This is a genomic window from Pseudomonas plecoglossicida NBRC 103162 = DSM 15088 (assembly GCF_000730665.1).
In the GTDB taxonomy this organism is placed as follows: domain Bacteria; phylum Pseudomonadota; class Gammaproteobacteria; order Pseudomonadales; family Pseudomonadaceae; genus Aquipseudomonas; species Aquipseudomonas plecoglossicida.
This window is the reverse complement of sequence record NZ_BBIV01000049.1, coordinates 1-43,887: the sequence shown is the minus strand read 5'-3', so window position 1 is coordinate 43,887 and position 43,887 is coordinate 1. Positions and strand designations below refer to the sequence as shown.

Genomic DNA, 43,887 nt, shown 5'->3' with positions numbered 1-43,887 from the left:
GAAGAGCTTGCGTAGCTTCACATCACTTTTTTAAAAAAGCTACGCAAGAAATGCTCTGTAGGCCACGAAAATCAAGGGGTTGTGAAAGATCCTTACACATACAAAGCGAAGCAAGCGATAGCGGCGAAGCGTGCTCTTCTCTTGTCCGGTGACGGACGAAGGTTGCTTTTTCAGGGTGGGCACCCTGCAAGTTAGTTTAGAGAAAAGAGGGGAAACAGATGGGTAATAGCCCATCCAAAAATCAGAAGAAATAGAACCCACAGCCCTGCTGTGAAGAGACTATCGCTTCGTCGTTACACGACAAGAGCACTCCCATGCACTCGCATGAATTAAGAGCAAGAGCAGGTTTGGCTTGTTGCCCAACCAATTGAAAAGCATTCACTCACTCCGTTCGCTCACCTGCTGACACTGGATGTATGAGAGAACGGTGTTCCAGAATTTTATACAGTGTCAGCCAAGGAAACCGAAGGTTGACGTGCTTGAGGATAAATCCTCAGTAGTCATTCCTCAGCGTCAACGCTGAAAAATAACCCTAGATCATTCGATGGTGAGGGAGAGAGGAACGATCCCACAAACACCGTATCATCATCCTCACCGTCGAACGGTGTGAACTGCCACCGCTTGCACGTGCAAGGAATTCGTCAGTAAGACGAAGGGCGAATGTCCAGCATTGGTTGGAATGCAATGCGGAAAGTTTGGCGTTCACCAACCTCAATCCATGTAGCCACCTCTCTTTTGAATTGGCTGTTTCCTGAGCAAGGACCTGCCCCTTCGGGGTCGGAGCCAACACCAACGAGTCTTCTACCGGGCTTTACATAGAAGGTTGCTTTCTCGTTGTTATCCAGCCGTGCCACCAGCTTTCCATCAATAAAGACACCGAAGAAACAGTGACCGGCTTGTATCGCACTTTCACGTATCACCGTCACTGTCGCGTCCTTGCCGAGATCCTCCGTTTGCAGTGTCAGCAAGCGATTGCCTGGAGCAGGTACAGCCTCACCAACAGTTGGTGCTGCAGCACAGCCACTCAACATTGCGATAGCTGCGGCGGTAATCAGTGGTCGCATTAGTTTCGTCCTTGTTATCGTGAAGGCACAAAGCTATCACTCCCATACGGACGCTCCAAGCGCTTCTGCCCTCCTCATGCGCTATTGGTGTCAACAATCGCACGTTTTGCGAAACCAGACGGAATAGCCGTATATTGGTGTCATAAAATGTGCTTTCAGGTTTGTGATACCACTGATAAGATGACACCATAATTTATGAGTACAGCAGGAAGTCAACAATGTCACGCACCTTCGTTTACGCCCGTGTCTCCACCACTGATCAAACCACTGACAACCAAGTGCTTGAGGTGAAAGGTGCAGGCTTCCAAGTGGAGCCACACCGCGTGATAGCTGAGACAATCAGCGGGTCCACTCAAGCAACGGAACGCCCTGGCTTCCAAAAGCTTCTGGAGCGTATGGAAAAAGGTGATGTGTTGATCGTTACCAAGCTTGACCGTCTTGGTCGTAATGCAATGGATGTTCGCACCACTGTTGAGAAGCTGGACTCCACAGGTATCAAGGTGCATTGTCTTGCTTTAGGTGGCGTTGACCTCACTAGCGCAGCAGGCAAGATGACAATGCAAGTGCTGAGTGCAGTGGCAGAGTTTGAACGTGACCTGTTAATTGAGCGTACCCATGCAGGTATCAACCGTGCGAAGTCCGAAGGTAAGAAGCTGGGGCGCCCCGAGGCGACAGGAACAACCAAGGATGTACAGACAGCCCGGTCTGAGGGGATGAGTCAATCACAAGTGGCTGAACACCTAAACATTAGTCTCGCCACCGTCAAACGGCACTGGAACAAGACTGCATAGAAGCTAGCCTTATACAGAGTCGTACATGCTCATTCTGTAGGGTAGGGTAGACACGCACTCAATTGCCTTGCTATGAGCCTCCTGTGAGTTTGTAGCAAGGCTTTCTTGTTTATGTCTATGGGGATTTTGAAATCATAAAGCTTATCGACCCGCTCTGTGATCTGGCCGTACTGAGCATGGGTGCTGTCTCTATGGATTTCCCCTCAGAAATCTGCCGGATACGAAGCGAAACCCCATTTCTGATTTGGGGAAAAGTGGGTTCGCGGTAGATGGGTAGAGCAGCGGGTAAAATCCTCCTGCTGCTCTTTAAGCGCGTCTTGCTGATTGATAGCAGAGCTTTAATCTTCGGTCAGCTTGTAAACTTTGTAAGCTCTAGGTCCTTTTGGAGCGCTTTTCACTTCAAAGCGAACTACATCACCGATTATTAAGCCCTCGGGTTCTGCCACGTCGTCATAAAAGAAAAAGACATCTCGCCCCTTATCTCTTCTTATAAAGCCGAAGCCTTTAAATGTGTCGTAGCTACTAACTGTACCTTGCTCAATTACAGCGTCACTCATGTCTTACTCCCACATCAAAGCTTTGGAAGGCACCCCGGAAAACCTGGATTGCAACTGCCGGCGTAAAGCTCTGGATAGAACTTTATCGGTTCTTGCCAAAATCCCAAGCTGGTAAATCAAGCGGCGATAAGCATTAATTACACCGATCTTTGTATGAGATTTTTTCGGTCTTTTAAGCATTTTATCGGTTTCTCGCCAAATGCTTGAAGTTGCCTTGCTATCATACAGGGGTAGAATATTTCGCATTCTATGTCGTAGCTTTGGGGCTTGAGCATGATTTAGCCGTGTAAGTTTTGCAACCTGCCCGGACACCTTATTCCAGAGGGCATGATAGTCATCTGAAAAACAATTCTTGGCATACTCTTGTTCACATATGTAAACCGAGTGCCTGATCATGTCTCGCTCAGCGCGACGGATTTTTGGTATGCCGTGTCCGACCCAAACGCCAGTCACGTTATAAGCTGATTTCAAGTCATCTGCACGCTCTACCTTGGTCTTGCTTTGACGAAGGCGAAGCCCATGCTCGCTGAATAGTCCGGCGACATATTTTATGGTTTTGGTAACTTCTTCTTGTGGTATCAAGCGATCAGCGGAGATGGTTACATCATCTAGCAGGCGAGAATACTGAAGCCCGTTGTCTCTTAATTTCTTTACATAGCTATATTCAGAATTATGAAATATCAGATTGGCTATGTAGCTAGAGGTGCAAGCACCCTGAGGAACTCTGCCTTCACGGGTAACTAGGCTGGTAAGGAGTGTGCTAACATCTTCTGGGAATTTTAAAAGATGTTTAAATATGGAATGCACGCTGTCTATATGGATGTTATCGTAAAAGTTCCGGATGTCCAGACTTATAAGGAATTTTGAGCCTGCATGTATTTTGCTGTTTTCTATATAGTCTCGCGGCTGGATTTCATCTTTTACCCCACCTTGCAAATAGTTAGGGTATTCGATTTTTTCGAACAGTCTTGAGTTTATTCTTTTCTGAAGGCGTTTGAGTTCATACTTGGGCTCGTAAACGTCTCGCTGTTTACCGCCTTTTGTTTCGATCACGAACGGCGTGTATGAGCTAGAAGCTTTCTTTGCTAGATCAGAAAGTAATTTTGGTGGCACGCCTAAAGTCTTGGCGAGGATAGCCAAGGAACCAATGGGGCCGTGAGGGTAATAGGGCTTGTCCTTTGCCACGTCGCAGACCTAATCAAGCGGTGGTAGAAAAGCAAAAATTAAGAGTCAGTTAGAACAAATCGAGCTCCATCAGATAGGAGAACAACTCGTGCCTAACCCAGAACCAGAAAGCCTTAACGGTCATTCTGAAAGCTGCACTTGAGCCAACTCTTTTCCACAAAGGACTATCTCTAGGCACTTCGGGAACGCTCTCTTTTGTAACAGTCACAGGTACATCAGGTTTCATGTAAAACATGGCTTTTTCCTCTCAGCATGCAGAAGCGAGAAATTCGCATCTGTGGCCAGACCAAGCGGAGTAAGCAGTCAAGGAATATTACTATTAGCTCAAGTGGACTCTTAACATTTACGCCAGACAACGGTCGCAGCCCGCCATTTAGATAGCGAACCACGCGCTCCCCTGCGAGCAGAGGGTACCGCCGCGCCGGTCATGACCCTTGTGAGGGTCGCCAGTTAAGGCATCGATTTCCTTGAAAATGTGACTTTAAAGAGCAGAACAGGTGGATACACCTGCGGGTCGAAGCATATTCATTAAGAAAGTATGCTGTCAATACGACATTACTAAAAAATGACCTTACGTAGGATCACTAGTAAGCGTGCCGGTGCTGTGGTTAGGTGCTCAGTCACAACCACTGTCACAACCACTGTCACAAGTCGTTGCCATCGCACCCATGCGGTAGGTAGGATGAGGTACCCTTACTCCTTGTCGATCATTCCTGAGCGAAAACCATCCCGCGGGTTTCGCCCATCAACAACGGTGCATTCGCCTCGGTCACGCCCCGGATGTAATCCCACAGCAAGGTAATCCGCTTCAACTTGCGCAAATCCTCCCGGCAGTACATCCAGAACTGCCGCGTCACCTCGATCTCCTCCGGCAACACCGTCATCAGCCGCGGATCCTGCGCCGCCAGGAAACACGGCAGGATCGCCAGTCCACGCCCCTGCAAGGCCGCTGTGTACTGCGCGATCACACTGGTGCTGCGCAGGTGGGCACTGGCATTGGGGATCAGGTTGGCCAGGTACAACAGCTCCGAACTGAACGCCAGGTCGTCCACATAGCTGATGAACGGATGGCCCACCAGGTCGCTCACCTGGCGAATCGGCGCGTGGCTGTCGAGGTAGTCCTGGGTCGCATACAGGCGCAGCCGGTAGTCGCACAGCTTGCAGCACACATAGGGCCCATGCTCCGGGCGCTCCAGGGCGATGACGATGTCGGCTTCGCGCTTGGACAGGCTGATGAAGTGCGGCAGCGGCAGGATATCCACGGAAATTGCCGGGTAGGCGTCGACGAAATGGCTCAGCTGCGGGGTGACGAAGAAACTGCCGAAGCCCTCGGTACAGCCCATGCGCACATGCCCCGACAGCGCTACGCCAGATCCTGACACCTGCTCGCAAGCCATGTGCAGGGTGCTTTCGATCGATTCGGCATACCCCAACAGACGCTGCCCCTCGGCGGTCAGCACGAAGCCATTGGTGCGGGACTTTTCGAACAGCAAGGTACCCAGCGCACCCTCCAGCGAGCTGATGCGCCGAGACACTGTGGTGTAGTCGACGCTCAGGCGTTTGGCGGCGCTGCTGGCCTTGCGGGTACGCGCCACTTCGAGGAAGAACTTCAGGTCGTCCCAGTTCAGCGCACTGAGGGAGGTCAGGTCTTTTTGCATGTTGATCCGGTTTTTTTGTGCGTTCTTGTTGGATGTTTGCACATCTATACTCGAAAAAAGCCCCAAGACGCCACCTGCGTTTGCATGGCACTGGCGATCGCGTCCCGACAATAATTCCAAGGAGTACGCAGATGAACGCACCACAATCCCCCGACCAGACCAAGGTCGAGCAGGTCAAGCTGCTGATCGACGGCCAGTGGGTCGAGTCGAAGACCACCGAGTGGCGCGACATCGTCAACCCGGCCACCCAGCAAGTGCTGGCGCGGGTGCCTTTCGCCACCGTCGAAGAAGTGGATGCGGCCGTGGCCGCTGCCGAGCGCGCGTTCAAGACCTGGCGCGACTCCCCGATCGGCGCCCGCATGCGCATCATGCTCAAGCTGCAGGCGCTGATCCGCGAACACACCAAGCGCATCGCCCAGACCCTCAGCGCCGAGCAGGGCAAGACCCTCGCCGACGCCGAGGGCGATATCTTCCGCGGCCTGGAAGTGGTCGAGCACGCCGCCTCCATCGGCACCCTGCAGATGGGCGAGTTCGCCGAGAACGTCGCCGGTGGGGTGGACACCTACACCCTGCGCCAGCCGATCGGCGTGTGCGCCGGCATCACCCCGTTCAACTTCCCGGCGATGATCCCGCTGTGGATGTTCCCGATGGCCATCGTCTGCGGCAACACCTTCGTCCTCAAACCGTCCGAGCAAGACCCGCTGTCGACCATGATGCTGGTCGAGCTGGCGCTGGAAGCCGGCGTGCCGGCCGGTGTGCTCAACGTGGTGCACGGCGGCAAGCAGGTGGTGGATGCGATCTGCACGCACAAGGACATCAAGGCGATTTCGTTCGTCGGCTCCACCGAGGTGGGCACCCACGTGTACAACCTGGGCAGCCAGCACGGCAAGCGCGTGCAATCGATGATGGGCGCCAAGAACCACGCTGTGGTGCTGCCCGATGCCAACCGCACGCAAACCGTCAACGCTCTGGTCGGTGCTGCCTTCGGCGCTGCCGGCCAGCGCTGCATGGCCACCTCGGTGGCGGTGCTGGTAGGCAAGGCGCGTGAGTTTCTGCCGGATATCAAGGAAGCGGCGAGCAAGCTCAAGGTCAATGCCGGCTGCGAGCCGGGCACCGATGTCGGCCCGGTGGTTTCCAAGCGCGCCAAGGAGCGCGTGCTGGGCCTGATCGAAAGCGGCATCAAGGAAGGCGCCAAGCTCGAACTCGATGGCCGTGAGGTGACGGTGCCAGGCTACGAGCAGGGCAACTTCGTCGGCCCGACCCTGTTCTCCGGGGTCAAGACCGACATGCAGGTCTACACCCAGGAAATCTTCGGCCCGGTGCTGGTGACCCTGGAAGTCGACACCCTCGACGAGGCCATCGCCCTGGTCAACGCCAACCCGTTCGGCAATGGTACCGGCCTGTTCACCCAGAGCGGCGCCGCGGCGCGCAAGTTCCAGAGCGAAATCGACATCGGCCAGGTCGGTATCAACATCCCGATTCCGGTACCTGTGCCGTTCTTCAGCTTCACCGGCTCGCGTGGCTCCAAGCTTGGCGACCTGGGCCCCTACGGCAAGCAAGTGGTGCAGTTCTACACTCAGACCAAGACCGTCACCGCCCGCTGGTTCGATGACGACAGCGTCAACGACGGTGTGAACACCACCATCAGCCTGCGCTAAGGAGTAGTTCGTCATGCGTATCGCATTCATCGGCCTGGGCAACATGGGCGCGCCCATGGCCCGCAACCTGATCAAGGCCGGCCACCCGTTGAACCTGTTCGACTTGAACAAGACCGTGCTGGCCGAGCTCGCCGAACTGGGCGGGCAGGTCAGCGCCTCGCCCAAGGACGCGGTCGCCAGTGCCGATCTGGTGATCACCATGCTGCCGGCAGCGGCCCACGTGCGCGGTGTCTACCTCAACGATGACGGTGTGCTCGCGGGCATTCGCCCCGGCACACCCACCGTGGATTGCAGCACCATCGACCCGCAGACCGCTCGCGACGTGTCCAAGGCCGCAGCGGCCAAGGGTGTGGACATGGGCGATGCGCCGGTGTCCGGTGGCACCGGCGGCGCGGCGGCGGGCACCTTGACCTTCATGGTCGGTGCCAGCGCCGAGCTGTTCGCCACGCTCAAGCCGGTGCTGGAACAGATGGGCCGCAACATCGTGCACTGCGGCGAGGTTGGTACCGGGCAGATCGCCAAGATCTGCAACAACCTGCTGCTGGGTATCTCGATGATCGGTGTGTCCGAAGCCATGGCCCTGGGCAATGCGCTGGGCATCGACACCAAGGTGCTGGCCGGGATCATCAACAGCTCGACCGGGCGCTGCTGGAGTTCCGACACCTACAACCCGTGGCCGGGCATCATCGAGACTGCGCCGGCATCGCGGGGGTACACCGGAGGGTTCGGTGCCGAGCTGATGCTCAAGGACCTGGGGCTGGCCACCGAGGCCGCGCGCCAGGCGCACCAGCCGGTGATCCTGGGCGCCGTGGCACAACAGCTGTACCAGGCCATGAGCCTGCGTGGTGAAGGTGGCAAGGACTTCTCGGCGATCGTCGAGGGGTACCGCAAGAAAGACTGACGAGCGAGGGGCTTCATCGCGGGCCGGGCGGCTTTCCCTCTGTAACTGCGCGCCAGAGGGAAGGGCGCCTGAGCCGCGATTTTTCATTCCGCTGGAGTATCAAACTTATTTCCGCATTGCAACTCATAGGTAGGTTACAAGAAGTGAGAAATTATGAGGGCTGAAAATAGTGTTATATGGAGGCTCCAGAGAGTGACAAGCAGTATTTTTATTGGCTTTGGAAAGTTTATAACCTCTTGTCGCTCTACCAAATTTTTTCTTATGAAAAAACTTGGTATTGCAAGAATTGTTGAAATGGTGCCGGTGCGCATCATTTTGCCAATTAGTCCGGCGCGTTGGTAAGTTGCCTTGTTTTGCTTGATGTACTGGCTGTTGGGGAATAATGACTCAAAATATTCAGTGCGTCTGGCGGCTATGATGCATTGTGCGGTCATTGTGATGATGATGAGGTTAATAATGACTGCGGCAATTACTCCCTCGTCGAGGATCACTTAGAAAGCTCCCGATACAGATCCAGGTACCCATGATCTTGCTGCCATCAGCCGACAGGTAGGCATTGAGGTTGACGGTGTGCGGATCGCCGCCGATGCGTTTCCACTTGGTGGCGTCCACGACCGGCGTCGGGCAGGTTTCGCGCAGGACGGTGATGAAATCGGACATGGCACAACTCCTGGTGACTGTTTGAATGACTCGTCACCATAGGGCCATCGGCCAGGCCGCAGTTGCCTGGGCTCGACGCCCAGCTGTCTGGTCGCGCTATGCATGCAGGTTGGTGATGCTCGCGCAATGACCGAGCAAGGCTGGTCGGCAGTTCATCGATCTGCCCTCAGGCTTGTACCAGCCGCTCCACCAACCCTGCTGCGTATCCCGGCAACCCTGAAAAGTCTCGTGCACACAGCAGCAGGCGCCGATTGGCCCAATCTTCCCGCAGCGCCACCCAATGCATCGGCAATACCCCCTGCCAACGTTTCACCGATGCCATGGGCACCACGCCGACACCAGCCCCGCCCGCCACCATGCGGATCACCCCATCAAACCCTTCGGCCCGCACCCGCACCTGCATGCGCCGCCCTTCGCGCAGGGCCTGTTCTTCCAGGTAAAGCGCCAGGGCACTGTTCGCCCCCAGGCCGACATGGCCATGGGCAAGGCAGTCGATGAAACTCGGCGCGGTCTCCAGGGCAAGGGGATGGTTCAGCGGGGTGACCAGCACCAGCGGATCATCGCGAAACGGCAAGGTCTGCAGATGCGCGCTGGGTGCCGCGGTGGAAATGATGCCCAGATCAGCCATGCCCTGGGTGATCGACTGCACGATCCGCAAGCTCGGCAGTTCCTGCACATCGACACTGACCCCGGGGTTGTCGGCCAGGTAGCTCGCCAGCAGTTCCGGCAGGTATTCGGTCAACGCCGCCGTGTTGCACAGCAGGCGCACCTGGCCTTGCTGGCCCTTGGCGTATTGGGCCAGGTCGAACTGCAAACGCTCGACCTGCTGGCCGATCTGTCGCGCATGTTGCAGCAGTGCCTGGCCGGCCGGCGTAGGTTGAATGCCCCGGCGGTTGCGTTCGAGCAGTGGCGTACCGAGCGAAGCTTCCATGGCCCGGATACGCGCGCTGGCCGACGGCAGCGACAGATGGCTGCGGCGCGCCCCGGCGGTAATGTTGCCGCACTCGACGGTGTGTCGGAAAAGCGCGAGGTCGATCAGGTCGAAATGCATCAGCCTCTGTCCTGGCAAGAGTCTGACTGAGTATATGGCAGATTTTCAGTCAGCCTGCTTCACGCCATCATGGCGGCCATGGAGACCTTGCTCGCTTTCTATCAGAACATCGGCCCGGCACTGACTTTGCTGGTAATTGCCACCTTCCTGCTGGCCGGTGCGGTCAAGGGCGTGATCGGCCTGGGCCTGCCGACCATCGCCATGGGCTTGCTCGGCCTGGCTATGTCGCCGGCGCAGGCAGCGGCGTTGCTCATCGTTCCTTCGACGCTCACCAACCTCTGGCAACTCGCGGCTGGCGGCCATCTGCTGGCGCTGCTGCGCCGGCTGGGGGCGATGCTGGCGATGATCTTCATCGGTACGCTGCTCGGCAGTGCCTGGCTCGGTATCGACAGCGGCCCGTGGGCGGTGCATGGACTGGGCGCGGCATTGGTCGTCTACGCCCTGTACGGGCTGGTTGCGCCGGCATTGCGCGTGGGCTCGGAAAGGGAAGGGTGGCTGGGGCCGCTCTGCGGGCTGGTGACAGGTGTCGTGACGGCGGCCACCGGCGTGTTCGTCATGCCGGCGGTGCCTTACCTGCAGAGCCTGGGCCTGACCCGAGACGAGATGATCCAGGCGCTCGGCCTGTCATTCACCGTTTCCACCGTGGCGCTGGCTTTCGGCCTGGCCGGGCAGGATGCCCTGGGTGGCCAGGCGCTGGGAGCTTCCCTGCTGATGCTGGCGCCTGCACTGCTGGGCATGCTGGCCGGCCAGTGGCTGCGCCAGCGCATCAGTGCGCCGCTGTTCAAGCGCTGCTTCTTCATCGGCCTGGCCGCGCTGGGCAGCCACTTGCTGATCAACGGCTAGCGGATGAGTCGCTGAGCATCTCGATCAGCTGGAGATCGAAATCGCGCTCCAGGTAGTCCATGCGCTTTTCGGAGAATTCGGCCATGTGCGGCAAGGCCGAGTGCACGTCCAGGGCGGCCTTGCTGGCCCACACCTCGTAGAACACGAACAGGCTCGGGTCGGCCTTGTCGCGCAGCATGTGGTATTCGATACAGCCCGGTTCCTGGCGGCTCGGCTCGACGTAGGCGCGGAACAAAGTTTCGAAGGCTTCGGCCATTTCCGGACGGGTCTTGGCCTTGAGGACGAAGGCGTATTGCTCACTCATGGATAACTACTCGCGGGTGGAAGATGAATCGATTCTACGGCAATAATTGACCATCCATTCGTGACTTGAGGGCAATTGTATTTTGCCCCGTCCTTGCTGTTTCCCGTGCCCGCGAATGCCTAATCTGCCGGTCATCGATTCTTGACGCGAGGTCAGCATGAAAAAGATTCTTCTGCTCAACGGTGGTAAACAGTTCGCTCACTCCGACGGCCGCCTCAACCAGACCCTGCACGACGCCGCACTGGCCCATCTGGACCGAGCCGGTTTCGACGTGCAGCAAACCTTCATCGACGGTGGCTATGACGTGCAGGCCGAGGTCGAGAAGTTCCTCTGGGCCGATGTGATCATCTATCAGATGCCAGGCTGGTGGATGGGTGCGCCCTGGACCGTGAAGAAATACGTCGACGAAGTCTTCACCGCCGGTCACGGCAGCCTGTACGCCAGCGATGGCCGCACCCGTTCGGATGCCTCGCAGAAGTACGGCAGCGGCGGCCTGGTGCAGGGCAAGCAATACATGCTGTCGCTGACCTGGAACGCACCGCAGCAGGCCTTCAACGACCCGAGCGATTTCTTCGAAGGCAAGGGCGTGGATGCCGTGTATTTCCCGTTCCACAAGGCCAATCAGTTCCTCGGCATGACCGGTTTGCCGACCTTCCTCGCGGTGGATGTGATGAAACGCCCGGATGTGCCAGCGGCCCTGGCAGCCTATGAAGCGCATCTGGCTCAGGTGTTCGGCAAGGCTGTTTAACTGGACTTGCTGCTAGCAAGCGGCTATCAATCACCGCTGAGTGCAGACACAGGCCCCTACGTGAAAACCCGATCCGAAGAACTCCAGGTATTCGTCGCCGTGATCGACTGCGGCTCGATTTCCGCAGCCGCCGAGCAGATCGGCCAGACCCCGTCGGCGGTCAGCCGCACGCTGTCGCGCCTGGAGGCCAAGCTGGGCACCACCTTGGTCAACCGCACCACGCGGCGCATGGACTTGACCGAGGAAGGACGCTTCTTCCTCGAACGCTCACGCCTGGTGCTGGAACAGATGGACGAGATGGAGGAGCGCTTGTCGATGAACCGGCAGACGGCCTCCGGGCGATTGCGCATCAACGCGGCCGCACCCTTCATGCTGCATGCCATCCTGCCGTGGATCGGTGAGTTCCGTCGCCAATACCCCGGCATCGAGCTGGAGCTCAACACCGACGACCTGATCATCGACCTGCTCGAGCAGAGCACGGACGTGGCCATTCGCATCGGCGAGCTGGCCGACTCCAGCCTGCACGCCCGCTCGCTGGGCTGCAGCCCGGTGCAGGTACTGGCCAGCCCCGCCTACCTCGAACGGCACGGTACCCCTGAGCGCGTGGAGGACCTGCATGAGCATTGCCTGCTCGGCTTCAGCCAGCCCGAATCGCTCAACCAATGGCCATTGCGTCATGCCCAGGGCGATCGCTGGCCGATCCGTCCGGCGCTGCTGGCCTCCAGCGGCGAAACCTTGCGCCAACTGGCCCTGGCGGGGGAGGGCATCGTCAGCCTGTCGCACTTCATGACCCACGAAGACATCCGCGCCGGGCGTCTGCAGGTGGTGCTCGGCCAAGCCCACAACGGCTATCGCCAGCCGATCCACGCTGTCTACTACCGCAACACGCAACTGGCCCTGCGCATCCAGTGCTTCCTCGATTTCATCCAGCGCAAATTGGCCATGTACGCCTGCTGAGTGGCCTGAGCGCGACAGTTCCTTTCCTGCTCAACGACGAGATGGGCGCGGGGTGGGGATGATCGTCAAAAACAAGCTGCTGGCCCTATCGCCGGCTTGCCGGCGATGGGCTGCAAAGCGGCCCCAAGCCCTCCAGGTCAGACGCGGAACTGGCTGACCAGCATCTGCAACTGCCCTCCAAGACGCGCCAGCTCCATGCTGGACTTCGCTGTCTCGTCACTGGCCGCCGCCGTCTGCTCCGACACATCCCGCACATTCAGGATGCTCCGGCTGATCTCTTCAGCCACCGCGCTCTGCTGCTCCGCCGCCGCCGCGATCTGCTGGTTCATCGACTGGATGCTCGACACCGTGCCGGTGATGTTCTCCAGCGAAGCCCCGGCCTTGCGCGCCAGTTCCACACTGCTGTCAGTCAGGGTGCGGCTACCGTGCATTGCATTGGCCACCTGTTGGGTGCCGTGCTGCAGGCCGGCGACCAGCTCTTCAATCTCCTCGGTCGACTTCTGGGTACGCTGGGCCAGGCCACGCACTTCATCGGCCACCACGGCAAAGCCACGGCCGGCCTCCCCGGCCCGGGCCGCTTCGATCGCGGCGTTGAGTGCCAGCAGGTTGGTCTGTTCGGCCACCGACTTGATCACGTCCATGACACTGCCGATCTTCTGGCTTTCCTGTTGCAGCAGGTTCATCGCTTCGGTGGAGCGGTGCACTTCCTCGGCCAGGCGCTCGATCTGGCTGATCGCTTCACCGACCACGCGGTCGCCCTCACGGGCCTCGTCGTCGGCGCCGGTGGCTGCGTGCGAAGCTTGCTCGGCGTTGCGCGCGACTTCCTGGACGGTTGCGGCCATTTCATGCATCGCGGAGGCGACCTGGTCGGTTTCCACCTTTTGGCTGTTGGCGCCGGCGCTGGTCTGCTCGGTCACTGCCGACAGCTCTTCGGCGGCGCTGGCGATCTGGGTGACGCCGTCGCGGATGCCACTGATCAGCTCGCGAAGGGTAACGCCCATGCGCGCGATGCCTTGCTGGAGCACGCCGATCTCGTCGCGGCGAGTAACCCGCAGGTCGTGGGTAAGGTCGCCGCCAGCGATCCGTTCCACGGCCTTCAGGGTTTCGCGCAGCGGGCCGGTGATCTGCCGGGTGATCAGCACGGCTGCCAGCACACCGGCGAGCAAGGCCAGTAGCGTGGCGATGGTCTGCAGGCTGCGAGCCTGGGCGCTCTCGACGTCGCGGCGTTCCAGCTGGATCTTGTACAGCGCGTCGCTGCGCTTGACGATGTCGGCGCCCTGCACGGTCATTTCGGCGCGGGCAGTGGTGATCTCGGCGACGGCATCGCGGAACTGGCGCACCGCGTCACGGTAGGCCTGCACCGACTGCTCGAACTGCTTCACTCGCGTGGCCTCGGCAGGCAACTGGCGCTTGAGGTCGTCGATTTCCACCAGCGCCGCGTCCAGCTGGCGCAGTGCGGCCTGTTCGTTGGCCGCGGTGCTTTCGGCGATGTAGCCGCGCACGTCGATACGCACTTGCAGCAATAGCTGGCGCGCCTTGCTGATCAGTTGGTACTGCGCCAGGCGCACGCCATCGGGCTCTGCGCGCGACATCACGTCCTGGCCCAGGGTATCCATGGCTTCATCGGCCTTGCTGGCGGACAGGTTCATGGCGTCGCGGGCGGCCTGCGAACCCTTGTAGCCGGCACGCATCTTGTTCAGCGATACCTTGTACTCGCTGATGGTCTGCCCCAGCTCCTTGAGCAGCTGGACGTTCTCCGGGCTCATGAAGGTGCTGGCCAGGTACTGCTGCTGCTTGCTGAAGGCATCAAGCTTGGCCTGCGTATTGGCAGCGGTGGTTTCGTCGCCGTTGGCGATCATGTACTGCAGGCGCGCGATCCGCAGGTCGGTCAGGTCCTTGTTGAGCTGGCCGATATCGCCCATCCAGTTGCTGCGGTCGATGAGGCTGCCCAGGCTGGTCCAGCCGGTCAGGGCCAGCAGGCCGGTTAGAAACAGCACCAGGCCGAAGCCCAGGCCGAGTTTTAGGTTGACGCTGATGTTGGCGAACCAGCTGTTCATGCACGCTCTCCAGAAAAATTTCGCTCACTTGATCTTCGATTGCGAGGCGTTGTTGTTCTGGATGCCCGCCTCAATCGTGCAGGGGTTATCGGCAAGAGGCGGGGAAGCTGAAGCGCTTTTTCAGCAGATTGGCATTTCTGTGAAAACGTTTGCGTCTTCTTGGGGCGTGCGCCGCGAACGGGCCGCTGAGCGGCCCGTGCTGTCTCAGAGACTGCGCGCGCTGAAGGTGTCGCAGCTGCTCACGTCGCCCTGGCCAAACCCGGCCTTGAACCAACGCACGCGTTGCTGCGATGTGCCATGGGTGAACGAGTCGGGCACTACGCGCCCTTGGCCCTGCTGCTGCAGGCGGTCATCGCCAATGGCATTGGCGGCATTCAAGGCTTCCTCGACATCACCCGGCTCCAGCCAGTTCAGGCGCTTCTGGGCCTGGTAGGCCCAGACCCCGGCCAGGCAGTCGGCCTGCAATTCCTGGCGAACCAGCAAGCCGTTGTCGCCTTCCATGCGCTGGCCGTTGCGACGCGCAGCATCGACCTTGGCCGACACGCCAAGCAGGGTTTGCACATGGTGGCCGATCTCGTGGGCGATCACGTAGGCCTGGGCGAAATCGCCAGCGGCGGCGAAGCGGGTTTCCATTTCACGGAAGAACGACATGTCCAGGTACACCCGTTGATCCGCCGGGCAGTAGAACGGGCCCACTGCCGCCGAGGCGAAGCCGCAGGCGGAATTCACCTGGCCACTGAACAGCACCAGCTTGGGATCGCGATACTGCTTGCCGGCCTGGGAGAACAGGGCTTTCCAGGTGTCCTCGGTGTCGCCCAGGATCGACGCGACGAACTGCGCCTGCTCGTCATTGGCCGCCGGCGCCTTGTTCTCTGTGCCACTGGGAAACTGCTGTTGCTGCTGCGACATCTGCCCGGTGAGCTGGCCGAGGATCTGCAGCGGGTCCTGGCCGGTGAGCCAGCCGATCCCGACGATCAGCAGAATCGCCCCAAGCCCCAGGCCTTTGCCGCCGCCGAAACGCATGCCGCCACCGCCGCCGCCACCTTCACCGCGGGCATCGACCACGTTGTCGCTACGCCGGCCTTTTCGCCATTCCATGAGGGCTCTCCAGAGCGTGAAACAGGAAGTAAAAGATTAGTTCACCCTTGGCAAAGGTACTAATTCATAACCATTTGGTTATGTATGGGGAGTGTGAATTCAATATTCATCTCGTGCGACCTATCCGAAATTGCAAGTCCGCCTGCTCAGCCCAGGCGCTCTGATAATTCCAAGAGAGGAAACCGGCATGCCCGCCCAGGACACCAGCCGCTTCGTGATCCGTGATCGCAATTGGCACCCCAAGGCCCTGACGCCTGACTACAAGACTTCCATCGCCCGTTCGCCGCGCCAGGCGCTGGTGAGCATTCCCCAGTCGATCAGTGAAACCACCGGCCCGGATTTTTCCCACCTGGGCTTCGAGGTCCATGACCATGACCTGCTGCTGAACTTCAACAACGGTGGCCTGCCCATCGGTGAGCGCATCATTGTCGCCGGCCGGGTCGTCGACCAGTACGGCAAGCCGGTGGCCAACACCTTGGTGGAAATGTGGCAAGCCAATGCCGGTGGCCGCTACCGGCACAAGAACGACCGCTACCTGGCACCGCTGGACCCGAACTTCGGCGGGGTTGGCCGTTGCCTGACCGACCGCGACGGCTACTACAGCTTCCGCACCATCAAGCCCGGCCCTTACCCATGGCGCAACGGTCCGAACGACTGGCGCCCGGCGCATATCCACTTCGCCATCAGCGGCCCTTCGATCGCCACCAAGCTGATCACCCAGCTGTACTTCGAGGGCGACCCGTTGATCCCGATGTGCCCGATCGTCAAGTCGATTGCCAACCCCGAAGCGGTGCAGCAACTGATCGCCAAGCTCGACATGAGCAACGCCAACCCGATGGACTGTCTGGCGTATCGCTTCGACATCGTGCTGCGTGGCCAGCGCAAGACCCACTTCGAGAACTGCTGAGGACTCCGCCATGCCAATCGAACTGCTGCCGGAAACGCCTTCGCAGACCGCCGGCCCCTACGTGCACATCGGCCTGGCCCTGGAAGCGGCCGGCAACCCGACCCGCGACCAGGAAATCTGGAACCGCCTGGCCAAGCCGGACGCCCCGGGCGAGCACATTCTGCTGATCGGCCAGGTGTATGACGGCAATGGCCACCTGGTGCGTGACTCGTTCCTGGAAATCTGGCAGGCCGATGCCGATGGCCAGTACCAGGATGCCTACAACCTGGAAAACGCCTTCAACAGCTTCGGTCGCACGGCCACCACATTCGATGCCGGCGAGTGGACCGTGCAAACGGTCAAGCCGGGTGTGGTCAACAATGCCGCCGGTGTGCCGATGGCCCCGCACATCAACATCAGCCTGTTCGCCCGGGGCATCAACATTCACCTGCATACGCGGTTGTATTTCGATGACGAGGCCGAAGCCAACGCCAAGTGCCCGGTGCTCAACCTGATCGAGCAGCCACAGCGGCGCGAGACGTTGATTGCCAAGCGTTGCGAGGTGGAGGGGAAGACGGCGTATCGCTTCGATATCCGGATTCAGGGGGAAGGGGAGACGGTGTTCTTCGACTTCTGATGTTGTTGGGGCCGCGTTGCGGCCCTTTCGCGACACAAGGCCGTTCCTACAGGTGATCGCGGTTGCCTGTAGGAGCGGCCTTGTGTCGCGAAAGGGCTGCAAAGCAGCCCCAGGCCCTCAGCCTTTCACAGGCTTCAGGTCAAACGCATCAGCCTGGTACTGGAACAACAGGCAGTCGGCTGCAGCAGTGCAGCCGCTCTCATGGACCAGATCGGCTGGCAGTTTGTAATAGGACCCGGCCGGATACTCGATGCGCTTGCCATCGATCACCGCATAGAAGGTCCCGCCCAAAACCACGGTCGGCAACGTCTGGCTGTGCTGGTGCAGGCCATTGTCTGTGCCCTTCCTGAATTTCACATAGGCCGAATAAGGCCCCTTGCCGAAGATATCGCCCTCGACGTTGGCATAACTCACGGCGCCCTTGGTATTGGGTACGTCCTGCCAATTCAATGCCGTACTGTCGGTCACCGAAATGCTTTTTTCCGCCGCGTTGACGGCGACAGCCAGGGTACCGAGCGTCAAGACCGCGATGATTGCTTGCACTGCTTTCATGGTGAAGTTCCTTCGTCAAGTGGATGTGCAACGAAGGGTAATCAAACGAAAGGCGCACAAATACGCAGCAGGTTAGTCATGACTTGTGCGCTTAGAGCACAAATCAGGATTACCATCTCGCCTGTGAGTAGTAAGCCTGAACGTAATCCAGCAGCGCCCGTACCTTGGGCGCCAGGTAGCGGCTCTGTGGATAAACTGCATACAGGCTGCGCGCGGGAAGCTTCCAGTTCTCCAGCACCGGCACCAAGCGCCCGTCCAGCAGTGCATCATGAACGATGAATCGGTCGAAACTGGCGATTCCCAGCCCGCCAATGGCGGCGGCTCGCAGGGCCATCGGCGAGTTCGCGCTCAGGCGCCGGGGCATGAGGATGTCGCACTGTTCGCCACAAGCCCCTGTCAGTTGCAGACGCTGCGGGTGCAACAGCTGGCTGTAGCCGAGCAGGGGATGGCTGGCCAATGCCTCGGGTGTGGTGGGTAACCCGTGGCGCTCCAGGTAGCGCGGAGCGGCCACCAGCATCACTTCACTGCTCGCCAGTCGGCGCGCGACCAGGCTGGAGTCCGGCAGGTGGTCGATAACCCGCAGGCACACATCGATCTGTTCCTCCAGCAGGTCGACGAAGCGATCGCTGCATTGCAGCTCGATCTGCAGCAGCGGGTGACGCTCGACGAAGTCCGGCAACCAGCGCGCCAGTTCCAGTTCGCCGAACGCCGTGGCCACCCCCAGGCGCAGGGTGCCGCTGGGCTGTTGCTGGTGCTCGGAGAGTTCCAGGGTCATCGCCTGCATCTGTTCGAGGATCTGCACGCAGTGGCGATAGAACAGCGCACCGGCTTCGGTCAGGTGCAGGCGGCGGGTGGTGCGGGTAAGCAATTGCGTGCCCAGGTGCTGTTCCAGCTGCTTCACCTGGCGTGACAGAACGGTATGCGACACGCCGGCCTGGCTGGCGGCGGCGCTGAAGCTGCCGAGGTCGACGACCCGGCGGAAGGTTTGCATGGCGCTGAACTGGTCCATCAACTCTCCTGGCTGCGTGCCGTGGGCCCGGGGGAGGGGCCCACGGCATCGCGGATCAGCGCCGGACCAGCAGCACCCCGCTTTCCATGTGATGGGTGTACGGGAACTGGTCGAACAGCGCGCAGCGTTCGATACGGTGGGTATCTTGCAGCTGGGCGATGTTCTGCGCCAGGGTCTCGGGGTTGCACGAGATGTACAGGATGCGCTCGAAGCGGCGAGTCAGTTCGCAGGTGTCCGGGTCCATGCCGGCACGCGGCGGGTCGACGAACACGGTGCCGAAGTCGTAGCTTTTCAGGTCGATGCCTTCCAGACGCCGGAACGGACGAACCTCGTTCAGCGCCTGGGTCAGCTCTTCCGCCGACAGGCGCACCAGGCGCACGTTATCCACAGCGTTCTCGTCGAGGTTGCTCAGGGCGGCGTTGACCGAGGTCTTGCTGATCTCGGTGGCCAGCACCTGGCGCACGCGGGTGGCCAGCGGCAGGGTGAAGTTGCCGTTGCCGCAGTACAGCTCCAGCAGGTCGTCGTCGCGCTCGCCGATGGCCTCGAATGCCCAGCTCAGCATCTTCTGGTTCACCGCGCCGTTGGGCTGGGTGAATGCGCCTTCCGGCTGGCGATAGCTGAACACCCGGCCGGCCACGTCGAGTTTTTCCACGGCGTAGTCGCGACCGATGACCAGGCGCTTGCCCTTGGAGCGTCCGATGAGGCTGACACCCAACTCTTCGGCCAGCTGCCGCGCTGCCACTTCCCAGGCGTCATCCAGCGGGCGGTGGTAGCACATCGTGACCATCGCATCGCCAGCCAGGGTGGTGAGGAACTCGACCTGGAACAGGCGATTGCTCAGTTCTTCACTGGCCTGCCAGGCCGCCTTCAGGCGCGGCATCAGCACGTTGATGCGCTCGCTGGCGATGGGGAAGTCATCGATCAGGATCGCCTTGTGCTTCTCGCCCGGGGCGAACATCGCGTAGTGGCGCTGGCCGTCCTCGCGCCACAGGCGAAACTCCGCGCGCAGGCGATAGTGCTCGCGCGGCGAGTCGAAGACCGCCGGCTCCGGCGCGCCGAAGGGGGCCAGCAGTTCGCGCAGGCGGGCGACCTTGGCCTGGAGTTGCGCGTCGTAGGCGCTTGGGTCGAAGACAGCACTCATGCGTTGAACCAGCCCAGCTTGATCACGAACAGGATGGAAAGGATCACCAGTGCCGGGTTCAGGTCGCGGTGGTGGCCCGAGATCAGCTTGACGGCGGTCCAGGAAATGAAGCCGAAGGCGATGCCGTTGGCGATCGAATAGGTCAGCGGCATGGCCAGCGCAGTCACCACCACTGGCGCGGCTTCGGTGACGTCGTCCCAGTTTATTTCGGCCAGGCCCGAGGCCATCAGCACCGCGACGAACAGCAGCGCGGGAGCGGTGGCGAAGGCCGGCACGCTACCGGCCAGCGGGGCGAAGAACAGCGCCAGCAGGAACAACACGGCGACCACGATGGCGGTCAGTCCAGTGCGGCCACCGGCGCTCACGCCAGCTGCCGATTCGATGTAGCTGGTGGTGGTCGAGGTACCCAGCAGGGAACCTGCCATGGCCGCGGTGCTGTCGGCGATCAGGGCGCGGCCCATCTTCGGCATGTGCCCGTCCTTGCCCATCAGGCCGGCGCGCTTGGCCACGCCGATCAGGGTGCCGGAGTTGTCGAACAGGTCGACGAACAGGAAGGCGAAGATCACGCTGACCAGGCCCACGTCGAGGGCGCCGGCGACGTCCAGCTGGAGGAAAGTCGGGGCCAGCGATGGCGGCATGGAGACGATGCCACCGAACGGTGTCACGCCCATGACGATCGAGGCGACGGTGACAGCGAGGATGCCGATCAGCACCGCGCCACGCACCTTCAGCGACTCGAGGCCGACGATCAGGAAGAAGCCCAGGGTGGCCAGGATCGGCGCCGGCTGCTTGAGGTCGCCCAAGCCCACCAGGGTGGCCGGGTTATCGACGACGATACCAGCGTTATGCAAGGCGATCAGCGCCAGGAACAAGCCGATACCGGCAGCGATGGCTGAACGCAAGGGCAGCGGGATGCTGTTCACGATCCATTCGCGGATGCGGAAGATCGACAGCAGGAAGAACATCACCGCCGACAGGAACACCGCGCCCAGGGCCACCTGCCAGGTATGGCCCATGTGCAGGACCACCGTGTAGGTGAAGAAGGCGTTCAGGCCCATGCCCGGCGCCAGGGCGATCGGGTAGTTGGCGATCAGGCCCATGGTCGTCGAACCGATGGCTGCCGCCAGGCAGGTGGCGACGAAGATTGCACCCTTGTCCATGCCGGTCTCGCCGAGGATGCTCGGGTTGACGAACAGGATGTAGGCCATGGCCAGAAAGGTGGTGACGCCCGCGAGAATCTCGGTGCGCACGTTGGTGTTGTGTGCTCTTAGTTGAAACAGCCTTTCCAGCATGCCCGCTCCCCAAGGCGCCCCCGGCGCCGTGAATGTATCGACCCCATCAGCAAAGCACAGACCGTACCGGTTGCCGTGGTTTTGTGTGGGGAGGAAAAAAGCCGCGCATCATACCAGCATGGATGGCAGGGGCCTATGGCCGTTGGGGAATGGGATGATTGGTGTCAGTACCGGCCCTATCGCCAGCAAGCCGGCTCCCACAGGTAAGGCTTGCGGAGTCCTTGTAAGAGCCGGCTTGCCGGCGATTGGGCCCTCGCAGTCACCCCGTCAACTGCTGTGCAACCGATCCCGCCTGGCCAGGCTCGGGAACAACTTTATCCACACCCCCGTCACCACCAAGGTACCCACGCCCCCCAGCACTACCGCCGGCACCGTCCCAAACCAGTGCGCCGTGACCCCGGACTCGAACTCGCCGAGCTGATTCGAGGCACCGATGAACAGGCCATTGACCGCGCTGACCCGGCCGCGCATCTCATCCGGCGTCTCCAGCTGCACGAACGCACCGCGGATCACCATGCTGATCATGTCCGCAGCGCCCAGCACCACCAGTACCGCCAGCGAGAACCAGAACGACGTCGACAGGCCAAACGCGATGGTTGCCACGCCGAACACCCCCACGGCAGTGAACATGGTCCGACCGACCTTGCGTTCGACCGGGAACCGCGCCAGCCACAACGACATCAGCAATGCGCCCACCGCCGGTGCCGAGCGCAGCAGGCCCAGGCCCGCCGGCATCTCGAACGAACGGGCTGCGCCCAGCAGGAAGGCCAGGGCGAAGATCAGCTCGCGGCTGACGTTGTCGGTGGCGCTGCCCAGTGCCAATGCCAGGGCGATCAGCCCCTGCAAGGTCTGGCACAGGGCTGCGACCTTGCGCCGGTCATAGCGGTCGGCAACATGCCCGGTGTGCAGCATGAACAGCACCCGAGGGGCGAATTCGACCAGCCCCACCAAGCCCAGGTCGAGCACATTGCCGGTCAGTTGGTAGAGGTGCCAGCCGATCGCCACGGTGAGCATCTGAAAGCCGCTGGCAGTGAACACACGCGCCAGCCAGAAGGCCATGAAGGGACGATGATGGCGCAACAACTGCGGGGTGGATTCGGGCATCGGAAACCTGTGGGCTCGGCGCAGTAGAGGGGTCGGCAGCGTATCATCTGTTTGTAACAAAAGGTTACTGTTTGCCCGGATCTGCACGTTTTCACAGGTGACGAAAGGGGGTGGGGCAACCGGTCACGCGGCAATCAACCACACGGACCGTCGGTCCATTCGAGACTATGCTTGCAAGCATTCGTTGATCTGGATCAATCGTTCCAGAACTAACGATTGGCCTTCGGGCCGGAATCCCTGCGATTGCACAGAACAATTCCAACTCGCCGCACTCGATACCGTGGGGGCAGTAGGCGCAAGGGCCTGGCGCCCGAATGCCGGATTATCTGAAGAGGAAGCACTATGTTCGGTTTAGAGGCCCTAGATCTCGCCCGAATCCAGTTCGCATTTACCGTGTCCTTTCACATCCTGTTCCCGGCCATCACCATTGGCCTGGCGAGCTATCTGGCAGTCCTCGAAGGCCTTTGGCTGAGGAGCCGCGACCAGGTCTACCGTGACCTCTACCACTTCTGGTCGAAGATCTTCGCCGTCAACTTCGGCATGGGGGTGGTCTCCGGCCTGGTCATGGCCTACCAGTTCGGCACCAACTGGAGCCGTTTCTCCGACTTCGCCGGCGCCGTCACCGGGCCGTTGCTCACCTATGAAGTCCTCACCGCGTTCTTCCTCGAGGCCGGTTTCCTCGGTGTCATGCTGTTCGGCTGGAACCGTGTCGGCCGTGGCCTGCACTTCTTCGCCACGGTGATGGTGGCGCTGGGTACGCTGGTGTCGACCTTCTGGATCCTGGCTTCCAACAGCTGGATGCAGACCCCGCAGGGACACGAAATCATCGATGGTCGGGTGGTCCCGGTGGATTGGTTTGCAGTGATCTTCAACCCGTCGTTCCCCTACCGCCTGATGCACATGGCCACGGCCGCATTCGTCGCCACGGCGTTCTTCGTCGGCGCTTCGGCGGCCTGGCACCTGCTGCGCGGGCGTGACAACCCTGCGCTACGCAAGATGCTGTCGATGGCCATGTGGATGGCCCTCATCGTTGCCCCGATTCAGGCAGTGATCGGCGACTTCCACGGCCTCAACACCCTCAAGCACCAACCGGTGAAGATCGCCGCGATCGAAGGCCACTGGGAGAATGTGCCCGGCGAGCCAACCCCGCTGATCCTGTTCGGCATCCCGGACATGAAGGCCGAAACCACGCACTTCAAGCTCGAGATTCCAGCGCTCGGCAGCCTGATCCTCACCCACAGCCTGGACAAGCAGGTCCCGGCGATGAAGGAGTTCCCGCCAGAGGACCGGCCCAACTCGACCATCGTGTTCTGGTCGTTCCGGGTCATGGTCGGGCTTGGCATGCTGATGATCTTCGTCGGCCTGTGGAGCCTGTGGCTGCGCAAGCGCGGCACCTTGTACAGCTCGCGTCCGTTCCTGTACCTGACGCTGTGGATGGGGCCATCGGGCCTGATCGCAATCCTCGCGGGCTGGTTCACCACTGAAATCGGCCGCCAGCCCTGGGTGGTGTACGGTCTGATGCGTACCTCGGAAGGGGTCTCCAACCATAGCTACACCCAGCTCGGCTTCACCCTGGTGGCGTTCGTGGTGGTGTACTTCGCCCTGTTCGGGACCGGCCTCGGCTACATGATGCGCCTGGTGCGCAAAGGGCCGAAGACCGGTGAGGGGGATGAGCACACGCCGGGTGGTCCCGGCCAGAAACGCACGCCGGCACGGCCGCTGTCTGCCGCCGATGATGGCCACGAGTCCAAGGCCGCCAGCCTGAGCAAGGAGAACTGAGTCATGGGTATCGACCTTCCGCTGATCTGGGCCGTGATCATCATCTTCGGCGTCATGATGTACGTGGTGATGGATGGTTTCGACCTGGGGATCGGCATGCTCTTCCCCTTCGTCAAGGGCGAGCAGGACCGCGATGTGATGATGAACACCGTCGCCCCGGTGTGGGACGGCAACGAAACCTGGCTGATCCTCGGGGGTGCCGGCCTGTTCGGCGCCTTCCCGATGGCCTACTCAGTGGTGCTCGAAGCGCTGTACCTGCCACTGATCCTCATGCTGATCGGCCTGATCTTCCGTGGCGTGGCGTTCGAGTTCCGCTTCAAGGCCAGGTCCCACAAGCGGCATATCTGGGACAAGGCGTTCATCTGGGGCTCGCTGATCGCGACCTTCTTCCAGGGCGTTGCCCTGGGCGCCTTCATCGAAGGCTTCAAGGTAGTGGACCGCCATTTCGCCGGTGGCACGCTCGACTGGCTGACCCCGTTCAGCCTGTTCAGCGGGCTGGGGCTGATCGTGGCCTACACCCTGCTGGGCTGCACCTGGTTGATCATGAAGACCGAGGGGCCGCTGCAGCAGCAGATGCATGACCTGGCCAAGCCGCTGGCGCTGGTGCTGCTGGTGGTGATCGGCATCGTCAGCCTGTGGACGCCGATCGCCTACCCACAGATCGCCGACCGCTGGTTCAGCATGCCCAACCTGATCTGGTTCATGCCGGTGCCGCTGTTGGTGATGGTGACGTTCTACGGCCTGCTCAAGGCGGTGGCGCGCAATGCCCATTACACGCCGTTCCTGCTGACGCTGGTGCTGATCTTCCTGGGCTACAGCGGCCTGGGCATCAGCCTGTGGCCGAACATCATCCCGCCGTCGATCTCGATCTGGGATGCTGCCGCACCCCCGCAGAGCCAGGGCTTCATGCTGGTGGGCACATTGTTCATCCTGCCGTTCATCCTCGGGTATACCTTCTGGAGCTACTACGTGTTCCGCGGCAAGGTCACCCACGAAGACGGCTATCACTAGGAGGGCGCATGATGACTGGCAAACATGGCCTGGAAGAGAAGAAGCCGTTGTGGCAGCGGCTGGGGTGGCTGTTGCTGATCTGGGCGATGAGCGTGGCCGCGCTGGGAGTGGCGGCGTATGTGATGCGGTTGTTCATGGGGGCCGCTGGCCTGACCACCCATTGACGTTATCCGGCCCGGGCCTCATCGCCGGCAAGCCGGCTCCCACAGGAACTTGTGGGAGCCGGCTTGCCGGCGACAGGGCCCTCGAATCCTACTTGCGAGCCTTGAGGATCACGAACTTCGGCGTCGCCGCCACCTGCTCCACGCCACGGAACAGTCGCGCCAGTTTGCTGTGGTAGCCCAGGTGGCGGTTACCGACGATATACAGCGCGCCCCCCACCACCAGCGCTTCGCGAGCCTGCTGGAACATGCGCCAGGCGAGGAAGTCGCCGACCACCTGCTGCTGGTGGAACGGCGGGTTGCACAGCACCACGTCCAGCGACTGCTTTTCCACGCCCGCCAGTCCATCGCCTGCCAGCACCGTCACCTCCCGGTCACCCAGTGCGGCCTGCCAGTTTTCTTGCGCCGATTGCACCGCCATGTACGACTCGTCCACCAGGGTGTAATGAGCCTGGGGGTTGGCCAGTGCACTGGCGATGGCCAGCACGCCGTTGCCGCAGCCCAGGTCCGCGACGCGGGCGTTGCCCAGGTCGCGCGGCAGGTGGGGGAGGAAGGCGCGGGTGCCGATGTCCAGGCCATCGCGGCAGAACACGTTGGCGTGGTTGAGCAGTTCCAGCGCCGGCGAATCGAGCCGGTAGCGGCTCGGGTAGGGCGAAACGGCTGCCGGGCGCTCGGCCAGCGTGGCGGTCAGCAGGCGCGCCTTCTTCTGAGCCAGCGAAGCCTGCACCGGGCCGATGTACTTCTCCAGCAGGTCGCCCGCCGCCCGGGGCAAGTGCTTGATCATGGCGCCGGCGATCACCTCTGCACCCGGGGCCAAGTGGCGTTGCAGGCGGATCAATTGTTCTTCGAGCAGGGCGAGGGTCTTGGGTACGCGCACCAGTACCCGGTCGAAGGGGCCTTGCCAGTGCTCGCTGGCCGGTACGAACGGCACACTGTCGAACGCCTTGCCGTTGCGCGCCAGGTTCTTCTCCAGGGCCATGCGCGCCAGGTGCGAGTCGCCGCTGCTGACCACCGTAATGTGGCCCTCCAGGCTGGCGGCCAGGGCACCGAAGCTGTCGTTGAGCACCAGCACCCTGCAAGCCGCGCTCGGCGCTTGCCCATGCAGTTGCTCGAGCAGGTACTCGTCGGCGGCATCGAAAGCCTGCAGGGGGTCGTTGGCATGGTCCGGCTGTCGGATCAGGTCGAGTTCGGCATAGGGGCTGGTCAACAGGGGCATGGCGTCTGGCTCGGGTACGGGTCTCCCGCAGGCGGATCGCCACGGGTTCGGGTACGCGATTCTACAGCGCTTTGCGCACGGTCGCAGGAATGGCTGTCAGATCAGGCCACGCATGGCGGCGATGGCGATGGCGCCGGCCTTGTTGGAGGCATTGGTCTTGGTGATGAGGCTACGGATATGGAAGTTCACCGTGCTTTGCGACAAGGACAGGATGCAGGCGACATCGGCAGCGGTCTTGCCTGCTGCAGACCATTTCAGCACTTCCAGTTCGCGTTCGGTCATCTTCGGGATGGGTGGGCAAAGTCTGCTCAGGTGATGTTCGCCGATGATGGCGTGCAAGGTATGGCACAACCACTGCACCTTGCCGGCCTTGTTGTAGAGCTCGGCCGAGCTGACCTCACCCAGCGGCCTGGCCACGCTGATCTGGCTTTCATTGTGCTGAAGGTCGTGCAGCGATTGTGTCCAGCCGTGTCGCAGACCGTGCTCGCAGGCTTGTTCACGAAAATGCGGGACTTCGCGGAACAGTTCGTCGGTCCACAGCACTGGCATGGTCGAGGTATGGCTATGGTTCGCCGCCGCATCCTGTTTGTGGAAATCATCGCGCTGATAGCGCTCGATCCACGCCTGTGGATAGTTGCTGTAGAGAAACACCTTGGGCGGTTGGGCGGCCAGTTGCAGGCGTAGTTTCAGGCCCAGAAACGTCATGTCGAGGTCTTGTGCCAGCTGTACTGCCAGGTCGAATACCCGGTCCGGGGCACTTTCTCCAGTCAATTGCTCAAGGTGCTCGTGAGTCCAGAGCGGCATCCGTTACTCCCTTGGTCCAGCAGGATCCATTACATTCACACACGGAGGGATTGTAGGAAATGTCCGAGCGTTGTGTTGGGTTTTTTTGTTATAGCGCGCACGTTTCATGTGAAAACGGTACGATCGGTTTTCTCTGACCTTACACGCCAGCGGTTTTTATCCTGGCCGCTTTGCGCGACACTTGGCGCATGCATTTATTGGAGCACCACATGACCGCCAGCGCCGACAAGTACACCCGCCAGACCCTGCTCGACGTCCAGCCGCTGACGCCCAACCTGTTCAGCTTGCGGGTCACGCGCGACCCGGGCTTTCGTTTCCGCTCCGGCCAGTTCGCTCGGCTCGGCGTGACCAAGGCCGACGGCAGTGTGGTATGGCGGGCCTACTCGATGGTCAGCGCACCGCACGACGACTATCTCGATTTCTTTTCGATCGTCGTGCCGGGCGGCGAATTCACCAGCGAGCTGAGCCGCCTGGGCAAGGGCGACACGCTGCTCATCGACCGTCAGGCATTCGGCTTCCTGACCCTCGATCGCTTCGTCGGGGGGCGCGACCTGTGGCTGTTGGCGACTGGCACCGGCATCGCGCCGTTCATGTCGATCCTGCAGGACTTCGAGGCCTGGGAACGCTTCGACAACATCAAGCTGGTGTATTCGGTACGTGAGGCGCAGGAGCTGGCGTACGTGGACGAAATCGCCGGGCTGGAACAGCGCGACTACCTCGCCGAGTTCGCGGGCAAGTTGCAGTTCATCCCGGTGGTGACGCGTGAGTCTCACCCAGGCGCCTTGAACGCTCGGATCACCACCCTGATCGAGAATGGCGAACTGGAGAAAGCGGCGGGGCTGGAGCTGTCGCCCGAGCATTCGCGGATCATGCTCTGCGGTAACCCGGAGATGATCGACGAGACGCGCAAGGTGCTCAAGGCGCGCGACCTGCAACTGAGCCTGAGCAAGCGCCCAGGGCAGGTGGCGGTAGAAAACTACTGGTGATCGTGGGGGCGCAAGGCGCCCCCTGTCAGGTCAGGGCAGACGGTTCTGGTTCTGCGCCTTGAGCAGGTCGCGAATCTCGCTCAGCAGCGTTTCCTGCGGGGTCGGCGCTGGCGGTACGCTCGGCGCCACGGCTTCCTCGCGCTTGAGCTTGTTGATCGCCTTCACCCCCATGAAGATGGCGAACGCCACGATCACGAAATCGATGATGGTCTGGATGAACTTGCCATAGGCCAGCACTACTGCGGGTACATCGCCTTCGGCGGCTTTCAGGGTAATGGCCAGGTCGCTGAAGTCCACGCCACCGATCAACAGCCCCAGCGGCGGCATGATCACGTCACCGACGAAGGAGGAGACGATCTTGCCGAAGGCCGCGCCGATGATGATACCGACCGCCATGTCGACGACGTTTCCCTTGACCGCGAAGGCCTTGAACTCACTGATCATGCCCATTTTCGATTCCTTTTGTTGCAACTGGTGAGGTTTACGCAGTGTAAGCCACTAAAACGCTTCATGCGTGCTGTTCAGGGGTAGTGACTGCGCTTAGAACGAATAGTTTTGTCGCACCCCGACGCGTTCGAGACACGTCTGCGTCGGCTATCATGGCGGTTTTTTCCAGGAGAACGTGCTCATGGCCAAGGCCAAGCGCTTGTACGGCTGCACCGAGTGCGGCGCGACCTTCCCCAAATGGGCCGGCCAGTGCGGCGAATGCGGGGCCTGGAACACCCTGGTCGAAACCATGATCGAAAGCGCCGGCGCCGCAGCCCCCAGCGGGCGCACCGGGTGGAGCGGGCAGCAGGCCCAGATCAAGACCCTGGCCGAAGTCAGCGTCGAGGAAATCCCCCGCTTCACCACCAGCAGCACCGAACTGGACCGCGTGCTGGGCGGTGGGCTGGTCGATGGTTCGGTGGTGCTGATCGGTGGCGATCCCGGCATCGGCAAGTCGACCATCCTGCTGCAGACCCTGTGCAACATCGCCGTGGGTATGCCGGCGTTGTATGTCACCGGCGAGGAATCCCAGCAGCAGGTGGCCATGCGCTCGCGGCGCCTGGGCCTGCCGCAGGACCAGCTCAAGGTGATGACCGAAACCTGTATCGAGACCATCATCGCCACGGCGCGGCAGGAGAAGCCGCGGGTCATGGTCATCGACTCGATCCAGACCATCTTCACCGAGCAACTGCAGTCGGCGCCCGGTGGCGTGGCCCAGGTGCGCGAGAGTACGGCGTTGCTGGTGCGCTATGCCAAGCAGAGCGGCACGGCGATCTTCCTGGTCGGCCACGTCACCAAGGAAGGCTCGCTTGCCGGCCCGCGGGTGCTGGAGCACATGGTCGACACCGTGTTGTATTTCGAGGGCGAGTCCGATGGCCGCCTGCGCCTGTTGCGGGCGGTAAAGAACCGCTTCGGTGCGGTCAACGAGCTGGGCGTGTTCGGCATGACCGACCGCGGCCTGAAGGAGGTGTCCAATCCTTCTGCGATCTTCCTCAACCGTGCCCAGGAAGAAGTGCCCGGCAGCGTGGTCATGGCCACCTGGGAAGGCACCCGGCCGATGCTGGTGGAAGTGCAGGCGCTGGTCGACGACAGCCATCTGGCCAACCCGCGGCGGGTGACCTTGGGGCTGGACCAGAACCGCCTGGCCATGCTGCTGGCCGTGCTGCATCGGCATGGCGGCATCCCCACCCACGACCAGGACGTGTTCCTCAACGTGGTGGGCGGGGTGAAGGTACTGGAGACTGCATCCGACTTGGCATTGCTGGCAGCGGTGATGTCCAGCTTGCGCAACCGGCCGCTGGCCCACGGCTTGCTGGTGTTCGGCGAGATTGGTCTGTCTGGCGAGGTGCGGCCGGTGCCGAGCGGGCAGGAGCGCTTGAAGGAAGCGGCCAAGCATGGCTTCAAGCGGGCCATCGTACCCAAGGGCAATGCGCCGAAGGAGTCGCCGGCGGGGTTGCAGGTGATTGCCGTGACCCGCTTGGAGCAGGCGTTGGATGCCTTGTTCGAGTAATGCTTTGTCTGTAGTGGCCTCATCGCCGGCTTGCCGGCGATGAGGCCACCACAGACAAACAAAAAGGGGAGCCAACGATGCGCATCGGCTCCTCCCGCGTAACCGCTCAGTCAGCGGTCAATGCTCGGCGACCGCGCTGCGCCTGGGCGTCGCATTGCCATGCTCGTCCATCTCCATCACCGGTACCTCGTTGCCATCGGCATCGAACAGCTTGCCATCCTTGAAGTAATCGCCATCCCTCAGTGCCGAGATGTCCGAGTACTGGATGGTGCGTTCGTAGGCTGCCGCGAACACCGATTGCTGGTCCGAGTTGCCAGCGGTGAAGTGGTTGAAGATCAGGTTCAGCAGGATGGCCATGATCGCCGCCGAGCTGATGCCGGAGTGGAAGATGGTCTCGAACCAGTTCGGGAAGTTGTGATAGAAGGTCGGCGCGGCAATCGGGATCATGCCGAAGCCCAGCGAGGCGGCGACGATGATCAGGTTGACGTTGTTCTTGTAGTTGACCTTCGACAGGGTGCGGATGCCACTGGCAGCCACGGTGCCGAACAGCACGATGCCTGCGCCGCCCAGTACCGGGGTCGGTACTGCAGCAATCACCCGGCCCATCACCGGCAGCAGGCCGAGTACCACCAGGATCACGCCACCGGTGGCCACCACATAGCGGCTCTTGACCCCGGTCACGGCCACCAGGCCGACGTTCTGGGCAAAGGCACTCTGGGTGAAGGAGCCGAAGATCGGCGCCAGGATGCTCGATGCCATGTCGGCGCGCAGGCCGTTGCCCAGGCGCTTGGAGTCGACCTTGGTGTCGATGATCTCACCCACGGCGAGGATGTCCGCCGAGGTTTCCACCAACGTCACCATGATCACGATGCACATCGACAGGATCGCCGCGATGTGAAAAGTCGGCATGCCGAAGTGGAACGGGGTGGGGAAGGCGAACATCGGGCCTTCGGCGACCTTGCTGAAGTCGGTCATGCCCAGCGCCCAGGCGATCAGCGTGCCGAGGACCATGGCCAGCAGGATCGACAGCCGCGAGATGCTTGCGCTGCCCAGCTTGCTCAGCAGCAGGACGATGGCGAAGGTCAGTCCCGCCAGGCCGATGTTGGCCACGCTGCCGAACTCCGGCGAAGCGCTGTTGCCGCCCATTACCCAGCGCGCAGCCACAGGCATCAGGGTCAGGCCGATGGTGGTGATGACGATGCCGGTGACCAGCGGCGGGAAGAACTTGGTGATGCGCGAGAACACCGGGGTGATCAGGAAACCGATCAGCGAGGCTGCCATGACCGCACCCAGCACGCCAGGGAGGCCACCACCGCCCTCACTGCTGAGAATCGCACCCATGGTCGCGACGCCTGCGAACGACACACCTTGTACCAACGGCAACTGGCAACCGAAGAACGGCAGGCCCAGCGTCTGCAACAGCGTGGCCAAGCCACCGGCGAACAGCGAGGCGGCGATCAGCATGCCGATCTCGGCACCGTTCAGGCCTGCGGCCTGCCCGAGAATCAGCGGTACCGCGACGATCCCTCCGTACATGGTCAGGACGTGCTGCAGACCATAAGCCAGGTTGGCACCAAGGCCGAGGTTTTCGTCCTCGGGGCGCTTGGCGGGAGACGTGCTAGGGGACGTAGTCATTGAGCAGGCTCTCTGTTTATTGTTGTGCCGCTACTGTAGACACTTCCTACAAATGATTGCCACAACAATTGTATACAATATTTTGATCGGAGCGCGAACAGTCCGGCTTGCAATGTGTGCAATGCCTTAATGCAGATCGCGTACCAACTCGTCAGAGGCTGTGCTAGAGGGCTGTGTACAACGTGCTGCTACCCAGGTTCAAAGCTGTCTGGGTAGACAGGAAACGCACGTTGGGAAAAATATTAGCGAGCTAAGAGATTCCATTATTCGATGAGTTCGCGCAGTTCGCGCATCATTTCGGTGCTGTCAGCCACGTTCAATTCCACAAGACGGTGCAAATGGCTCATCGAATCGAGGTCGATGTACAGGCATACGAAGCCGAGTCGAGTGGGTTCTTCATGGCGCAGTTCCACCTGCATCCGCACGCGCACTTCGCGGTCGAGGTGGATGATTGCATCGAAATCCTGGGTCAGGTCGGCATCCCAGGGCCGGGGGCACTCGATCAACAGGCCCTTGAGCGACAGATCAAGCAGTTTTACCGGCCATCGGCGAGTGCCCTGGCGCAGTTCGGTGGGGGCGTCGAAGTCTATGCGCTGAAAACGTCGGCGTTCTTCGTGATCGCTCATGGGCGGGTCCTCGGGTGACATCCTGACTATAGTTAGTTGAGTATGTACATCAGGTACCGCAATCTGGCCGCAGAGGCTCTAGACCAAAGCAAGTGTGGCAATGCGCGATGACACGCCCTAGACTCGATGGGCGGTCTTTTCCAATCCACCAGCTGGAACTAAACCATGAACAACAATACTAGCCTGCTACGCCACATTCCGTGGCTGGCGCTGGCAGTCATAGGGGCCTGCGCGCTGGGTGTGGTTGCCCTGCGTCGCGGCGAGGCGATCAATGCCTTGTGGATCGTGGTCGCTTCGGTGGCCATCTACCTAGTCGCCTACCGCTACTACAGCCTGTTCATCGCCACCAAGGTGATGCAACTGGACCCTCGCCGAGCCACCCCCGCGGTGCTCAACAACGACGGCCTGGACTACGTCCCGACCAACAAGCACATTCTGTTCGGTCACCACTTCGCCGCCATCGCCGGCGCCGGCCCGCTGGTCGGCCCGGTACTCGCCGCGCAGATGGGCTACCTGCCCGGCACGCTGTGGCTGATCGCCGGCGTGGTGCTGGCCGGTGCCGTGCAGGACTTCATGGTCCTGTTCCTCTCCACCCGCCGCAACGGTCGCTCGCTGGGCGACATGGTGCGCGAGGAGATGGGCCGCATCCCGGGCACCATCGCCCTGTTCGGTTGCTTCCTGATCATGATCATCATCCTCGCGGTGCTGGCGCTGATCGTGGTCAAGGCCCTGGCCGAGAGCCCATGGGGCATGTTCACGGTGATGGCGACCATCCCGATCGCGATGTTCATGGGCATCTACATGCGCTACATCCGCCCGGGCCGCATCGGCGAGATCTCGGTGGTCGGCGTGGTGCTGCTGCTGGCGTCGATCTGGCTGGGGGGCCAGATCGCCGCGGATCCGGTCTGGGGCCCGGCATTCACCTTCACCGGCGTGCAGATCACCTGGATGCTGGTCGGTTATGGCTTCGTCGCCGCCGTGCTGCCGGTCTGGCTGGTGCTGGCGCCGCGTGACTACCTGTCGACCTTCCTCAAGATCGGTACCATCATTGCCCTGGCCATCGGCATCCTGGTGACCATGCCCGAGCTGAAAATGCCGGCGCTGACCCAGTTCACCGACGGCACCGGCCCGGTGTGGAAGGGCACCCTGTTCCCGTTCCTGTTCATCACCATCGCCTGTGGTGCGGTGTCCGGCTTCCATGCGCTGATCTCCTCGGGGACCACGCCGAAGCTGCTGGACAACGAAACCAACGCCCGCTACATCGGCTACGGCGGCATGCTGATGGAGTCGTTCGTCGCCATCATGGCCATGGTCGCCGCGTCGGTGATCGAGCCGGGCGTGTACTTCGCCATGAACAGCCCGGCCGCCGTGGTGGGCGCCGACGTTGCTTCGGTGGCGCAAACCGTCAGCAGCTGGGGCTTCCTGATCACCCCCGAGCAGCTCGAAGCGGTAGCCCGCGACATCGGCGAGCACACCATCCTGGCCCGTGCCGGCGGCGCGCCGACCCTGGCGGTCGGTATCGCGCAGATCCTGCACCAGGTGCTGCCGGGTGAAAACACCATGGCCTTCTGGTACCACTTCGCGATCCTCTTCGAAGCGCTGTTCATCCTCACCGCCGTGGATGCCGGTACCCGTGCCGGCCGCTTCATGCTGCAGGACCTGCTGGGCAGCTTCGTGCCCGCCCTGAAGCGCACCGAGTCGTGGACTGCCAACCTGATCGGCACTGCCGGCTGCGTGGCCTTGTGGGGCTACCTGCTGTACCAGGGCGTGATCGACCCGCTGGGCGGCATCAACACCCTGTGGCCGCTGTTCGGCATCTCCAACCAGATGCTGGCCGGTATCGCCCTGATGCTCGGCACCGTGGTGCTGATCAAGATGAAGCGCCAGCGCTACGTCTGGGTCACCCTGCTGCCGGCCGTGTGGCTGCTGATCTGCACCACCACCGCAGGCCTGATCAAGCTGTTCGACCCGAACCCGGCGGTAGGCTTCCTGGCCCTGGCCAAGAAGTACAGCACCGCGCTGGACGCCGGCCAGGTGCTGGCCCCGGCCAAGGACATCGGCCAGATGCAGCATGTGATCTACAACGCCTACACCAACGCCGGCCTGACCATTCTGTTCCTGCTGGTGGTCTTCAGCGTGCTGTTCTTCGCCCTCAAGGTCGGCTACGCCGCCCTCGGCCGCAAGGAACGCACCGACAAGGAAACCCCGTTCCAGGCTCTGCCTGACGCTTGAGAGGACTGCAGCGATGTTCAACGACCTGGGTCGACTGGGTAAGTACCTGGGGCAGGCAGCCCGCCTGATGGTCGGCATGCCCGACTACGACAATTATGTCGAGCACATGCAGACCAAGCACCCGGACATGCCGGTGATGAGCTACGAGGCGTTTTTCCGCGAACGCCAGGAAGCCCGTTACGGTGGCAAGTCCGGGCCCAAGTGCTGTTGAACCGATAGTTTTGCCTGTCCTGGCCCCATCGCCGGCAAGCCGGCTCCCACAGACACCCCGCAAGCCTTGAGACTTGCGCGGTACCTGTGGGAGCCAGCTTGCCGGCGATGGGGCCACTGTTTTTTCAGCCCAGGAGCATTTCTGCGTGCACACACCTATTCCCGTAACCGTCCTGACCGGCTTTCTCGGTGCCGGCAAGACCACCTTGCTCAAATACATGCTCAAGGCCGAGCACGGCCTGAAGCTCGCCGTGATCGAGAACGAATTCAGCGAAGCCGGCATCGACAGCCAGCTGCTGGGCGACGAGCCGGTGCAGGTGATGACCCTGGCCAACGGCTGCGTATGCTGCAGCATCCATGGCGACCTGACCCGTGCGCTTTACCTGCTGCTCGAACGCCTGGATGCCGGCGAGATCGCCTTCGACCGCCTGGTGATCGAGTGCACCGGCCTCGCCGACCCGGCGCCGGTGGCACAAACCTTCTTCATCGACGAAGACCTGCGCGAGCGCTACCTGCTCGACGGCATCATCACCCTGGTCGATGCCGCGCATGCCGAGCAGCACCTGACCCAGGCCATCGCCCAGGCCCAGGTCGGCTTTGCCGATCGCCTGCTGCTGAGCAAGACCGACCTGGTCGAGCCCGAGGCGGTGTCGGCGCTGCAGGAGCGGCTGGCGCGGATCAATGGCCGAGCCGCCATCCGGGTGGTCGAGCACGGCCGGATCGACCTGTCCGAACTGCTCGATGTGCGGGGTTTCAACCTCAATCCGGAGCTGGGCGCCAACCTCAAGCCGGCCCTGCGACCGGTGCTCAAGTCGGCGACGCCGGATCGCATCTCGACCCTGGTGCTGCGTACCGACACGGCGCTCGACATCGATCGCCTCAGCGACTTCATGAACGACCTGCTGGAAACCCATGGCAAGCAGCTGCTGCGCTACAAGGGCGTGCTCAACATCGCCGGCGAAGACCGTCGCCTGGTGTTCCAGGGCGTGCTCAAGCTCTATGGGTTCGACTGGGATGCCGAGTGGGCCGAAGACGAGGTGCGTGAAAGCGTGATGGTGTTCATCGCCGATGAGCTGCCCGAAGCTAGGATTCGGGCTGGGTTCGAGGCGCTGGCTGCGGGCTGAGCCTGCGCACCGGCTGGGCTTCGAACCACTGTGGCCAGGAGCTGCGGTGACGGGTCTGGACCTCGATGCAGGGGATCAACCGTTCGCTGAGCACCGCTGTCTGGTGCACGGTCTTGGCCGTGCGGTACTTCACGCTGTGGATGCACTCACGGTCGCCGAACTCGCAGCGGTTGAGCGAAGTGCCGCCGCAGGGGCCGTTGGCCAGGGTCATGGGCCAGCCACACAGGTGCCCGCGCGCCATGATCGCCTGCATGGCGGCGAAGCGTTGCGCCGAAGGCTTGGGCACGAACTCCATGACGCAGACGAAGGTTTTTTCGCGTAGCGCCGATTTCAGCAGGCTCATGAGGGTGTGGCACCTGGAAGGGGCAGGGGGCAGTGTGGAGCAAGTCTTCAATGGGGTCATGTCCAGATGCGCAGGGGGCTGCTCTGAACAAGACATGTGTGTCAGTTGCGGCCCTATCGCCGGCAAGCCGGCTCCCACAGGTACACCCTGCTGACGCTGGAGAAGGCACAGGCCGCTCGCCCCGACTAAGCTGGAAGCGTTCGACCAAGCGTTCAAACCCTCAGACTGGAGCTTATCGCCATGCGAATCCTGATTGCCGCCACCTTGCTACTGGGCAGCAGTACCGCTTTCGCCGCCACGCAATGTACCACCGCCGACAAGAGTACCTGGCAAGACCCGGAGAAATTCCAGGCCCAGCTCAAGGAGCAGGGTTACAAGATCAACAAGTTCAAGGTCACCAAGGGCAACTGCTACGAGATCTACGGTTTCAACAAGGACGGCAAGAAGGTCGAGATCTACCATGATCCGGTGACGGGCAAGGCGGTCAAGACGGAGATCGAAGACTGATGCCACGCGCATCGATACAGCTCTGGGACCCGCTGTTGCGCCTGTGCCACCTGTCGATCGCCACCGTGTTCTTTGCCGATTATTTTTTCAACGAAGAGGGTGACGACTGGCACCAGTGGCTTGGTTACTATGCCTTGGGCTGTGTGCTGATACGCCTGGTGTGGGGTTTCGTCGGGCCGCAGAGCGCGCGCTGGTCGGACTTCTGGCCAACGCCTGCGAGCCTGGCTGCTCATGCCCGGGCGTTGTTCAGCGGGCAGCCTTACCATCGGCTGGGGCATTCGCCGATTGGCGCGCTGGTGATGGTGCTGATGCTGACGGGCATCACCGGCCTGGGGCTGACCGGCTGGGCATCGCAGGAAATCGACGCGCTATGGGGCGCAGATTGGCCCATGGAGGTGCACAGCTTCCTGGCCGATGCCGTGCTGGCGCTGGTCTGCGTGCATGTGCTGGCGGCCATCGTCGAAAGCGTGCGCTTGCGTGAGAATTTGCCGTTATCGATGCTGACCGGGCGCAGGCGGCGGATGCCAGATGAACAATGATCTGGTGTGGCTACTGGCCCTATCGCCGGCAAGCCGGCGATGAGGCCCGCTAGGCCGGGCACTGGTGGGTGACGCAGTGAATGCCGCCACCGCCCGCCGCGATCGCGTCGATGTCCAGCTGCACGATTTCCCGTCCCGGGTACAGCGCTGCCAGCAAGGCTCGCGCCTTTTCGTCCGCCTGGGCATCGCCGAACTGCGGGGCGATGACGGCGCCATTGATCACGAAGTAGTTGATATAGCCCGCTGCGAAGTCCGAATTGCCCTTGCTGAACCTGTTGCGCCGCCCACGCATCGGCGGTGACACCAGATGCACCTGCAAGCGGCGGCCTTCGGCATCGGTCGCTTTCTTGAGAATCTCCAGGTGCTTGCGGGTCACGTCGTAGTCATACGACTCGGGGTCGTTGTCCAGGTTGGCGATCACCACGCCAGGTCGCACGAACCGGGCATAGAAATCCACATGCCCGTCGGTGATGTCTTCGCCGGCGATACCCGGCAGCCAGATTATCTTGCTCAGGCCCAGTCGCTGCTTGAGTTCGGCTTCGACATCGGCCTTGCTCCAGCTCGGATTGCGGTTGGCGTTGATCCAGCTGCTTTCGGTCATGATGCCGGTGCCGTGGCCGTCCACTTCGATGGCGCCACCTTCGCCCACCAGTTCGCTGCGTTGATAGTGTGCACCGGCCAGCGTGGCGACCCGCTTGGCCAGTTGGGCGTCCTTGCTGTGACGCTGCTTGTTGCCCCAGCCGTTGAAGTTGAAGTCCACCGCGGTCAGCCCGTTGCCGTCATCGACCACGAAGTTGGCGCCGATGTCGCGCATCCAGATGTCATCCAGCTCGCAGGTCTCGAACCGGGTGTTGTCGCTCCCGCAATGCTCGATGGCCAGGTCGCGTTCGCTGGCGCGGCAGAACACGGTCACGGGCTGGAAGCGGGCGATGGCCTGGGCGATGCGGCCCAGTGCCGCCTGCACGTCGGCGGTGAAGTCCTCCCAGATGGCGTCCTGGGCGCCAAAGGCGATGTAGGCGCGTTGCTGGGCTTCGCCCTCGTCGGGCATGAACCAGCGGCCCGCTTGCCCGGCGCGGGCCAGGCCCATGGGCAAGCCCAGGCTGGCGCCGAGGCCGGCGGCCAGTGACAGTTGAAGGAAGGTTCTGCGGGTTGGCATGGATCAGTCCTGTGCAGTCTTGAAGCGTGTCCAGATGCGCATGCGCGCACGCATGTCGGCCTGGGGGATGTCTTTGCCCGGGATCAGCCGGGCATAGGTGGCCGGGTCGAGGTAGATATCGGGGTTGTCGCGCAGCCGCGGTTCAACCGCCTCGCGGGCCTTCGCGCTGGCCGTCGGGTAGCCGGTGAAATTGCTGATCGCGGCCATGTTCTGCGGGCGCATCACGAAGTTGATGAAACGATAGGCGTATTCCGGGTGCTTGGCATCGGCGGGAATCGCCATGGTGTCCATCCACACCGTGGTGCCCTGGCGCGGCACGCGGTACTGGAAGTCGAGCTGCTTGCCGGCGGCCTCGGCGGTGCGCTGGGCCTGTATCACATCGCCGCTGTAGCCCAGTGAAAGGCACAGATTCTCGTTGACCAGCTCGGTGACCGGTTGCGACTGGAACTTGCGGATGTACGGGCGTACGGCCTTGAGCAACTCGCTGGCTGCGGCCAGGTCTTCGCGCTTGGCGCTGCGCGGCTCGCGGCCCAGGTAATTGAGGACCACGGCCAGGATTTCGTCGGGCGAGTCGATGACCGAGATACCGCAATCGGCGAACTTGGCCGCCAGTTCGGGCTTGAACAGCAGGTCGAGGTTGTCCAGCTGGGCGTCGGGCATGCGCTTGCGGATCATGTCGGCGTTGGTCGTCAGGCCGATGGTGCCCCAGGTGTAGGGCACGGTGGCCTGACTGGCCTTGGGGTACTGGTCATGCAGCTTGCGCAGGCCTGGCTCGATGTCGTCCAGCGCTTGCAGTTGGCTGCGGTCCAGTTTCTGCAGGCTCCCAGCGCGCATCAGGCGCTCGGCCACGGTATCGCCGGGGAACACCAGGTCGTAGCCGCTGCGCCCTGACATCAGCTTGGCTTCGAGCACTTCGCTGCCATCCATCACGTCGTAGATCACCTGGATGCCGGTTTCGGCGGTGAACTGCTTGAGCGTGTTTTCGGCGAAATAATCGGCCCAGTTGTACAGGCGCAGGGTCGGTTGCTCGGCCAGGGCGTGGTTGGCGCAGAGGGCCAGGGCGAGTGCCGCCAGGTGAGGCAGTTTCATGTTCAGGTCCTCGCAACGTGGGGGTGTCGACCGTCCAGGGTCAGCAACGACGCGTACATTTCCGGGCGACGGTCGCGGTAGACGCCCCAGCTCAGTCGGTCCTCGCGCATCTGCGCAAGGTCCAGCTCGTGCAGCCAGATGCCTGTGCTGCTGCGGTCGGCCTCTTTCAGCAGTGCACCCTTGTGGTCGCAGATGAACGACGAGCCATAGAAGCGCATGCTCAACGAAGGATCGCTCCCGGCGACTTCCTCGCCGACGCGGTTGGCCGCCACCACCGGCACCAGGTTGGCCGCCGCGTGGCCGCGCATGGCGACCTGCCAGTGATCGCGCGAGTCCAGCTCGGCCGCGCCCGGCTCCGAGCCGATGGCGGTGGGGAACAACAGCACTTCAGCGCCCATCAGCGCCAGGCATCGGGCGGTTTCGGGGAACCACTGGTCCCAGCAGATGCCGATGCCGAGGCGCCCGAAGGCGGTGTCCCAGACCTTGAAGCCGGTATCGCCGGGGCTGAAGTATTCCTTCTCCTGGTAGCCGATGGCGTTGGGAATGTGGGTCTTGCGGTAGACACCGAGCAGGCGGCCGTCGGCGTCGGCGACCGTCAGCGAATTAAAGAAGGCATTGCCGGCCCGTTCGTACCAGCTCAGTGGCAGGACCACGCCCAGCTCGGCGGCGAGCGCGGCGAAGCGCTGCAGGATCGGGCTGTTGTCATAGGGCTCGGCCAAGGCCTGGTGGCGGTGGTCCTGCTCGATGCAGAAGTACGGGGTGGCGAACAGCTCCTGCAGCAGGATCACCTGGGCGCCCTCTGCAGCGGCCTGGCGCACCAGCTGTTCGGCACGCTCGAGGTTGTCCGGCAGGTTCCAGCTGCACGGCATCTGGGTCGTGGCGATGCGCAGCAGGCTCATGGCTGCACCTGCGGCTGTTGCTGGGTGATGCAGTGGATGCCACCGCCGCCATGGGCGATGTGGTCGATGCGCACCGGCACGATTTCCCGGCCGGGGAAGGCGTGGGCCAGCTGCGTGGCGGCTGCGTCGTCGGCAGCGATGCCGTAGGCCGGCATGATGACCGCGCCGTTGGCGATGTAGAAGTTGGTGTAGGAGGCGCAGAACACCTCGGCATCCGGGTCGACGGCGGCACTGGCTTCGTACAGGTCGAGCAGTTCGAAACGGCGCCCCTGGGCGTCGGTGGCCAGTTCAAGGGCGCGGCGGTTCTCGCGCACCACCTCGGCGTACACCGAGCCGTGCTCATGGGTGGCATCGACCAGCAGCACGCCTGGCCGGGCGAAGGCGCATACGCCGTCGACGTGGCCATCGGTCATGTCGCCGGTGACGTATTGTGGGTCGCCGGGCAGCCAGATGGTCTTGCTGATGCCCAGGTAGCGGGCGAAGCAGCGCTCGAACTCGGCCTTGCTGATGCCCGGGTTGCGGTTGGGGTTGAGCAGCACGGACTCGGTGGTGATCAAGGTGCCTTCGCCGTCCACATGAATGGCGCCGCCTTCGTTGCACAGGGCAGTGCTGAAACCGTCCAGGCCCAGGTGGTCGAGGATGCGCCGGCCCAGGCTGCGGTCATGGCCGTGGGCGGATTTGCCGCCCCAGGCGTTGAAGCGCCAGCTCAGGCCGGCAAGGCCCTGCTGCGGGTGGCAGATGAAGCTCGGGCCGCTGTCGCGGCACCAGCTGTCATCGACGGCCAGCTCGATCAGTTCGACGTTGGCGCCGCACAGGGCGCTGGCGCTGGCCAGTGCCGAAGGGTCGACGACCATTCTCACCGGCTCGAAGCGGGCAATGGCGGCCGCTACCCGGGCAAAGTCGCGTTGTACATCGGCCAGGCTCACCTGCCAGCCGCTTTCCCACAGCGCCTGGTTGTGCGGCCAGATCATCCAGGTGGCAGCGTGGCGGGCCCATTCGGCAGGCATGCGCCAGCCGCTGTCGAGGGACAGGTCCATAGAGAACTCCGATCTATTAAGGATTTTTATCAACGAAGCCCGCCGTCGCGGGTGTTGGTGACCATGCTATGGCTATGAAGCGCGGGCTACAAACGATAGATTTAGCGCATATCTGATCAGCAGGGCTTATCGATCATGCTAAAACACTGGCCTCCCCTGAATGCCCTTCGAGGGTTCGAAGCCGCAGCGCGGCTTGGCAGTTTCCACAAGGCCGCCGAGGCACTGAACCTGACGCAATCGGCCATCAGCCAGCAGATTCGCAGCCTGGAAACCTACCTGGAGCAGCCGCTGTTCCATCGCAGTGGGCGCAGCGTCAGCCTGACCGATGCCGGGTACGACCTGCTCAGCACCACCCAGTCGCTGCTGCAGCACCTGGCCGTCGGCATTCGCCGCCTCGACCAGTATCGCAAGCCCAACCAACTGGTGGTCAACACCACCCCCGCGTTTGCCCGGCATTGGCTGTTGCCACGCCTGGCGGACTTTCATCAGCGTTGTCCCGACGTCGACCTGTGGTTGTTCACCAGCTTCGAGGTGCCGGACATGGCCACCGAGACCATCGACCTGGCCATACGCGATGACCTCAGCGCCCAGGCCGAGTGCAGCTTCACCGTGCTGCATCAGGACCAGCTGTACCCGGCCTGTCACCCTTCGCTGGCGTTGGCCTCTGCGCGTACCACCCTGCATGGCGAGCGCGAAATGGACTGGAGTCATTGGCAGCTGGAAGGAGGCGAGGATGTCGGGCAGCAGGGCAAGGGGCTGAATTTTTCCGACCCCGGCTTGTTGCTGGATGCGGCGAGCGAGGGCCTGGGCGTTGCGCTGGTCAGCCAGTTGCTGGCGTGGCGGGCGGTGCAGGAGGGGCATTTGCAGGCGCTGTCGGCGCAGCGAGTGCGGGGGCCGGCCTGGGCGTGCCTGGTGCACCGGGACAGTCAGGATGATCCGCTGGCCAGGCAGTTTCTCGACTGGCTCAAAGGCGCACTGAGGCAAGATTGATGCGGGCGGTTTTGAATCCCCCCGATCAGCCCGTAATATGTGTCGGATAACCTGCGGGGGTAGTCTCACCCTCTGATCAATCGGAAGCGCCGCCTGTTGGCGCTTCCCCGGCATAAACCTGACGAGGTACAGACATTGGCCATCATTCATCCTAAGGTTCGCGGTTTCATCTGCACCACGACTCACCCGAAGGGCTGCGAGCTCAACGTCCGTGACCAGATCGAAGCCACCCGCAAGCTGGGCGTGCGCGAGGATGGCCCGAAGAAGGTCCTGGTCATCGGCGCTTCCAGCGGCTATGGCCTGGCGGCACGCATCACCGCGGCCTTCGGCTTCAAGGCCGATACCCTGGGCGTGTTCTTCGAGAAGCCAGGTACCGAGACCAAGCCCGGTACCGCCGGCTGGTACAACGCTGCCGCCTTCGACAAGTTCGCCAAGGCCGAAGGCCTGTACAGCAAGTCGATCAACGGTGACGCCTTCTCCGACGAAGCCCGCGCCAAGGTCATCGAGCTGATCAAGAACGAAATGGGCGGCCAGGTCGACCTGGTCATCTACTCCCTGGCCTCGCCGGTGCGCAAGCTGCCGCAGACCGGTGAACTGGTGCGTTCCGCGCTCAAGCCGATCGGCCAGCCGTACAAGTCGACCGCCATCGACACCAACAAGGACACCATCATCGAGGCCAGCATCGAGCCGGCCACCGAGCAGGAAATCGCCGACACCGTCACCGTCATGGGTGGCCAGGACTGGGAGCTGTGGATCGATGCCCTGAACGCTGCTGGCGTGCTCGCGCCACAGGCTCGCACCGTGGCCTTCAGCTACATCGGTACCGAGATCACCTGGCCGATCTACTGGCACGGCGCCCTGGGCAAGGCCAAGCAGGATCTGGACGAGACTGCCCAGCGCCTGGGCAAGAAGGTTGGCGGTAGCGCCAACGTGGCGGTGCTCAAGTCGGTCGTCACCCAGGCCAGCTCGGCCATTCCGGTGATGCCGCTGTACCTGTCGATGGTCTTCAAGATCATGCAGGAGAAGGGTGTTCACGAAGGGACCCAGGACCAGCTGGACCGCATGTTCCGTGACCGCATGTACCGTGCTGACGGTGCCCCGGCAGAGCTGGACGACAAGGGCCGCCTGCGCCTGGACGACTGGGAACTGCGTGACGACGTACAGGACGCCTGCAAGGCCATGTGGCCGCAAGTGACCACCGAGAACCTGTTCCAGCTGACCGACTACGCCGGTTACAAGAAGCAGTTCCTCAACCTGTTCGGCTTCGAGCGTGCTGACGTCAACTACGACGAAGACGTGGCCACCGATGTGAAGTTCGACTGCGTCGAGCTGTAAGACCCTGCTGGCTTCATCGCCGGCAAGCCGGCTCCCACAAGAAACGCACCGAATTCTGT

General features: G+C 61.9%; 43 protein-coding genes and 3 pseudogenes. 20 read left to right on the top strand and 26 right to left on the bottom strand.

The window, feature by feature from the left end; translation table 11 throughout:
- Window positions 1-641: 641 nt before the first annotated feature.
- A complete protein-coding gene (locus PPL01S_RS25255; RefSeq protein WP_156042682.1) occupies window positions 642-1,064 on the bottom strand; it encodes a hypothetical protein in 423 nt (140 codons plus the stop codon).
- Between the two features lie 218 nt (window positions 1,065-1,282).
- Between PPL01S_RS25255 and PPL01S_RS21390 the strand changes: the two genes are divergently transcribed.
- Window positions 1,283-1,855 (top strand): recombinase family protein, encoded by a 573-nt coding sequence (locus PPL01S_RS21390; RefSeq protein ID WP_028626141.1) that lies wholly within the window; start codon window positions 1,283-1,285, stop codon window positions 1,853-1,855.
- Between the two features lie 338 nt (window positions 1,856-2,193).
- Here the strand turns inward: PPL01S_RS21390 and PPL01S_RS24845 are convergent, their stop codons facing one another.
- The 3 genes from PPL01S_RS24845 to PPL01S_RS21380 form a co-directional block, all read right to left on the bottom strand.
- Window positions 2,194-2,412, bottom strand: coding sequence for a retron Se72 family effector protein (locus PPL01S_RS24845; protein WP_174435910.1), 219 nt, complete (start codon window positions 2,410-2,412; stop codon window positions 2,194-2,196).
- 3 nt (window positions 2,413-2,415) lie between these two features.
- Window positions 2,416-3,597 (bottom strand): reverse transcriptase family protein, encoded by a 1,182-nt coding sequence (locus PPL01S_RS24840; RefSeq protein WP_081833319.1) that lies wholly within the window; start codon window positions 3,595-3,597, stop codon window positions 2,416-2,418.
- Between the two features lie 707 nt (window positions 3,598-4,304).
- Window positions 4,305-5,255: a LysR family transcriptional regulator gene (locus PPL01S_RS21380; protein WP_028626139.1), complete on the bottom strand. Its 951-nt coding sequence runs from the start codon at window positions 5,253-5,255 to the stop codon at window positions 4,305-4,307.
- A 131-nt stretch (window positions 5,256-5,386) separates the two neighbouring features.
- Between PPL01S_RS21380 and PPL01S_RS21375 the strand changes: the two genes are divergently transcribed.
- Window positions 5,387-6,913, top strand: coding sequence for a CoA-acylating methylmalonate-semialdehyde dehydrogenase (locus PPL01S_RS21375; protein ID WP_016392363.1), 1,527 nt, complete (start codon window positions 5,387-5,389; stop codon window positions 6,911-6,913).
- Window positions 6,914-6,926: 13 nt separating this feature from the next.
- Window positions 6,927-7,814, top strand: a complete 888-nt coding sequence (gene mmsB, locus PPL01S_RS21370) for a 3-hydroxyisobutyrate dehydrogenase (protein ID WP_016392362.1) — start codon at window positions 6,927-6,929, stop codon at window positions 7,812-7,814.
- Window positions 7,815-7,948: 134 nt separating this feature from the next.
- Here the strand turns inward: mmsB and PPL01S_RS24835 are convergent, their stop codons facing one another.
- From PPL01S_RS24835 to PPL01S_RS21360, 3 genes and pseudogenes are all read right to left on the bottom strand, one after another.
- The gene (locus PPL01S_RS24835) at window positions 7,949-8,305 is read right to left on the bottom strand and encodes a hypothetical protein (protein ID WP_244212826.1); all 357 of its coding nucleotides are present in this window, start codon (window positions 8,303-8,305) and stop codon (window positions 7,949-7,951) included.
- A gap of 16 nt (window positions 8,306-8,321) precedes the next feature.
- Window positions 8,322-8,474, bottom strand: a pseudogene (locus tag PPL01S_RS21365) (cupin domain-containing protein); the annotation flags it as partial.
- Window positions 8,475-8,640: 166 nt separating this feature from the next.
- Window positions 8,641-9,525, bottom strand: a complete 885-nt coding sequence (locus PPL01S_RS21360; protein WP_016392360.1) for a LysR family transcriptional regulator — start codon at window positions 9,523-9,525, stop codon at window positions 8,641-8,643.
- 78 nt (window positions 9,526-9,603) lie between these two features.
- On the opposite strand from PPL01S_RS21360, the gene PPL01S_RS21355 reads away from it, so the two are divergent.
- A complete protein-coding gene (locus PPL01S_RS21355) occupies window positions 9,604-10,368 on the top strand; it encodes a sulfite exporter TauE/SafE family protein (RefSeq protein WP_016392359.1) in 765 nt (254 codons plus the stop codon).
- Here PPL01S_RS21355 and PPL01S_RS21350 read toward each other — a convergent pair.
- Window positions 10,358-10,672, bottom strand: coding sequence for a putative quinol monooxygenase (locus PPL01S_RS21350; RefSeq protein WP_016392358.1), 315 nt, complete (start codon window positions 10,670-10,672; stop codon window positions 10,358-10,360). The genes PPL01S_RS21355 and PPL01S_RS21350 overlap by 11 nt on opposite strands.
- Before the next feature lie 157 nt (window positions 10,673-10,829).
- Between PPL01S_RS21350 and mdaB the strand changes: the two genes are divergently transcribed.
- On the top strand, window positions 10,830-11,420 hold the full coding sequence (mdaB, locus tag PPL01S_RS21345) for an NADPH:quinone oxidoreductase MdaB (RefSeq protein WP_016392357.1): 591 nt from the start codon (window positions 10,830-10,832) through the stop codon (window positions 11,418-11,420).
- 60 nt (window positions 11,421-11,480) lie between these two features.
- Window positions 11,481-12,377 carry a LysR family transcriptional regulator gene (locus tag PPL01S_RS21340; protein WP_016392356.1) on the top strand — a complete coding sequence of 299 codons (897 nt, stop codon included), beginning with the start codon at window positions 11,481-11,483 and terminating at the stop codon, window positions 12,375-12,377.
- Between the two features lie 137 nt (window positions 12,378-12,514).
- Here the strand turns inward: PPL01S_RS21340 and PPL01S_RS26100 are convergent, their stop codons facing one another.
- The 3 genes and pseudogenes from PPL01S_RS26100 to ypfJ all read right to left on the bottom strand — a co-directional run bounded on the left by PPL01S_RS26100 (window position 12,515) and on the right by ypfJ (window position 15,532).
- Complete coding sequence (locus PPL01S_RS26100) at window positions 12,515-13,378, bottom strand: methyl-accepting chemotaxis protein (RefSeq protein ID WP_373271158.1); 864 nt, start codon at window positions 13,376-13,378, stop codon at window positions 12,515-12,517.
- A pseudogene (locus tag PPL01S_RS26095) lies at window positions 13,373-14,299 on the bottom strand (methyl-accepting chemotaxis protein); the annotation flags it as partial. The gene PPL01S_RS26100 and the pseudogene PPL01S_RS26095, both read right to left, overlap by 6 nt.
- Before the next feature lie 339 nt (window positions 14,300-14,638).
- Window positions 14,639-15,532: a KPN_02809 family neutral zinc metallopeptidase gene (gene ypfJ, locus PPL01S_RS21330; RefSeq protein ID WP_016392354.1), complete on the bottom strand. Its 894-nt coding sequence runs from the start codon at window positions 15,530-15,532 to the stop codon at window positions 14,639-14,641.
- Between the two features lie 187 nt (window positions 15,533-15,719).
- Between ypfJ and pcaH the strand changes: the two genes are divergently transcribed.
- Both pcaH and pcaG read left to right on the top strand, forming a co-directional pair.
- On the top strand, window positions 15,720-16,439 hold the full coding sequence (gene pcaH / locus PPL01S_RS21325; RefSeq protein ID WP_028626138.1) for a protocatechuate 3,4-dioxygenase subunit beta: 720 nt from the start codon (window positions 15,720-15,722) through the stop codon (window positions 16,437-16,439).
- A 10-nt stretch (window positions 16,440-16,449) separates the two neighbouring features.
- Window positions 16,450-17,055, top strand: a complete 606-nt coding sequence (gene pcaG / locus PPL01S_RS21320) for a protocatechuate 3,4-dioxygenase subunit alpha (RefSeq protein WP_016392352.1) — start codon at window positions 16,450-16,452, stop codon at window positions 17,053-17,055.
- Window positions 17,056-17,172: 117 nt separating this feature from the next.
- On the opposite strand, the gene PPL01S_RS21315 is transcribed toward pcaG, so the two are convergent.
- The 5 genes from PPL01S_RS21315 to PPL01S_RS21295 all read right to left on the bottom strand — a co-directional run bounded on the left by PPL01S_RS21315 (window position 17,173) and on the right by PPL01S_RS21295 (window position 22,153).
- Window positions 17,173-17,607 (bottom strand): cupin domain-containing protein, encoded by a 435-nt coding sequence (locus tag PPL01S_RS21315; RefSeq protein WP_016392351.1) that lies wholly within the window; start codon window positions 17,605-17,607, stop codon window positions 17,173-17,175.
- Between the two features lie 109 nt (window positions 17,608-17,716).
- Window positions 17,717-18,616, bottom strand: a complete 900-nt coding sequence (locus tag PPL01S_RS21310) for a LysR family transcriptional regulator (RefSeq protein ID WP_016392350.1) — start codon at window positions 18,614-18,616, stop codon at window positions 17,717-17,719.
- 55 nt (window positions 18,617-18,671) lie between these two features.
- Window positions 18,672-19,757 carry a tRNA (uridine(54)-C5)-methyltransferase TrmA gene (trmA, locus tag PPL01S_RS21305; RefSeq protein WP_028626137.1) on the bottom strand — a complete coding sequence of 362 codons (1,086 nt, stop codon included), beginning with the start codon at window positions 19,755-19,757 and terminating at the stop codon, window positions 18,672-18,674.
- Window positions 19,754-21,049, bottom strand: a complete 1,296-nt coding sequence (locus PPL01S_RS21300; protein WP_016392348.1) for an NCS2 family permease — start codon at window positions 21,047-21,049, stop codon at window positions 19,754-19,756. Before PPL01S_RS21300 ends, trmA begins: the two co-directional genes overlap by 4 nt.
- Window positions 21,050-21,316: 267 nt before the next feature.
- The gene (locus PPL01S_RS21295) at window positions 21,317-22,153 is read right to left on the bottom strand and encodes an MFS transporter (protein ID WP_016392347.1); all 837 of its coding nucleotides are present in this window, start codon (window positions 22,151-22,153) and stop codon (window positions 21,317-21,319) included.
- A 342-nt stretch (window positions 22,154-22,495) separates the two neighbouring features.
- On the opposite strand from PPL01S_RS21295, the gene PPL01S_RS21290 reads away from it, so the two are divergent.
- The 3 genes from PPL01S_RS21290 to PPL01S_RS21280 are packed head-to-tail and all read left to right on the top strand — an operon-like array spanning window position 22,496 to window position 25,107.
- A complete protein-coding gene (locus tag PPL01S_RS21290; protein WP_028626136.1) occupies window positions 22,496-23,932 on the top strand; it encodes a cytochrome ubiquinol oxidase subunit I in 1,437 nt (478 codons plus the stop codon).
- Between the two features lie 3 nt (window positions 23,933-23,935).
- Window positions 23,936-24,943 carry a cytochrome d ubiquinol oxidase subunit II gene (gene cydB, locus PPL01S_RS21285; RefSeq protein ID WP_016392345.1) on the top strand — a complete coding sequence of 336 codons (1,008 nt, stop codon included), beginning with the start codon at window positions 23,936-23,938 and terminating at the stop codon, window positions 24,941-24,943.
- An 8-nt stretch (window positions 24,944-24,951) separates the two neighbouring features.
- Entirely contained in the window at window positions 24,952-25,107 is a 156-nt protein-coding gene (locus PPL01S_RS21280; RefSeq protein WP_081663495.1) for a DUF2474 domain-containing protein, read from the top strand.
- A gap of 88 nt (window positions 25,108-25,195) precedes the next feature.
- On the opposite strand, the gene PPL01S_RS21275 is transcribed toward PPL01S_RS21280, so the two are convergent.
- The gene (locus tag PPL01S_RS21275) at window positions 25,196-26,320 is read right to left on the bottom strand and encodes a methyltransferase (protein ID WP_016392164.1); all 1,125 of its coding nucleotides are present in this window, start codon (window positions 26,318-26,320) and stop codon (window positions 25,196-25,198) included.
- A gap of 96 nt (window positions 26,321-26,416) precedes the next feature.
- A complete protein-coding gene (locus PPL01S_RS21270; RefSeq protein WP_016392163.1) occupies window positions 26,417-27,124 on the bottom strand; it encodes an autoinducer binding domain-containing protein in 708 nt (235 codons plus the stop codon).
- A 209-nt stretch (window positions 27,125-27,333) separates the two neighbouring features.
- Between PPL01S_RS21270 and PPL01S_RS21265 the strand changes: the two genes are divergently transcribed.
- Window positions 27,334-28,110, top strand: a complete 777-nt coding sequence (locus PPL01S_RS21265; RefSeq protein ID WP_028626135.1) for a ferredoxin--NADP reductase — start codon at window positions 27,334-27,336, stop codon at window positions 28,108-28,110.
- Between the two features lie 30 nt (window positions 28,111-28,140).
- Here PPL01S_RS21265 and mscL read toward each other — a convergent pair whose 3' ends face one another.
- A complete protein-coding gene (gene mscL / locus PPL01S_RS21260) occupies window positions 28,141-28,560 on the bottom strand; it encodes a large-conductance mechanosensitive channel protein MscL (protein ID WP_028626134.1) in 420 nt (139 codons plus the stop codon).
- A gap of 178 nt (window positions 28,561-28,738) precedes the next feature.
- Here mscL and radA point away from each other — a divergent pair, with 178 nt between their 5' ends.
- The gene (gene radA, locus PPL01S_RS21255; protein WP_028626133.1) at window positions 28,739-30,106 is read left to right on the top strand and encodes a DNA repair protein RadA; all 1,368 of its coding nucleotides are present in this window, start codon (window positions 28,739-28,741) and stop codon (window positions 30,104-30,106) included.
- A 117-nt stretch (window positions 30,107-30,223) separates the two neighbouring features.
- On the opposite strand, the gene PPL01S_RS21250 is transcribed toward radA, so the two are convergent.
- Both PPL01S_RS21250 and PPL01S_RS21245 read right to left on the bottom strand, forming a co-directional pair.
- Window positions 30,224-31,741, bottom strand: a complete 1,518-nt coding sequence (locus PPL01S_RS21250; RefSeq protein WP_028626132.1) for a nucleobase:cation symporter-2 family protein — start codon at window positions 31,739-31,741, stop codon at window positions 30,224-30,226.
- Window positions 31,742-32,004: 263 nt separating this feature from the next.
- Window positions 32,005-32,367: a PilZ domain-containing protein gene (locus tag PPL01S_RS21245; RefSeq protein WP_016392158.1), complete on the bottom strand. Its 363-nt coding sequence runs from the start codon at window positions 32,365-32,367 to the stop codon at window positions 32,005-32,007.
- Window positions 32,368-32,532: 165 nt separating this feature from the next.
- On the opposite strand from PPL01S_RS21245, the gene PPL01S_RS21240 reads away from it, so the two are divergent.
- The 3 genes from PPL01S_RS21240 to yjiA all read left to right on the top strand — a co-directional run bounded on the left by PPL01S_RS21240 (window position 32,533) and on the right by yjiA (window position 35,933).
- Window positions 32,533-34,599 carry a carbon starvation CstA family protein gene (locus PPL01S_RS21240; RefSeq protein WP_016392157.1) on the top strand — a complete coding sequence of 689 codons (2,067 nt, stop codon included), beginning with the start codon at window positions 32,533-32,535 and terminating at the stop codon, window positions 34,597-34,599.
- Window positions 34,600-34,612: 13 nt separating this feature from the next.
- The gene (locus tag PPL01S_RS21235; protein ID WP_016392156.1) at window positions 34,613-34,810 is read left to right on the top strand and encodes a YbdD/YjiX family protein; all 198 of its coding nucleotides are present in this window, start codon (window positions 34,613-34,615) and stop codon (window positions 34,808-34,810) included.
- A 145-nt stretch (window positions 34,811-34,955) separates the two neighbouring features.
- On the top strand, window positions 34,956-35,933 hold the full coding sequence (gene yjiA / locus PPL01S_RS21230; protein WP_016392155.1) for a GTPase: 978 nt from the start codon (window positions 34,956-34,958) through the stop codon (window positions 35,931-35,933).
- On the opposite strand, the pseudogene PPL01S_RS24830 reads toward yjiA, so the two are convergent.
- Window positions 35,893-36,147: pseudogene (locus tag PPL01S_RS24830) on the bottom strand (methylenetetrahydrofolate reductase C-terminal domain-containing protein); the annotation flags it as partial. The gene yjiA and the pseudogene PPL01S_RS24830 sit on opposite strands and share 41 nt — an antisense overlap.
- A gap of 369 nt (window positions 36,148-36,516) precedes the next feature.
- Between PPL01S_RS24830 and PPL01S_RS21220 the strand changes: the two are divergent.
- On the top strand, window positions 36,517-36,783 hold the full coding sequence (locus tag PPL01S_RS21220) for a PepSY domain-containing protein (RefSeq protein WP_016392153.1): 267 nt from the start codon (window positions 36,517-36,519) through the stop codon (window positions 36,781-36,783).
- On the top strand, window positions 36,783-37,322 hold the full coding sequence (locus PPL01S_RS21215; RefSeq protein ID WP_016392152.1) for a cytochrome b/b6 domain-containing protein: 540 nt from the start codon (window positions 36,783-36,785) through the stop codon (window positions 37,320-37,322). The genes PPL01S_RS21220 and PPL01S_RS21215 overlap by 1 nt, the downstream gene beginning before the upstream one ends.
- 49 nt (window positions 37,323-37,371) lie before the next feature.
- On the opposite strand, the gene PPL01S_RS21210 is transcribed toward PPL01S_RS21215, so the two are convergent.
- Genes PPL01S_RS21210 through PPL01S_RS21195 form a run of 4 tightly spaced genes read right to left on the bottom strand, consistent with a single transcriptional unit; the run spans window position 37,372 to window position 41,503 of the window.
- Entirely contained in the window at window positions 37,372-38,478 is a 1,107-nt protein-coding gene (locus tag PPL01S_RS21210; protein ID WP_016392151.1) for an agmatine deiminase family protein, read from the bottom strand.
- Window positions 38,479-38,481: 3 nt separating this feature from the next.
- On the bottom strand, window positions 38,482-39,567 hold the full coding sequence (locus PPL01S_RS21205) for an extracellular solute-binding protein (protein WP_016392150.1): 1,086 nt from the start codon (window positions 39,565-39,567) through the stop codon (window positions 38,482-38,484).
- A 2-nt stretch (window positions 39,568-39,569) separates the two neighbouring features.
- A complete protein-coding gene (gene aguB, locus PPL01S_RS21200) occupies window positions 39,570-40,466 on the bottom strand; it encodes an N-carbamoylputrescine amidase (RefSeq protein ID WP_028626131.1) in 897 nt (298 codons plus the stop codon).
- Window positions 40,463-41,503 (bottom strand): agmatine deiminase family protein, encoded by a 1,041-nt coding sequence (locus tag PPL01S_RS21195; RefSeq protein WP_028626130.1) that lies wholly within the window; start codon window positions 41,501-41,503, stop codon window positions 40,463-40,465. The genes aguB and PPL01S_RS21195 overlap by 4 nt, the downstream gene beginning before the upstream one ends.
- A gap of 135 nt (window positions 41,504-41,638) precedes the next feature.
- Here PPL01S_RS21195 and PPL01S_RS21190 point away from each other — a divergent pair, with 135 nt between their 5' ends.
- Both PPL01S_RS21190 and fabV read left to right on the top strand, forming a co-directional pair.
- Window positions 41,639-42,493, top strand: coding sequence for a LysR substrate-binding domain-containing protein (locus PPL01S_RS21190; RefSeq protein ID WP_028626129.1), 855 nt, complete (start codon window positions 41,639-41,641; stop codon window positions 42,491-42,493).
- 135 nt (window positions 42,494-42,628) lie between these two features.
- Window positions 42,629-43,828 (top strand): enoyl-ACP reductase FabV, encoded by a 1,200-nt coding sequence (gene fabV, locus PPL01S_RS21185; RefSeq protein WP_016392146.1) that lies wholly within the window; start codon window positions 42,629-42,631, stop codon window positions 43,826-43,828.
- Window positions 43,829-43,887: the final 59 nt, after the last annotated feature.

Coding starts and splice junctions, on each gene's coding strand:
- pcaH (WP_028626138.1), top strand. CDS start 15,720: ATGCCCGCCCAGGACACCAGCCGCTTCGTGATCCGTGATCGCAATTGG.
- PPL01S_RS26100 (WP_373271158.1), bottom strand. CDS start 13,378: ATGGGCGTTACCCTTCGCGAGCTGATCAGTGGCATCCGCGACGGCGTC.
- cydB (WP_016392345.1), top strand. CDS start 23,936: ATGGGTATCGACCTTCCGCTGATCTGGGCCGTGATCATCATCTTCGGC.
- PPL01S_RS21300 (WP_016392348.1), bottom strand. CDS start 21,049: ATGCTGGAAAGGCTGTTTCAACTAAGAGCACACAACACCAACGTGCGC.
- PPL01S_RS21235 (WP_016392156.1), top strand. CDS start 34,613: ATGTTCAACGACCTGGGTCGACTGGGTAAGTACCTGGGGCAGGCAGCC.
- PPL01S_RS21215 (WP_016392152.1), top strand. CDS start 36,783: ATGCCACGCGCATCGATACAGCTCTGGGACCCGCTGTTGCGCCTGTGC.
- mmsB (WP_016392362.1), top strand. CDS start 6,927: ATGCGTATCGCATTCATCGGCCTGGGCAACATGGGCGCGCCCATGGCC.
- PPL01S_RS21265 (WP_028626135.1), top strand. CDS start 27,334: ATGACCGCCAGCGCCGACAAGTACACCCGCCAGACCCTGCTCGACGTC.
- PPL01S_RS21295 (WP_016392347.1), bottom strand. CDS start 22,153: ATGCCCGAATCCACCCCGCAGTTGTTGCGCCATCATCGTCCCTTCATG.
- PPL01S_RS25255 (WP_156042682.1), bottom strand. CDS start 1,064: ATGCGACCACTGATTACCGCCGCAGCTATCGCAATGTTGAGTGGCTGT.
- ypfJ (WP_016392354.1), bottom strand. CDS start 15,532: ATGGAATGGCGAAAAGGCCGGCGTAGCGACAACGTGGTCGATGCCCGC.
- PPL01S_RS21195 (WP_028626130.1), bottom strand. CDS start 41,503: ATGGACCTGTCCCTCGACAGCGGCTGGCGCATGCCTGCCGAATGGGCC.
- PPL01S_RS21190 (WP_028626129.1), top strand. CDS start 41,639: ATGCTAAAACACTGGCCTCCCCTGAATGCCCTTCGAGGGTTCGAAGCC.
- PPL01S_RS21240 (WP_016392157.1), top strand. CDS start 32,533: ATGAACAACAATACTAGCCTGCTACGCCACATTCCGTGGCTGGCGCTG.
- PPL01S_RS21315 (WP_016392351.1), bottom strand. CDS start 17,607: ATGAAAGCAGTGCAAGCAATCATCGCGGTCTTGACGCTCGGTACCCTG.
- PPL01S_RS21205 (WP_016392150.1), bottom strand. CDS start 39,567: ATGAAACTGCCTCACCTGGCGGCACTCGCCCTGGCCCTCTGCGCCAAC.
- PPL01S_RS21310 (WP_016392350.1), bottom strand. CDS start 18,616: ATGGACCAGTTCAGCGCCATGCAAACCTTCCGCCGGGTCGTCGACCTC.
- PPL01S_RS21280 (WP_081663495.1), top strand. CDS start 24,952: ATGATGACTGGCAAACATGGCCTGGAAGAGAAGAAGCCGTTGTGGCAG.
- trmA (WP_028626137.1), bottom strand. CDS start 19,757: ATGAGTGCTGTCTTCGACCCAAGCGCCTACGACGCGCAACTCCAGGCC.
- pcaG (WP_016392352.1), top strand. CDS start 16,450: ATGCCAATCGAACTGCTGCCGGAAACGCCTTCGCAGACCGCCGGCCCC.
- PPL01S_RS21360 (WP_016392360.1), bottom strand. CDS start 9,525: ATGCATTTCGACCTGATCGACCTCGCGCTTTTCCGACACACCGTCGAG.
- PPL01S_RS21375 (WP_016392363.1), top strand. CDS start 5,387: ATGAACGCACCACAATCCCCCGACCAGACCAAGGTCGAGCAGGTCAAG.
- PPL01S_RS21275 (WP_016392164.1), bottom strand. CDS start 26,320: ATGCCCCTGTTGACCAGCCCCTATGCCGAACTCGACCTGATCCGACAG.
- aguB (WP_028626131.1), bottom strand. CDS start 40,466: ATGAGCCTGCTGCGCATCGCCACGACCCAGATGCCGTGCAGCTGGAAC.
- PPL01S_RS21250 (WP_028626132.1), bottom strand. CDS start 31,741: ATGACTACGTCCCCTAGCACGTCTCCCGCCAAGCGCCCCGAGGACGAA.
- PPL01S_RS21245 (WP_016392158.1), bottom strand. CDS start 32,367: ATGAGCGATCACGAAGAACGCCGACGTTTTCAGCGCATAGACTTCGAC.
- PPL01S_RS21390 (WP_028626141.1), top strand. CDS start 1,283: ATGTCACGCACCTTCGTTTACGCCCGTGTCTCCACCACTGATCAAACC.
- PPL01S_RS24845 (WP_174435910.1), bottom strand. CDS start 2,412: ATGAGTGACGCTGTAATTGAGCAAGGTACAGTTAGTAGCTACGACACA.
- mscL (WP_028626134.1), bottom strand. CDS start 28,560: ATGGGCATGATCAGTGAGTTCAAGGCCTTCGCGGTCAAGGGAAACGTC.
- PPL01S_RS21210 (WP_016392151.1), bottom strand. CDS start 38,478: ATGCCAACCCGCAGAACCTTCCTTCAACTGTCACTGGCCGCCGGCCTC.
- PPL01S_RS21290 (WP_028626136.1), top strand. CDS start 22,496: ATGTTCGGTTTAGAGGCCCTAGATCTCGCCCGAATCCAGTTCGCATTT.
- PPL01S_RS21220 (WP_016392153.1), top strand. CDS start 36,517: ATGCGAATCCTGATTGCCGCCACCTTGCTACTGGGCAGCAGTACCGCT.
- PPL01S_RS21350 (WP_016392358.1), bottom strand. CDS start 10,672: ATGAGTGAGCAATACGCCTTCGTCCTCAAGGCCAAGACCCGTCCGGAA.
- mdaB (WP_016392357.1), top strand. CDS start 10,830: ATGAAAAAGATTCTTCTGCTCAACGGTGGTAAACAGTTCGCTCACTCC.
- PPL01S_RS21270 (WP_016392163.1), bottom strand. CDS start 27,124: ATGCCGCTCTGGACTCACGAGCACCTTGAGCAATTGACTGGAGAAAGT.
- PPL01S_RS21355 (WP_016392359.1), top strand. CDS start 9,604: ATGGAGACCTTGCTCGCTTTCTATCAGAACATCGGCCCGGCACTGACT.
- PPL01S_RS21380 (WP_028626139.1), bottom strand. CDS start 5,255: ATGCAAAAAGACCTGACCTCCCTCAGTGCGCTGAACTGGGACGACCTG.
- radA (WP_028626133.1), top strand. CDS start 28,739: ATGGCCAAGGCCAAGCGCTTGTACGGCTGCACCGAGTGCGGCGCGACC.